This is a genomic window from Cellulosimicrobium sp. XJ-DQ-B-000 (assembly GCF_031119065.1).
Lineage (GTDB): Bacteria > Actinomycetota > Actinomycetes > Actinomycetales > Cellulomonadaceae > Cellulosimicrobium > Cellulosimicrobium funkei.
The window spans coordinates 286,611-337,918 of record NZ_JAVHYN010000005.1 but is presented as its reverse complement, the minus strand read 5'-3'; the positions used below and the strand labels follow the sequence as shown (position 1 = coordinate 337,918).

Sequence of the window (51,308 nt, the reverse complement as noted above, 5' to 3'; positions counted from 1 at the left end):
GCCCTGGACGCCGGCGGCGACGGCGGCGAACTGCTTCTTGAAGGCGTCGAAGGAGCCGAAGTGCTCGTCGATCGCGGCGCCGATCTCGCCGGTGGGCTCGCCGCCGCCCTCGGGGGAGAGGTTGGTCCAGAAGGCGGAGTGGTTGACGTGGCCGCCGAGGTTGAACGCGAGGTTCTTCTCGTGGAGGTTGATCGCGGCGAAGTCGCCGGACTCGCGGGCCTCGGCGAGCTTCTCCAGGGCGGTGTTCGCGCCGGTGACGTAGGCCTGGTGGTGCTTGGAGTGGTGCAGCTCCATGATCCGCCCGGAGATGTGCGGCTCGAGCGCACCGTAGTCGTAGGACAGCTCGGGCAGGGTGTAAGCGGGCATCCGGATGTACCTCCTGGTACGGACCGCCGGAGGTCGTCCGACGGTCCCTGGGCAGTGAACTGACGGTGTCCCTGCCGCCTCACGCGGGCGCTGCCGCGCTCCGGGGGCAGAGACGACGATGACCCGCGACCTGCCCGCCTGGAAGAGGGGGTTGGTCGCGGGTCATCGTCCTACTGTGCAGGAACCCGGAGGTCAGCGCTCGTCGGCGCCCTTCTCCGGCTCCACGAGGTCCCGACCGCCGCCGACGGGGGCGGTCCCGGCCTCGATCTGCTCGTGGCTCGTGCTCTCGAGGGCGTCGTGCTCGCCGTGCGAGTGCGCGGCGGCGAGCTCGGCCGGCGTCACGGGCTCGATGCGGTCCTCGTAGAAGAACCGCGACAGGCGCTGGAGACGCTTGTCCTTCTTGTAGCCCTTGCGACGTACGCCGCGGGAGTCCGTCGCCGGCTCGATCTCGAGCGGGGCGTGGGCGGAGTAGTTGACCCGCAGCCAGCGCTCCTGCTCGTCGAGCGGGCGGTGGACCTCGATGTACTCGCCGTGCGCGAACCGGACGATGCGGCCGGTCTCGTGGCCGTGCAGCACGAGCTCGCGGTCCTTGCGCTGCAGCCCGAGGCAGATGCGCTTGGTGACCCAGAACGCGAACCAGGGGCCGACGAAGATCAGGATCCGGAAGGCCCAGGTGATCGTGTTGATCGACATGTGGAAGTGCGTCGCGATGAGGTCGTTCGACCCGGCGAGCGCCAGGATGATGAACGCCGTGAGGAACGCGACGCCCAGGCCGGTGCGGACCGGCACGTTGCGCGGGCGGTCGAGGACGTGGTGCTCGCGCTTGTCCTTCGTCACCGCGGACTCGAGGAACGGGTAGACGAAGAGGAACGTGAACAGCAGGCCCGGCACGACGACCGCGGGGATGAGGACGTTCAGCGACAGCGTGTACCCGCCGATGACGAACTCCGTCTGCCCCGGCATGAGTCGCAAGGACCCTTCGAGGAACAGCATGTACCAGTCGGGTTGTGCTCCCGCGGAGACCGGTGACGGATCGTAGGGGCCGTAGTTCCAGACGTTGTTGATCGCCATCGTGCCGCCCATGAGGGCGAGGATGCCGAACACGACGAAGAAGAAGCCGCCGGCCTTCGCGACGTACACGGGGAACAGCGGGAAGCCGACCACGTTGGTGTCCGTGCGGCCGCCACCCGGGTACTGCGTGTGCTTGTGGAGCACGACGAAGAACAGGTGGAGCGCGACCAGCGCGAGGATCAGGCCCGGCACCAGGAGGATGTGGACCGTGAACAGTCTCGGGATGATGTGCTCGCCCGGGAACTCGCCGCCGAAGATGAAGTACGACATGTACGAGCCGATGAGCGGGATCGCCTTGACGACGCCGTCGGTGATGCGCAGGCCGTTGCCCGACAGGACGTCGTCGGGCAGCGAGTAGCCGGAGAAGCCGGCGGCGAGGCCCATGATCATGAGCAGCATGCCGACGAGCCAGTTGACCTCACGGGGCTTGCGGAACGCGCCCGTGAAGAACACGCGCATCATGTGCGTGACGATCGACGCCATGAAGATCAGCGCGGCCCAGTGGTGGATCTGCCGCATGAGCAGACCGCCGCGGACCTCGAACGACATGTGCAGCGTCGACGCGAACGCGTCGGACATGAGCACGCCGTCCATGGAGGCGGGCTCGCCGTGGTAGGTCACCAGGGACATGCTCGGGACGAAGAACATCGTCAGGAAGATGCCGGTGAGGATCAGGACGACGAACGAGTAGAGCGCGATCTCGCCCAGGAGGAACGACCAGTGGTCGGGGAAGACCTTGCGCGCGAACTCCTTGACGGCGACACCGATGCCGGTGCGCTGGTCGAGGTAGTCCGCGGCCTTCCCGGCGGGGGTCGTCGGCGCGGCTGACTTCGGTGCGGCCGCCCGAGGTGCGGCGGTTCCGGTGCTGGTGGTCACTTCAGACGCTCCCAGAAGCTCGGGCCGATGGGCTCGTGGAAGTCGCTCTGCGCAACCAGGTAGCCCTCGTCATCAACGGTGATCGGCAGCTGCGGCAGGGGCCGCTTCGCGGGGCCGAAGACCACCTTGGCGCTGTCGGCCACGTCGAACGTCGACTGGTGGCACGGGCACAGCAGGTGGTGCGTCTGCTGCTCGTAGAGAGCGACGGGGCAGCCGACGTGCGTGCAGATCTTGGAGAACGCGACGATGCCGTCGTACGACCAGCTCTCCCCGGCGGGGGACTGCTCGGACACGATGTCGCGCGGGTCGAGACGGACCAGGAGGACGACGGCCTTGGCCTTCTCCGTGATCCACTCGTGGGACTGCATCTCCTCCTGCGAGGCCTCGGGGATGACGTGGACCACCGAGCCGATGGTGACGTCGGCGGCCTTGATGGGCCGGCCCGAGGGATCGATCGCGAGGCGCGTGCCCCGCTGCCAGAGGGTGTGCTTGAACTTGGAGACGTTCCAGTCGCCACCGACGCTCCCGACGAGCGGGACCGCGATGGTGAGCGGGAAGAGCGCGAGGGCGGAGATGACCGCGCCCTTGAGGACGCCGCGGCGGGCGATGCCCGAGTCCTTGACGCCCGCGTCGAGCTCGGCGAGCGCGGCGGTGCGCGTCTCGGGGTCGCTCGCGATGGGGTGGCGCTCGTCCACCTTCTCGTGGTCGGACATGAGGACCTTGGCCCAGTGCACCGCGCCGAAGCCGATGCCGAGCAGGGCGAAGGCGATGGCGACGCCGAGCGCCACCGTCGAGAGGCGGACGCCCGCCGTGGTCCCGTCCGGCGGGATCACGAAGTAGACGACGAGGGCCGCGATGGTGCCGATGACGGAGATCCCGAAGAGGGCGGCGACCTGACGCTCGGCGCGCTTCGACGCCTTCGGGTCGCGGTCGGCCATGCGGCTCTTGTGCTCCGGCAGACCGGGGTCCGGGAACGTGTCGAGGGTGCCGTGCTCCTCGTGGTGCCCGACCTCGCGGTGCGAGGACTCGGACGAGCGGGGGCTCTGGTAGTCGCTCACGAGGACTTCGCTCCGATCCACACTGCGGCCCCGATGAGGAGGCCCATTCCGACGATCCAGGCCCACAGGCCCTCGCTGACCGGACCGAGCGACCCGAGCGACAGGCCGCCGGCAGAGCCGTCGCGCTGCTCGGCGAGGAACGCGATGACGTCCCGCTTCTCCTCGGGCGTCACGGTGGCGTCGTTGAAGACCGGCATCGACTGCGGGCCGGTGAGCATCGCCTGGTAGATGTTGCGCTCCGAGGTGTCCCACAGCGGGGGAGCGAACTTGCCCTCGGAGAGGGCGCCGCCCGCACCGATCGCGTTGTGGCACATCGCGCAGTTGGTGCGGAAGACCGCGGCACCGTTGGCCGGGTCGCCCAGCGCTGCGTCGACCTGCTCGTCCGTGGGGATCGCGGGGCCCGCGCCGAGCGACGCGACGTAGGCGGCGAGCTGCGCCGTCTGCTCCTCGTCGAACTGGCGCGGCTTCTGGATGGCCTGCGGACCGTCCATCTGCATGGGCATGCGGCCGGTGGACACCTGGAAGTCGACCGACGCGGCGCCGACACCGACGAGCGAGGGCGCGGTGGCCGTGCCCTCGGCGTTCGGCCCGTGGCACGTGGCGCAGTTGGCCTGGAACAGCTTCTGGCCGGTCTCGATGTCCTCGGTGCTGGCGGTCTCGGCGTTGGCCGAAGTCGGGGCAAAGGCGGCGTAGACGCCACCGGTGACCAGCAGCGCCAGCAGCAGCAGCACGACCGGCGCGAAGCGGTGGTGTCTGCGGGCGGCGAGTGCCTTCACGAAATGATCCTCGTCTCGCAGGTGGGGGAGCAGGGGGCGGGTGGGCGGTCCGGGGCGGAACCCGGGCGGGACGTCAGCGCAAGATGTAGATCACGAAGAAGAGCGCGATCCACACGACGTCGACGAAGTGCCAGTAGTAGGACGTCACGATGGCCGTCGTGGCCTCGTGGTGCCCGAAGTTCTTGGCCGAGAACGAGCGGCCGAGAAGGAACAGGAAGGCGATCAGGCCGCCGACGACGTGGAGGCCGTGGAACCCGGTCGTGATGTAGAAGACGGAGCCGTAGGGCGTGGAGGAGATCGACACGCCGTGCTCGACGAGCTCGGCGTACTCGAAGATCTGACCACCGATGAAGAACGCGCCCATGAGGAACGTCAGCGTCATCCACTCGTTCATCCCCCAGCGGTTCACCTGGAAGATCGAGCCGGTGCGGACGGGCTGGAAGCGCTCGGCGGCCCACACGCCCATCTGGCACGTCACCGACGACAGCACCAGGACGGTCGTGTTGATCGCCGCGAAGGTCAGGTTGAGCTTGTCCGCCTCGAGGGCCCACTCGTCGGCGGGCATCACGGCGCGGACCGTGAAGTACATGGCGAAGAGGCCGGCGAAGAACATGAGCTCGCTGGCCAGCCACACGATCGTCCCGACCGAGACGGGGTTCGGTCGGTTGACGCTCACGTGCTGATGGGCGTGGGGGGCAGCCGTTGCGGTCGACACAGGAGCCATTATGGCCGACGAACCTCAGCTTCGCGGCACGCAGACGGCAGCCCGGAGGCGGTGAATCTCACAATGTCTCCAGAACTTCCCACGGAGACCTGCACTTGGTGACGGAAACCGTCCGAGTGCCATGAAACCCGGGCGTCCGGGGCGCGGGCCAGGGCCCTTGGTCCCCGCTCCGCCGCCGGTCGGCGCGCGACCCGCCGCAGGGGTGCTGCGGAGGGCTCCGGCGTGCCAAGATGCCAGTCGGGACGTGCGTCCGCCACCCGCGGCGCCGCGCGCTCCCGGGCCCACCCGAGGGAACGACGAAGGCGACGGTGACGACGATGACGACGACCGTGACGACGACGCACGGGGACACGGACGTGACCCCGCGCGCGCCGCGCATCCTGCTCTACAGCGACGACGTGACCGTGCGCGAGCAGGTGCTGCTCGCCGTCGGGCGGCGGCTGGGCGCGGGGCAGCCGGAGATCGAGTGGCACGAGGTGGCCACCCCGGCGGCGGTCGTGGCGTCGGCGGACGCCGGCGGGTGGGACCTGCTGGTCCTGGACGGCGAGGCCGACAAGGCCGGGGGCATGGGTCTGTGCCGCCAGCTCAAGAACGAGATCTACGCGTGCCCGCCGGTCCTGGTCCTCACCGGCAGGCCGCAGGACGGTTGGCTAGCATCGTGGTCGCTCGCCGACGACGCGGTGCCCCGGCCGTTCGACGCGGTCGCCCTCCAGCGCGCCGTCGCCGACCTGCTGCGCGCCTCCGGCACGCGGTAGCCGACCAGGAGACCGACCAGCCGAAGGGCCACCCGTGACCGCCACCCCGCACCCTGCCGCCTCGACCACGAGCGACTCGACGGGTGCGGGGCTCACCTGGCCCGGTCTGCTCACCGAGCTCGTCGCGGGGAACGACCTCGACGCCGAGCGCACCGCGTGGGCCATGGACCAGGTCATGTCGGGCGAGGTCTCGCCCGTGAGGCTCGCGAGCTTCCTCGTCGCGCTGCGCGCGAAGGGCGAGACGGTCGCCGAGCTCACCGGCCTCGCCGACGCGATGCTCGCGCACGCGAGCCGTTTCTCCGTGGACGGGCCCGCCGTGGACATCGTCGGCACGGGCGGCGACCGCGCCCACACCGTGAACATCTCGACGATGGCGTCGCTCGTCATCGCGGGCGCGGGCGTGCGCGTCGTCAAGCACGGCAACCGCGCCGCGACGTCGTCGTCGGGGGCCGCGGACGTGCTCGAGGAGCTCGGGATCCGGCTCGACCACGGTCCCGACCGCGTGGCGCGCATCGTGCAGGAGGCGGGGATCACCTTCTGCTTCGCCATGGTGTTCCACCCGTCGATGCGGCACGCGGGCGTCGCGCGCAAGGAGCTCGGCATCCCGACGGCGTTCAACGTGCTCGGCCCCCTGACGAACCCCGCGCAGCCGCGCGCGGCCGCGATCGGCGTGGCCGACGCCCGGATGGCGCCGCTCATCGCCGGCGTGCTCGCCGGGCGCGGCACGTCGGCGCTCGTGTTCCGCGGCGACGACGGTCTCGACGAGCTCGCGGCCACCGGCGGCGCCACGGTGTGGGAGGTGCGCGACGGCGCCGTGACGGAGCACCGCCTCGACCCCGTCGCCGACCTCGCGCTGACGCCCGTCACCGTCGAGGACCTGCGGGGCGGGAACGCGGCGCACAACGCCGACGTCGCGCGGCGGTTCCTCGCGGGCGAGCCGGGCGCGGTGCGCGAGACCGTGCTGCTCAACGCGGCCGCGGGCCTCGTCGCCGACGGCACGCTGCCCGGTACCGCGGAGGGCTCGCTCGTCGAGCGGCTGCGCGCGGCCTACGACGTCGCGGCCCGCAGCGTCGACTCCGGTGCCGCGCGCGCGGCGCTCGCCCGCTGGGCGGAGGCCGCGGCGCGCGACTGACGGCCAGTCAGCCGGCGCGCGACTGACCGCCGGTCAGTCGTCGAGGCCGAGGGCGAACGCCTGCTCGAGGTCCACGTTCGAGTAGGCGCGGAACGCGATGAACGTCTCGGTGCGCACGACGCCCTGGACCTTGCTGATGCGGTCCGCGATGACGTCGGCGAGCTGGTCGTGCTCCTGGACCCGCACCATCGCGACGAGGTCCGCCTTGCCCGTCACCGAGTAGACCTCGCTGACCCCGCGCAGGTCCGCGACCTCCGACGCCACCTCGGGGATGCGTGCGGGGTCGGTGTCGATCAGGACGATGGCGGTGAGCATGGTTCCTCCGGGGACGGGTCGTCGTCAGGCGACCACTCTACGGTCGGCCCGGCCGACGCGTGGGCCAGGTCGGCGCCGTCGGCGTCCGCGTGGCGCGCGACGTGGCGGGCCGTGGCCGCGAGGTCCACGTGCGACCCGGCCGAGCGGACCGGGCACGCCCAGGGACCCGTGACGTCGACGATCCGCACCCCGGGTTCCTGGAGCCACGACAGCAGGATCTCGGCCTCGTGCGGATGGCTCGCGGGGGCCGGCGGCACGGGTGGTGTCACCGTCTCGCCCGTCGCGACGAGCGCGTGCACGAGCGGCCACGGGTCGGTGCCCGGGGCGCTGACGCCGGTCGCGGCGAGCCGCGCGTGCCGCACGACGACGACCTCCCACCCGCCGGCGTCCGTCGGGCGGGCGGCGACGAGCTCGGCGCACGCGGCGAGCGGGGCGAGCCGCTGCGCACGCGCCGCGCCCGTGAGGAAGGCGCGCAGGCGCTGGGTCAGCTCGCCGGCCTGCTCGAAGCGCTCGTCTCGCGAGAGCGCCACGATGCGGCGCCCGAGCTCGGCGACCACGCGCGACGGGTCGCCCTCGAAGGCCTCGCGCGCGCCCGCCGCGACGTCGCCGTAGCCCGCGTCGCGCTCGGTCGCCGTGCACGGGGCGGAGCAGCGGCCCATCTCGGCGAGCACGCACGCCGTCGCGCCGGGCGAGGCGACGACGGGGAGGCGCCGGGTGCACTGGCGCAGCGCGAAGGCGTCGTGCAGGGCGTCCACGGCGGCCTGGGCCTGGTGCCGCGAGGCGAACGGGCCGATGTGCGCCGCCGGTGCGCGGACGTCGCGGACCAGCGAGAGGCGCGGGTACGCCTCGTCGGTGAGCCGGACCCACGTCATGCGCTCCGGGTGCCGCGACCGGCGGTTGTACCGCGGCGCGTGCTCGGCGATGAGGCGCAGCTCGCGGACCTGCGCCTCGAGCGGCGTCGCGCACACGACGGGCGTGACGGCGTGCGCGATGCGCACCATCTCGGTGATGCGCCCGCGCTTCTCCGAGCGCGTGAAGTACGACCGCACGCGGCGCCGGATCGACGTCGACGTGCCGACGTACAGCACCTCGTCGCCGGGGCCGCGGAAGAGGTAGACGCCGGGCGCGTCCGGCAGGCCGTCGGCGAGGTGGCGCTTGCGGCGCACGTCCTGCGGCACGGGGTCCGTCGCCCCGGCGAGGTCCTCCAGGTGCGTCACGCCGAGCGGGCCGAGGCGGCCGAGGAGCGCGTGCAGCACGTCGACGGTGGCGCGTGCGTCGGCGAGCGCGCGGTGGTCCGGCGTGACGGTGGCGCGGAAGAGGGCCGCGAGCGTCGCGAGCTTGTGGTTCGGTGCCTCGTCGCGCGTGACGACCCGCCGCGCGAGGGGCACGGTGTCGAGCACCTGGTTCCCGGGCCAGTCGTAGCCCGCGGAGCGGCACGCGGCCTTGAGGAACGAGATGTCGAACGGCGCGTTGTGCGCGACGAGCACGGCGCCGCGCGCGAACTCGAGGAAGCTGGGCAGCACGGCCTCGATGCGGGGCGCGGTGGCGACCATGGACGACGTGATGCCGGTGAGCCGGGCGACGAAGGCGGGCACGGGCACCCCGGGGTCGACGAGCGTCTGGAACTCACCGAGCACCTCGCCGCCGCGCACCTTCACCGCGCCGATCTCCGTGATCCCGGCGCCCGCGGGGGAGCCGCCGGTCGTCTCGAGGTCGACGACGACGAACGTCACCTCGTGCAGCGGCGTGCCCAGGTCCTCGAGCGTGGGCTGGACGGGGACGCCCTGCGGTGCGGACCCGGCGCGGGGGGCGGCGAGGGCGGGTCCGGACGACATGGCGGCGAGGCTAGCGAAGGCCACCGACACCGCCGCCGCGAGGTCCGTCGGCCGCCCGCCGACACGAAGTCCGGGAGCCGGGGCGCGCGTCCCCGGGCGGCATAGGGTGGGACCGAGAGAATCAGGACGATCAGGGACGAAGCGCCCGCGATGACCCGCGGACGAGGTGCGGAGGAGGCGCGGCGCATGGTGGCCGACGGACCGGAGGACGCCCTGCCCGCGGAGCCGGACGTGCCGCCGTCGGTCCGCAGCCTCCTCGTGGCCGCCGCGGCGGACGCGCTCGGAGCGCTCGACACGGCCCTGGTCCCGGTCGCGCTCCAGCGGGTGCGGGCCTTCGCGCCCCGGCGGCGGGCGACGGCCGGTGCGGCGCCCCTGTGGCGGGCCCTGGTCGACGACGCGGGGTTCCGGCACGCGGTCGCCGCGGTCTGGTCCCGTGAGCACGACAGCGAGCCGGAGCCCGACCCCGCGCCCCCGGACGACCTGTCCCCGGCGCAGGTGCGCGAGCGGGCTGCGGGTGCCTTCCTCCTGCGGCCCGACGGCTGGCAGGCGGAAGTGGAGTGCGCTCGCTCGCTCGACGACACCCTCCGGGCGGACCGGTCGGCCCGGGACGACGCGGCCCGCCTCCGCGTCGAGCGCGATCGGCTCGCCCGCCAGGTCGAGGAGCTCCAGGCGCGGGCCCGCGACGCCGACGCGCGCGCGGAGGCCGCCATGGCTGAGCTCGCCGCGGTACGCCGGACCGAGCGGCGGCTGCGCGCGGACGCGGACCGGGCGCGGGCCGAGGCGCGGGCCGCCGAGCGGGCGGCGCGGGGGGAGCGGGACGCCGCCGAGGCCGCGCTGCGGGACGCGCGCGAGGAACGTCGCGCGGCCGCCGTCGAGCTGGCCCGGGCGCGCGCGGAGCGGGACGTGGCACGCCGGGCGCGGACGTCGTCGGCCGACCTCGCGACGGCCCGCGCGCGGCTCCTGCTGGACACGGTGGTCGACGCGGCGGCGGGGCTCCGGCGCGAGCTCGCGCTCGGCCCGTCGACCACGACGCCCGCCGACGACGTCGCCGCCGGGCTGCCGGACGCGGCGCGTCCCCGGCCGGGGTCGCGCGGCCGCGCGGCGGACGACCCGGCGCTCGTCGACGACCTGCTGTCGGTCCCGCGGACGCACCTGGTCGTCGACGGCTACAACGTGACGAAGACGGGCTACGGCGAGCTGTCGCTCGCGGACCAGCGCGACCGCCTCCTCTCCGGCCTGCTCCGCGTGGCCGCCGCCGGCACGGAGGTCACCGTGTGCTTCGACGGCGCCGACGGCGGCCCCCGGCCGGTGCACGCCCCGCGCGGCGTGCGCGTGCTGTTCTCGTCGGGGGAGATCGCGGACGACCTCATCCGGCGCCTGGTCGCCGCCGAGCCGCCCGGGCGCCCGGTCGTCGTCGTGACGAGCGACCGCGCCGTCGCCGACGACGTGCAGGCGATGGGCGCGGCGTGCGTCCCGGCCCACGCCCTCCTGGCGCGGCTCGCCCGCCGCTGACGACGCGGCCCTCCCCGGCGTGCTGCCGGGGAGGGCCGTGGTGCGCGGGGACGAGGGCCCCGGGCCGTGTCAGCGGACGGGCGCGGGCCCGTCGACGTAGATCGCCTCGACGTCGGCCGCGAAGTCCTTGAGCACCTCGCTGCGCTTCACCTTGAGCGACGGCGTGAGGTAGCCGTTCTCGACCGTGAAGTCCGTCGTGAGGACCGTGAACTTGCGGATCGACTCGGCGCGGGACACCGCCTGGTTCGCGCGCGTGACCGCGGCGTCGAGGGCGGCGAGGACGTCCGGGTCCTTGGCCGCCTGCTCGACGGTCAGCGGCTCCTTGCCGTGCATGCTCGCCCAGCCGGGCAGGCCCTCCGGGTCGAGCGTCACCAGGGCGCCGATGAACGGCTTCTGGTCGCCCACGACGACGCACTGCGAGACGAGCGCGTGCGCGCGGATCCGGTCCTCGAGGACGGCGGGTGCGACGTTCTTGCCGCCCGCGGTGACGATGATCTCCTTCTTGCGCCCGGTGATGCGCAGGAAGCCGTCCTCGTCGAGCGAGCCGAGGTCGCCGGTGCGGAACCAGCCGTCGACGAACGCGTCCGCGGTCGCCTGCTCGTTGTTGTGGTAGCCGCGGAAGATGTGGTCCCCGCGCAGGAGGATCTCGCCGTCCTCGGCGATCCGGGCGCCGCAGCCGGGGAGCTGCTCGCCGACGGTCCCGATCTTCGTGTTCCCGGGGCGGTTGACGCTCGTCGGTGCCGTCGACTCGGTGAGGCCGTAGCCCTCGAGGATCCGCACGCCGATGCCGCGGTAGAAGTGGCCGAGCCGCTCGCCCAGCGGCGCGCCGCCCGAGACGGCGTACTTCGCGCGACCGCCGAGCGCGTGCCGGAGCTTCTTGAAGACGAGCGCGTCCGCGACCTTGTGCTGCAGGCGCAGCCCGATGCCCGGCCCCGACGGCTCGTCGAGCGCGCGCGAGTACGCGATCGCGGTCGCGGCGGCCCAGTGGAAGATCTTCAGCTTGCCGCCCGCGGCCGCCTTCTGCTCCGAGGAGTTGTAGACCTTCTCGAAGACGCGCGGCACCGAGAGGATGTACGTCGGCTTGAACGTGCCGAGGTCCTCGAGCAGCGTCTTGGTGTCCGGCGTGTGGCCCAGCACCGTGCCGCCGGCCACGACGAGCACGCCGATGAACCGCGCGAACACGTGGGCGAGCGGCATGAACAGCAGCGTGCGGCCGCCCGGCTCCCCGAAGACCTCGGGCACGGCGGCCACGGCGTTGACCGTGAGGGAGTAGAAGTTCTGGTGCGTGAGCTCCGCGCCCTTGGGGCGGCCGGTCGTGCCGGAGGTGTAGATGATCGTCGCGACGTCCGCGAGGTCGGCCAGGCCGCGCCGGCGCACGATCTCGGCGTCGTCCACGCCGGCGCCGTCGGCCGTGAGCGTGGCGATCGCGCCCGCGTCGATCGCCAGCACGTCCTGCAGGGCCGGGGCCTGGTCGCGCACCTCCTCGACCGTCGCCGCGTGCGCCTCGGTCTCCACGACGAGCAGGCGCACGTCCGCGTCCGAGAGGATCCACTGCACCTGCTCCGGGCTCGACGTCTCGTAGAGCGGCACGGGCACGGCGCCCGCCGCCCACGTCGCCCAGTCGAGCAGGGTCCACTCGTAGCGCGTGCGCGACATGATGCCCACGTGGTCGCCCGGCTGGATGCCGCGGGCGACGAGCCCCTTCGCGACGGCGACGACCTCGGCGTCGAACTCGCGCGCGCTGAGCGCCTGCCACGCACCGTCGGCACCCGTGCGGCGCTCGACCATCGGCGCGGCCGGGTCGGCCGCGACGCGGCTCGCGAGGAGGTCGTTGAGGTTCTTCGAGGGATCGACTTCGACGATCCGTGGGGCGCTGATCTCGTCCATTCTGGCTCCAGTGGCAGTAGTCGACGGTGGGAGAACCCTACCCAGTGGCGGCGTGTGCCCGAGACCTGCCGTTGTCGGTAGGCTTCAGGTGCTGTGCGCTGCTTGCGCAACGTTTCGCGCGGGCGCGGAGTTCCGGTGGCCCGACCCGTGGCGCGGGGTCGAGGCCCCGTCGTCGTGCGTGGTCCGTGAGCGGGCGAGCACCCGCAGCGAGACCTTGCAGTCAGCGGAACCGAGCGAGTAGAGGACGGGACATGCACGCCATCGGGGTGGACATCGGCGGGACGAAGATCGCGGCCGGGGTCGTCGACGAGAAGGGCGAGATCCTCGTCCAGACGCGCCGCGACACCGAGCCCGACGACGTCGCGAGCATCGACCGCGCCATCGCCGACGTCTATGCCGAGCTCACCGCCGACCACGAGGTCGGCGCGATGGGCCTCGCGGCGGCCGGCTTCGTCAGCCCGGACCGCACCTCGGTGCTCTTCGCGCCGAACATCGCGTGGCGCGAGTACCCGCTGGCGCGCAACGTGCGCGAGCTCATCGGCGACGTCGACGTCCCGATCGTCGTGGAGAACGACGCGAACGCGGCCGGCTGGGCGGAGTTCCAGTTCGGCGTCGCGCGCGACGCGACCGACATGCTCATGCTCACGGTCGGCACGGGGCTCGGGGGCGCGATCGTCGTCGACCGCGAGCTCGTGCGCGGCAAGTGGGGCGTCGCGGCGGAGGTCGGCCACATGCGCGTCGTCCCCGGCGGGCACTACTGCGGCTGCGGCCACGAGGGCTGCTGGGAGCAGTACGCGTCCGGGCGCGCCCTCGTGCGTGACGGGCAGAACGCCCTCATCGCCCAGCCGGACCGCGCGACGCGCCTGCTCGAGATCTGCGGCGGCGACCCGGACAAGCTCAACGGTCCCCAGATCACCCAGGCCGCGCAGGAGGGCGACGACCTCGCGGTCGAGCTGCTCGCGAACCTCGGCCGCTGGATCGGCGAGGGCGCGGCGTCGGTCACGGCCCTGCTCGACCCGGAGCTCATCGTCATCGGCGGCGGCGTCGGTGCGGCGGGCGACCTCCTGCTCCAGCCGGTGCGGCGCGCGTTCGCCGACCAGCTCTCCGCGCGCGGGCACCGCCCGGAGGCGCGGATCGAGCTCGCCGAGCACGGCAACGAGGCGGGCATCGTCGGCGCCGCGGACCTCGCGCGCCGCTGACGGGCGGCGCGGGCGCGGTGCGGGGGAGGCGCGGGCGTCAGACGACGGCGCCCGGCCCCCGGTCGTCGTCGTCCCGCCGGTGCGGCATGCGCCAGAGCAGGATCGCGAGCCCCACGAGGAAGGCGCCGCCGCCCACCTGCGCGACGAGCACGGGGTACGGGCGTGCCACGACCAGCACGACGAGCAGCAGGATCGGCATGCCGACGACGAGCGCCCACGCCATCGTCAGGAGCGGGTCGCGCCCGAGGACGAGCGGCGGGTCCGGGGGCACGAAGTGGCTCTCGGCCTCCTCGAGGTCCTCGACCTCGGGCGTCGTGGGCCAGTCGCGCGGCCCCGTCGGGCGCACCCAGGGCGCCACGGGCACGGACCCGAGCACGTCGCGGCCGCTGCGCGGGGCGCCCTCGGGCGCCCCGGCCGCCGGGTCCTGCGCGGCCCGGGGGTCGTCGCCCGGGCGGACGCCCGGCTCGGACCGGTCGAGCTCGGACAGGTCCGCGAGCTCGGCCACGATGCCGGCCCACCGGGCGTCGACGTCGAGCGCGGGCTCGGGCGCCTCGTCGCGCGGCGCCGTCGCCTCCCCGTCGTCGGCGGCAGGGTGGTCCGCACCCGGCGCCGCGTCGTCGGGCGTGGGGTCGGGGACGTCGTCGGGCTGCGGGGAGTCCGGCTGGGCGTTCGGTGCGGCCATGGGAATCACTCTAGAGTCGGATGCACGTCCCGCGCCGGGACCCCGCGAGGAGGAACGTTGTTCTACTGGTTCATGAAGCAGGTGATGGTCGGCCCGATCCTGCGGCTCCTGTACCGTCCCTGGACGCGGGGCGTCGAGCACGTGCCGGACGAGGGCGGTGCCATCCTCGCGAGCAACCACCTCGCGGTGATCGACTCGTTCATCCTGCCGCTCGTCCTCGACCGCAAGGTCCAGTTCCTCGGCAAGTCCGACTACTTCACGGGCACGGGCGTCAAAGGCCGCCTGACCGCGGGCTTCATGCGCGGCGTCGGGACGATCCCCGTGGACCGCGCGGGCGGCAAGGCGAGCGAGGCCGCGCTCGAGACGGGCCTGCGCGTCCTGCGCGAGGGCGACCTGTTCGGCATCTACCCGGAGGGCACGCGCAGCCCGGACGGACGGCTGTACCGCGGCAAGACGGGCGTCGCGCGCCTCGCGCTCGAGTCGGGCGCCCCGGTGGTCCCGGTCGCGATGGTCGGGACGAACATCGCGCAGCCGATCGGCAAGGTCATCCCCACGCCGATGCGCATCGGGGTCGTCATCGGCGAGCCCCTCGACTTCTCGCGCTACCGCGGCATGGAGAACGACCGCTTCATCCTGCGCGCCGTCGCCGACGAGATCCAGTACGCGATCATGCGGCTGTCCGGCCAGGAGTACGTCGACATCTACGCGGCCACGGCCAAGGCGCGCCTCGCGGCCGGCCACACCGAGTCCGAGGTGGCGGGCGGAGCCCCCGGCGGGCGTCCCGCCCCGGACGTCCAGGTCCCGGAACCGCCGCCGGAGCCCGGCGCGGCGTCAGTAGACTGAGCGACGGCCGGTCGCGCCGGGCCCGTGCAGGGCCCGAGCCCCGTCGCCGCCACCCCGCCGGACCGCGTCCGTCCGGCCAGGATCCGTCCTACGAGAGGTTCTGAGTTCACATGTCGGTTCGTCGCGTCGCCCTCCTCACCGCGGGCGGTTTCGCCCCGTGCCTGTCCTCCGCGGTCGGGGGTCTCATCGAGCGGTACACGGAGCTCGACCCGGAGATCGAGATCATCGCCTACCAGTACGGCTACCACGGCCTGCTGACCGGCACGAAGATCGTCGTGGACTCCGAGGGGCGCAAGCAGGCGGGGATCCTGCACCGCTTCGGCGGCTCGCCGATCGGCAACTCGCGCGTCAAGCTCACCAACGCGGCCGACTGCGTCAAGCGCGGCCTCGTCCAGGAGGGCCAGGACCCGCTGCAGGTCGCCGCGGAGCAGCTCAAGGCGGACGGCGTCGACGTGCTGCACACGATCGGCGGCGACGACACGAACACGACCGCGGCCGACCTCGCCGCGTACCTCCACGAGAACGGCTACGAGCTCACGGTCGTGGGCCTGCCGAAGACGATCGACAACGACGTGATCCCGATCCGTCAGTCGCTCGGTGCGTGGACCGCCGCCGAGGAGGCCGCGGGCTTCGCCGCCAACGTCATCGGCGAGCACCGCTCGGGCCCGCGCATGCTCATCGTGCACGAGGTCATGGGCCGGCACTGCGGCTGGCTCACCGCGGCGTCCGCCGCCGAGTACCGCAAGTGGCTCGACGCCCAGGAGTGGGCTCCGGCCCTCGGCCTGACGCGCGAGCGCTGGGACGTCCACGCGGTCTTCCTGCCGGAGCTCGCGCTCGACATCGACGCCGAGGCCGAGCGCCTCAAGGCGATCATGGACGAGCAGGGCAACGTCAACATCTTCCTGTCCGAGGGCGCCGGCATGCACGAGATCGTGGCGCAGCTCGAGGCGGCGGGCGAGGAGGTCCAGCGCGACCCGTTCGGCCACGTCAAGCTCGACACGGTCAACCCGGGTCAGTGGTTCGCCAAGCAGTTCGCCGAGAAGCTGGGCGCCGAGAAGGTCATGGTCCAGAAGTCCGGCTACTTCTCGCGCGCGGCCGCCGCGAACGCCGAGGACCTGCGCCTCATCAAGTCGATGACCGACCTCGCGGTCGAGTGCGCGTTGCGCGGCGAGTCGGGCGTCATCGGCCACGACGAGGAGAACGGCGACCGCCTGCGCGCCATCGAGTTCCCGCGCATCGCCGGGGGCAAGGCGTTCGACGTGTCGCAGCAGTGGTTCGGCGAGCTCCTCGAGGGCATCGGCCAGCCGCTCGTGCCCGCGACGCCCGCGGCCCACTGACCGGCACCACCGCACCAGGAACCTCGTCAGGGGACGCCGTATGACCACCACGAGCGAGCCGGGGACCGACTCCGGGCTCGACCACTTCCGCACGCTCGTCGCGCTCCAGCAGCCGACGTGGCCGGACGAGGCGGCGCTCGACGCCGTCCGTGACCGGCTGGCGGCCTCCGCGCCGCTCGTGGTGCCGGCGGCTGCCGACACGCTGCGCTCCCGCCTGGCCGCGGCCGGGCGGGGCGAGGCGTTCCTCCTGCAGGGGGGCGACTGCGCCGAGACGTTCGCGGAGGCGAACGCCGACCGGATCCGCAACAAGATCCGCACCATCCTCCAGATGGCGGTCATCCTCACGCACGGCGCGAGCATGCCCGTCGTCAAGATGGGCCGCATGGCGGGGCAGTACGCCAAGCCGCGCAGCTCCGACTCGGAGACGCGCGACGGCGTGACCCTGCCCGCGTACCGGGGCGACATGATCAACGGGCACGCCTTCACGCCCGAGGCGCGCATCCCCGACCCGGAGCGCCTCGTCCAGGCGTACCAGATCTCCGCGGCGACGTGGAACGTCGTGCGCGCGTTCACGACCGGCGGCTTCGCGGACCTACGCCAGGTCCACGAGTGGAACCGCGGCTTCATGCGCAACCCCGCCTACGCGCGGTACGAGCGGACCGCGTCCGAGATCGACCGCGCGATCCGCTTCATGGACGCGTGCGGCGCCGACTTCGACGCGCTGCGCACCGTCGAGTTCTTCGTCAGCCACGAGGCGCTCGTGCTGGACTACGAGCGCGCGCTCACGCGCCGGGACGCGCGCACGGGGGACGCGTACGACACCTCCGCCCACTTCCTGTGGATCGGGGAGCGCACGCGCCAGCTCGACGGCGCGCACGTCGACTTCCTCTCGCGCGTCGCGAACCCCATCGGGGTCAAGCTCGGCCCGACGACGACGCCCGACGTCGCGCTCGAGCTCGCCCGCCGTCTCAACCCCGACGACGTCGAGGGCCGCCTGACCTTCGTCACGCGCATGGGCGCGGGCAACGTGCGCGACGCGCTCCCGCCGCTCGTCGAGGCCGTCGCGCGCGCGGGCGTGCCCGTCACGTGGGTCACGGACCCCATGCACGGCAACACCATCACGTCCGCGAGCGGCTACAAGACGCGCCGGTTCGACGACGTCCTCGACGAGGTGCGCGGCTTCTTCGAGGTGCACCGCGCCGCGGGGACCGTGCCGGGCGGGCTGCACGTCGAGCTCACGGGCGACGACGTGACCGAGGTGCTGGGCGGGAGCGAGGAGATCGACGACGCGGGGCTCGCCCTGCGCTACGAGACCCTCGTCGACCCGCGCCTCAACCACCAGCAGTCGCTGGAGATGGCCTTCCAGGTCGCGGAGATGCTGCGCGGCTGAGGGCGCGGGGACTGCCGTCTCCCGTCGAGCGCAGGGCTGTGGCCCGTCCCGTGGTCGGGGCGGGCCACAGCCGTCTGCGCGGGTCGTGAGGTCAGAAGACGTTGAGGACGATGGTCGAGCCCTTGGGCGCGGTGCGCCCGTCACCGCCCGGGGGGTCCTGGGCGTAGACGATGTTGAGCGGGTGGATGCCCTGCGGGTAGCGGATCTCCACCTGGAAGCCCGCGTCCTTCAGGGCCTTCTCGGCGTCGGCGACGTTGCGGGTGCTGACGTTCGGGACATCGACGAGCGGGGGGCCGAGCGACACCACGACGTTCACGGTGTCCTTCCGGTGGGCGTCGGAGCCCTGCTCGGGGTCCTGGCGGATCACGAGCCCTGCGCCGACGGTCTCGGAGTACTCCTCCGTGACGGCGGGGACGAGGCCCTGCTCCTCGAGCGCGGCGACCGCGGCGTCCTTCGCGGCGCCCGTGACCTGCGGCACGACGACGGGCGCGGGCCCGGACGAGACGGTGAGCACCACCGGCACGTCGTGCCGGATCGTGGCGCCCTCCTCGATGACGTTGCCGTCGGGGTCCTTCACGGCCATGACCTGGCCCGACGGCACCTCGTCGTGCGGCGTGGCGACGGGGTCGCCGAGCGTCAGGTCGGCGCCCTCGATCGCGGCGGTCGCCTCCTCCTGCGTCGCGCCCACGAGACCGGTCGGCACCGTGAGCATCCGCACGCCCTTCGACACGACGAGCTGCACGCTGCCGTCCTTGCGCACGTCCTCGCCGGACGCCGGGTCCGTCGCCACGACGGCGCCCTCGGGCACGGCGTCGTCGTAGCGCTCCTCGACCGTGTGGGAGAGGCCCGCGTCGTCGAGGATCGCGACGGCCTCCGGGCGCGCCGCCTCGACGAGGCCGTCCGGGACCTGGGTGTAGGCGCCCGGCCCGGACGAGAACCACCACGCGGCGCCGCCGCCGACGCCCGCGAGGACGAGGAGCACGACGAGCGACCAGACGACCACGCGGCCGTGGCCACGTCGCCGCGCCGGGGCAGGGGCAGCAGGGGGCGGCGGGCCGGGCCGCGTGGTCGGCGCGACGACGTGCCCGACGGCGAGCGGCTCGGTGAGGCCCGCGGCCTCGCGGTCGCGCAGGCTGAGCGCCGCGAGGGACGCGGTCACGGCGGCGGACGGGTCGTCGGGCTCGGTCCGCGGGCCCGGACCCGGCGGGGGCGGCACGACGGCGGACCCCCCGGCGGGCGGGTCGACGCGCCGCTCGAGGTCGGCCGGGTCGAGCGCCGCGCGGGTCGAGCGCACGAGCGCGAGCGCGGCGCCGGCGTCGGCCGGGCGGTCGGCGGGGTCCCGCGCCGCGAGCGCGCACAGCAGGTCGTCGACCTCGGGCGGGATCCACGGGGCGACGTCCGACGGCGGGGGCACGTCGTTGTTCACGTGCTGGAACGCGACCTGGATCGGCGTCGTGCCGGTGTGCGGGACGGTGCCGAGCAGCATCTCGTACGCGAGGATGCCCGCCGCGTAGACGTCGGTGCGGGCGTCGCACGTGCCGGTCGCGATGAGCTCGGGGGAGAGGTAGGCGACGGTCCCGAGGATCGTGCCCGTCGTCGTCGCGGTCACCTCGTTCACGGCGCGCGCGAGACCGAAGTCGGTGACCTTGAGCCGGCCCTCGGTGTCGAGCAGGACGTTCTCGGGCTTGATGTCGCGGTGCACGAGCCCCGCACGGTGGGCGGCGGCGAGCGCGTCGAGCACGTGGTCGAGCACGTCGAGCGTGCGACCCAGCGTCAGGGTGCGCTCGGTGAGCATGGTGCGGCGCAGGTTCGACCCCGCCACGTACTCCATCGTCAGGTAGCTCGTGTCGCCGTCGAGGCCCTGGTCGTACACGGCGACGAGGCCCGGGTGGGTGAGGCGGGCCGCGGCGCGCGCCTCACGGCGGAAGCGGGAGACGAAGTCGGCGCCGGACGCGCCCTCGGCGAGGTGGGGGTGCATGACCTTGAGCGCGACCTCGCGCTCGAGCCGACGGTCGATCGCGAGGTACACCGTCGCCATGCCGCCTCGCGCGATGCGCGAGACGACCTCGTACCGCCCGTCGACCAGGCGGCCGACGAGGGGATCGGTCGTCACGGTGGCCACGGGGAGAGTCTAGGTGGCCGGGTGTCACGATCCGGTGAGCACGGCGCGCACGGCGTGGGTGTCGTGTGGAGGCACGCCGTAGGCTTGCCCGGTGACCGATCGCGACACCAGCCCCCGCCCCACGCTCGACGACCTCGTCGGCGAGTGGCTGACCCTCCCCGACGTCGCCGAGGCGCTCGGCACCGACATCGGCAAGGTGCGCCGCCTCGTGCAGGAGCGGCGCGTCGTGGGCGTGAAGCGCGGCGAGCGCACGACGTTCCAGGTCCCGGCGCGCTTCCTCGTGCCGCTGCACCTGGTCGACCCGGCGAACGCCGGCCGCCCGGACGAGAGCGGCCGCGTGGGTGTCCTGTCGAGCCTGCAGGGCACGATCGTCGTGCTCACCGACGCCGGCTTCGACGACGCCGAGATCCTCGAGTGGCTCTTCACCCCGCACGACGAGCTCGGCGAGGCCCCGTTCGACACGCTCCTCAGCGGGCACAAGGCGCGCGTGCGCCGCGTGGCGCAGTCCGAGCTCTGACGCGCTCCGCCGTCGGCCCGATCGTCCGGGCCGACGGGCGGCGGTGCGGTCAGGCCGTGCGCTCGACGGCGGCGCGCGCGAGCAGCGCGAGCATCGTCGCGCCCGGCTCCGCGAGCCCGGCCCCGTCGAGGGCGGCTGCGGCGCGCTCGGTGAGCTCCGCGATGAGCGACTCGACGGCGTCGCGCGCGCCCGTCTCGACGAGGACGGCGCGCAGGTCCTCCACCGTGGCCGGGTCGAGGTCCGGGTCGCCCAGGTGCGTGAGCAGCAGCTCGCGCTGAGCGGGCGTCGCCGCGGCCAGCGCGCGCACGACGAGCACCGTCCGCTTGCCCTCGCGCAGGTCGTCGCCGGCCGGCTTTCCGGTGACCTGCGCGTCGCCGAAGACGCCGAGCACGTCGTCGCGGAGCTGGAACGCCTCGCCCACGGGCAGGCCGAACGCGCTCGTCGCGGCGACCGCGTCGTCGTCGGCCCCGGCGAGCGCGGCGCCGAGCGCGATGGGGTGCTCGACGCTGTAGCGCGCGGACTTCGAGCGGATCACGGCCCGGGCCCGCTCCTCGTCGGCCGCCGGGTCCTCGCCCCACGGCAGGACCTGCGCGTGCACGTCGAGGTACTGGCCGGCCGTGACCTCCGTCTGCATGCGGCCGAACACGCGTCGCGACCGCGTGGCGACCGCAGGTGCGAGGGCGTCGAGCGCGTCGCCGAGCTCCCGGTGGCTCGCGATGAGCGCGAGGTCGCCGAGCAGGATCGCGGCGTTCTCGCCGTACCGCGCGCCGTCGCCGGACCAGCCGAGGTCGCGGTGGCGCGCCGCGAAGGCGCGGTGCGCCGTCGGGCGCCCGCGGCGGGTGTCCGAGGAGTCCATGACGTCGTCGTGGAAGAGCGCCGCCGCCTGGAAGAGCTCGAGCGCCGCGCCGGCGCGCAGCACCGCGGGTCGGTGCGGGCCCGCTGCGTCACCGCCGTGCGCGCGCCACGACCAGTAGCAGAACGCGGCGCGCAGGCGCTTGCCGCCCGCGAGCAGCTCCTGCGTCGCGTCGGCGAGCACGTCCGTGTCCGGGTGGGTCCCGGCGAGCTCGGCGCGCATCGCCGCGGTCGAGGCGTGCAGGGCGTCGTCGACGCCTGCGCGCACCCCCTCGCGGTCGACGAGCGCGGCGGGGCTCGGGTCGGTGAGGTCCTCGGACGCCTGGGGAGGGACGGAGGGCGAGGTCGGCAGCGACGGGTTCGGCACGGGGGCAGCCTATGCGGAGCGGGCGACACCCTGCCCGCCCGGTCTCGTCGCGGGCGGGCGGCGCGGCGCCTCAGCCGGGGACGACCTGGCCGCTGATCGTCACGAGGCGTTCGGTCTCGTCGTCGAAGACGCCGACGGCGACCGACTCGGTCGGGGCCTCGGGCGCGGTCGTGCGGACGAACGTGGTGAGCGAGGTGAGCGCGCTCGGCACGGTCGACGGCGACACCTCGAACCCGGCCGGGCCCAGCGTGTCGGTGTAGTAGGCGGTGAGCGCCTCGACCGTGTCCGTCGAGCGCAGGTTCAGCGTGACGTCCACGAGCGCGCCGTCCTGCGACGGCCGCGCCGAGCTCGCGAGCACCTCGGCGCCCGGCGCCACCGGGACCAGCGCGGCGGGGAAACCCTCCACCAGGTCCCCGACCGCCGAGGCGGCGTCGTAGTCGGGCAGCGGCGTGCCCGGCGCGCCGGAGTCGGCGTCCGGCGCCGGCTGCTCCTCCCGGGGTGCCGCGGCGCCTTGCACGTCGGCCAGGTCCGCCTGGCACCCCGCCAGCGTCGAGCCCAGCACGGCAGCGACGAGGACGACGGCGGCCCGGCCGGCAGGGGAGAGCGCCGGGTGCGCGGCGGCGCGGGTTCGTGGTGGCACGCGCACACCGTAGTCATCCGCGCGTGCGCGAGCCACCACCGGGGTCGGGGGCCGACCACAGCCCCGGGTGCCCGCGCCGCGTCGTCCACAGCCGGGCGGCGCGCGCCCCGCACGCCGCGCGCACCGGCTGGGATGGGCGCATGACGACCCTCATCCGGGCCCAGGGCCCGCGCGAGCTCCTCGCCTACGTCCCCTTCCGGCTCGGCTACCGACCGCAGGACAGCGTCGTCCTCGTGGGGCTGCGGCCACCGCGCGGCCGCATCGGTCTCGTCGTGCGCGTCGACGTCGCCGACGCGGCGGACGTCGAGCACGGGCCGCAGCTCGCGCGGTCCGTCGTGGGGCACCTCGCGGCCGACGGCGCACGCCGCGTCGTGCTCGTCGTCTACTCCGACGCGCCGCTGCGCGCGTCGGGCGTTGCCGCCGCGCGGGTGCGGGCCGCCGTCGAGCACTGCCGCGAGGCCGCCGAGCCGCACCACGGGCCCGTCGAGGCGTGGGTCGTGTCGTCGACGGGCTGGTACGCGCTCGACTGCGCCGAGGACGACTGCTGCCCGCCGGAGGGAAGGTCGCTGCGCGAGCTCGAGTCGAGCGAGGTCGGCGCGCACATGGTGCTGTCCGGGGCGGCGCTCGCGGACTCGCGCGAGGAGGCGCTGCGGATCCCGCCCGCGGGCGCGGACGCGCGGCGCCGTGCCGCGCGCGCGGCACGGCGGGTGCGCGACCGCGCCCGGTCCGTGGCGGCCGGCGACGACGTCGCGGCCCGGGTCGCGGCCCGGGTCGCGGCCCGGGTGTCCGCCCTCGCGCTGTGGCGGACCGCGGTCGCGCAGGTCGTCGCGCGCGACCGGGCGCGGGACGGCGGGCGTACCGACGGCGGGCCGGTCGACGGCGGGCCGGTCGGCGACGGCGCCGGTGCCGCGGTGCCCGCCGCGACGGTCCTCGGGCGCCTGGCCGCGGGCCTCGAGTCGGTCCCCGTGCGCGACGCCGTGCTCCTGTCCCTCGTGCCGGGGACCGACGACCTGCCGGACCGCACCGTGCGGGGCGGGGACGTGGACGCCGGGACGGGCCGTGCCATCGCGGCCGTCGTGGACCCTGGTGCGGGCCTCGCGCCCGACCCGGCGGTCACCGGGCCGGCGAGGGCCGTGCTCGAGGCGGTCGTCGCCCACGCACCTCGCGGGAGCACCGCACCCGCGCTGACGCTCCTGGCGGTCGTGGCCTGGTGGCACGGCGACGGCGGCCGGGCCCGTCGGCGGCTGGCCGAGGCGCTCGCGGAAGACCCGACGTACCGGCTCGCGCTGCTGCTCGCGAGCGCGCTCGACGCCGGGGTCCCGCCGGGCTGGGTCCGCGCCGACGCGTGCGCCGACACGCACGACGTCGGGTAGGTTCGAGGCAACACGACCTGCGGTCGCCCCCGCGGCCGGCCGCACCCACGAGCCGTCTCCGGAGGACACATGAGCGTCGTCGTCGCGCACCTGAGCACGCCCGAGGGTCGCGAGGCTCTCGACAGCGCGGCCACCGAGGCCGTCCGGCGCGGCACCGACCTCGTCGTCGTCGTGACCGAGGCTTCCATGTCGACTCCCGAGCTCGTCGCCGCGCACGAGGACGACCTGCGACGCGTGGAGGCGCGCCTCGAGGGGACGGGTACGACGCTGCGCCGCGAGCAGGGCTCGGCGGACCTCGCGGACGACCTCGTGGGCGCCGCGGAGCGGTCGTCGGCGGAGCTCATCGTCATCGGGCTGCGTCGGCGCAGCCCCGTGGGCAAGCTCATCCTCGGCTCGAACGCCCAGCGCATCCTGCTCGACGCGCCCTGCCCCGTGCTGGCCGTCAAGCCCGAGCGGCCCGCCGGCGTCTGAGCCGCCCGCGCGTCGGCGCGCGGACGCGGATCCCTGCGGTCCGGCGCGCGACGGGCGCCGGGTGAGGGGCGGGGTGGGCGGGGGAATCTTCCAGGGTCCCGACCCGTTGTACACGTCACGAACCGGGTGACGAACGTCGTGACGACGTGGTGCGCCGGGCCGTCGGGAGGCGGCCAGGTCCGACATCACCCCGTGTCGCGGCGTCCGGCGCACGGATCGCCGGTACAATATAGGTAGTCCGCCAGAGCCCGACGACTCACCGTGAGAGTCCAGAGCAGCCCGCACTTCACGGTTCACGTCCCCGCTCCGGCGGCCCTACCGCCCCCCATGATTGCCGAAAGGTCGGTTTGTGGCGCCCTCAACCCCGATTTCCGCACTCCCGCGAGAGTTCGAGCACCCCGCCCTGCAGGAGCTCCTGCGGCGCGGCAGCGCGAACGGTCGCGTCGACGCCGAGAGCTTCCGCACCGCGTGCGAGCAGGCTGCCGTCAACGACGCCAAGCGGCTGAAGGCGGTCTTCCGCGCGCTCGCGGGCGCCGGCGTCGAGGTCGACATCCCGACCACGACGAAGGTGGCCGCGGCGGCTTCCCCGCGCAGCACGACGACCGCGCGCACCAAGCCCGCCGCGACGAAGTCCGCGTCGGCGACCAAGCGCACGACCACGACGAAGGCCGCCCCGGCGGCCGACGCCGAGGGTGCGGAGACCTCGTCGACCGGCCCCGCCAAGCCCGCCGCCCGCAAGACCGCGGCCAAGGCCCCCGCCAAGTCCAAGGCGACGCCCGCGCGCGCCAAGAAGAAGGACGACGACGAGGACGACGCCGAGGTCGAGATCGAGGACCTCGAGATCGACGTGACCGAGGACGAGGAGGCTGCGGAGCCGGGCGCCAAGAAGGCTGCCGCCGCCGCGCCGAGCGACGAGCCCGAGGAGACCGGCTTCGTCGTCTCCGACGCGGACGAGGACGACGCCCCGGTCCAGCAGGTCGTGACCGCGGGTGCGACGGCCGACCCGGTCAAGGACTACCTCAAGCAGATCGGCAAGGTCGCGCTGCTGAACGCGGAGCAGGAGGTCGAGCTCGCGAAGCGGATCGAGGCCGGTCTGTTCGCGGAGGAGAAGCTCGCGGCCGAGGGCGACGACCTGGACCGCAAGCTCAAGCGTGAGCTGCAGTGGATCGCGCACGACGGCAAGCGGGCGAAGAACCACCTGCTGGAGGCGAACCTGCGTCTGGTGGTGTCGCTGGCCAAGCGGTACACGGGTCGCGGCATGCTGTTCCTGGACCTGATCCAGGAGGGCAACCTCGGTCTGATCCGTGCGGTCGAGAAGTTCGACTACACCAAGGGCTACAAGTTCTCGACGTACGCGACGTGGTGGATCCGCCAGGCGATCACGCGCGCGATGGCGGACCAGGCGCGCACCATCCGTATCCCGGTGCACATGGTCGAGGTCATCAACAAGCTCGCGCGTGTGCAGCGTCAGATGCTGCAGGACCTGGGCCGGGAGCCCACGCCCGAGGAGCTCGCCAAGGAGCTCGACATGACCCCGGAGAAGGTCGTCGAGGTCCAGAAGTACGGCCGCGAGCCCATCTCGCTGCACACGCCGCTCGGCGAGGACGGCGACTCCGAGTTCGGCGACCTCATCGAGGACTCCGAGGCCATCGTCCCGGCGGACGCGGTGAGCTTCACGCTCCTGCAGGAGCAGCTGCACCAGGTGCTCGACACGCTGAGCGAGCGCGAGGCGGGCGTCGTCTCGATGCGGTTCGGACTCTCGGACGGCCAGCCCAAGACGCTCGACGAGATCGGCAAGGTCTACGGCGTGACGCGTGAGCGCATCCGCCAGATCGAGTCGAAGACCATGTCGAAGCTGCGCCACCCGAGCCGCTCGCAGGTGCTGCGCGACTACCTCGACTGACGCGTCGCGGCGCGCGGCCGGTGCGCACCACCGGCCGCCCGCCGTCGTCGCACGACGAAGGCCCCGAGGAGATCTCCTCGGGGCCTTCGTCGTGTCTGAGGTCTGTCTCTGAGGTGGTCGTCGCGGGGGACCGGGCGGTGGAGCCGGTCCCCGCGGTCGTGCGCTCCTGGCGCGGGACGGTGCTCGGCGGACCGGCGCGTCAGCGCGCGCCGTGCTCCGCGAGCAGCTTGTCGGTCTCGTCCTGGATGGACGTCGCGAGGTCGGTGTAGGCATCCGCGTGCGCCCGCGCGTGGTGGCCGCAGAACAGCAGCTCGCCGCTCGGCAGGACCACACGGACGTACGCCTGGGCCCCGCAGCGGTCGCAGCGGTCGGCCGCGGTCAGCGGTTCGGTGGTGGTCGTCGTAGCAGTCACATGAACATCAAACCATCCCCTCCTGAGGTTTCGTCCCGGGGGAGCGCCGGGTTCGCTACCCGCGAAGCGCGCTCACCCGCGCCGTGGCCTCCCGCCGGCATCCCGCCGGATCGCGCGGCGTCCGCGGCGGCGCGGCGGGGCAGCACCGCGCTGTGGGCGCCCTCGTCTAGGCTTGCCGCCGTGACGACCACCTCCGCTGAGTCCAGTTACACCGCTCGGCACCTGTCCGTGCTCGAGGGCCTCGAGGCCGTGCGCAAGCGACCGGGCATGTACATCGGCACGACCGACTCGCGCGGTCTCATGCACTGCCTCTGGGAGATCATCGACAACTCGGTCGACGAGGCGCTCGCGGGCAACTGCTCGAAGATCCGGGTCGTGCTGCACGCCGACACCTCCGTGACGGTCGAGGACGACGGCCGCGGCATCCCCGTCGACATCGAGCCGAAGACGGGCCTGTCCGGCGTCGAGGTCGTCTTCACCAAGCTCCACGCGGGCGGCAAGTTCGGCGGCGGGTCGTACACCGCGTCGGGCGGCCTGCACGGTGTCGGCGCGTCCGTCGTCAACGCGCTGTCCTCGCGTCTCGACGTCGAGGTCGACCGCGGCGGCAAGACGCACCGCATGACCTTCCACCGCGGTGAGCCGGGCGTGTTCAGCGACCCGAAGACCGGCCCGACGCCGGACGCCCCGTTCGAGCCGTTCGTGTCCGGGTCCGAGCTCGCGGTCGTCGCGAAGACGAAGCGCGGCGTCACCGGCACGCGCGTCCGCTACTGGGCGGACCGTCAGATCTTCCTCAAGACGGCCGTCTTCTCCTACGACGAGCTCGTCACGCGCGTGCGTCAGACGACGTTCCTCGTCCCCGGTCTCGAGATCACGGTGCGCGACGAGCGCGGCGTGCCCGGGACGCCGGGGGAGTCCGGGCCGCACGAGGAGACGTTCGTGCACACGGGCGGGTCGGTCGACTTCGTCGACTTCCTCGCGCCGGACACCCCCGTCACCGCGACGTGGCGCCTCACGGGCTCGGGCTCGTTCACGGAGACCGTCCCGGTGCTCGACGACCGCGGTCACATGACCCCGCAGGCGGTGCAGCGCGACTGCGAGGTCGACGTCGCGCTGCGCTGGGGCACCGGCTACGAGACCGAGGTCCGCAGCTTCGTCAACATCATCGCCACGCCCAAGGGCGGTTCCCACCTCGGTGGCTTCGAGCAGGGCCTGCTCAAGGTGCTGCGCAAGGCGGTCGAGACGAACGCGCGCCGCCTCAAGGTGTCGACGAAGGACGCGTCCGAGCGCATCGAGAAGGACGACGTGCTCGCCGGCCTGACGGCCGTCGTCACCGTGCGCCTCGCCGAGCCGCAGTTCGAGGGCCAGACGAAGGAGGTCCTCGGCACGGCACCGGTGCGGGGCATCGTGGCGCGCGTCGTCGAGAAGGAGCTGAACGCCCTCCTCACCTCGACCAAGCGCGACGAGAAGACGCAGGCCGCGCTGCTGCTCGACAAGGTCGTCGCCGAGATGCGCGCGCGCATCACCGCGCGCAAGCAGAAGGAGATCTCGCGGCGCAAGAACGCGCTCGAGACGTCGTCGCTGCCGGCCAAGCTCGTCGACTGCCGCAGCGACGACGTCGAGCGCAGCGAGCTGTTCATCGTCGAGGGCGACAGCGCGCTCGGCACCGCGCGCCTCGCGCGCAGCTCCGACTTCCAGGCGCTGCTGCCCATCCGCGGCAAGATCCTCAACGTGCAGAAGGCGTCCGTGAGCGACATGCTGCGCAACGCCGAGTGCACCGCGATCATCCAGGTGCTCGGCGCCGGGTCGGGGCGGTCGTTCGACCTCGAGGCCGCGCGCTACGGCAAGATCGTGCTCATGACGGACGCCGACGTCGACGGCGCCCACATCCGCACCCTCCTGCTCACGCTCTTCTACCGGTACATGAAGCCGCTCGTCGAGGCGGGCCGCGTCTTCGCGGCCGTGCCGCCGCTGCACCGCATCGAGGTCATCGGCGCCGGGCGCCGCAAGAACGAGTACATCTACACGTACTCCGAGGCCGAGCTCGCCGCGACGCTCAAGAAGCTCGACAAGGCCGGCCGCCGCTACAAGGACGACATCCAGCGGTACAAGGGCCTGGGGGAGATGGACGCCGACCAGCTCGCCGAGACGACGATGGACCCGCGCCACCGCACCCTGCGCCGCGTCACGGCCGAGCACGCCGAGGCGGCGGAGCGCGTGTTCGAGCTGCTCATGGGCAGCGACGTCGCGCCGCGCAAGGAGTTCATCGTCGCCGGCGCAGCCGAGCTGGACCACGCCCGCATCGACGTCTGACGATGTCCGCCGGGCAGGACGCGCCACTGGCGGGCGACCCCCAGCTGGCCCGCCTGCTGCGGCGCACCGTCCTCCTGGTCGCGGGGCTCAACCTCGCGTACTTCGTCGTCGAGCTCACCGTCGCGCTCGCGGCGGGTTCGGTCTCGCTGCTCGCCGACAGCGTGGACTTCCTCGAGGACACCGCGATCAACCTGCTCATCGCCGTCGCGCTGGGCTTCCCGCTCGCGCGGCGTGCGGTCCTGGGCAAGGCGCTGGCGCTGCTCATCCTCGTCCCCGCGCTGTTCGCGGCGTGGGAGGTCGTGCGCCGGTTCGGCGACCCGCCCGCACCCGAGGTGCTGCCGATCGTCCTCGCCTCGCTCGGCGCGGTCGTCGTCAACGGCGTGTGCGCGTGGCTCCTCGTCCGCGTCCGCCACCACGGCGGGTCGCTGAGCCGCGCCGCGTTCTTGTCCGCCCGCAACGACGTGCTCGTCAACGTCGCCGTCATCGCGATGGGGCTCGCGACCGCGTGGACCGGGTCCGGCTGGCCGGACCTCGTGCTGGGCTGCGGGATCATCCTCCTCGCGGGCCACTCCGCGTACGAGGTGTGGGAGGTCAGCGAGGAGGAGCGGCTGGCGGCCAAGGCCGTCGCGGGCGAGGAGATCGGGTGAGGGGCCGTCGTCCGACAGGCGGGCGACCCGGCGCGAGCCGGGCGGCGCTCCGTACGCTGGCGCCGTGACCCTCCGAACGCTCCGCGCCACGTCCGCGCGCCCGCTCACCGCCCTGACCGCCGTCCTGCTCACCGCGGGCCTGCTGGCCGGGTGCTCGTCCGCCGACGAGCCCGCTGCCGACACCACGTCGACCTCCACGGCGACCGCGGGCGAGGAGTCGAGCGCCCCGGCCGACGACGCGACGGACGAGGCGCCCGACGACGAGTCCGGCGACGGCGAGGACGCGCCCGAGCTCTCCTACGAGGGGCGCGCGGGCGCGACGGCCCTCGACCTGCTCCTCGAGGCGGACCCGTCCGCCCAGGTGACCGGTGAGGGCGAGAACGCGTTCGTCACGGCGATCGACGGCGTCGCCGCCGATCCGGACAGCGAGTTCTGGGCCCTGTACGTGAACGGCGAGATGGCTACCGTGGGTGCAGGTTCCCTCGAGACGAAGGACGGGGACGAGATCACGTGGAAGCTCGAGACGTTCACCTCGTGACGCGCTCGGAGAGCACGGCGCTGCGCTGGTGGCGGCCGGCGCTCGTCGTCACGCTCGCGGCGCTCGCCGTCGTGTGGCGGCTCGTGCGCGCCGACCTCGGCGCACCCCCGAACCTCGAGCTCGTCACCGCGGCGACGTTCGCGGCGACGATCCTGCTGCGCTCGCGGTGGGCGTTCGTCGTGCCCCTCGCGGTGACGGTCGTGTCCGACGTCGTGCTCGGCAACACGGCGATCGCGCTGTTCACGTGGAGCGCGTGGCTCGTCGTCGGGCTGGGCTCGCTGCTCGCGCGGAACACGACCGGGTGGCGCCGCGTCGGCGCGGGAGCGGCGTTCGGCGTCGCGGGCTCGCTCTGGTTCTTCGCGTGGACGAACTTCGGCGTCTGGCTGCAGGGCCGCGGCGTCTGGTACCCGGCGGGAGCGGACGGGCTCGTCGCGAGCTACGTCGCGGGTCTGCCGTTCCTGCGCACCATGCTGCTCGGCAACCTCGTGCTCGTGCCGCTGGTCGCGGCCGGGACGCTGCTCGTGGACCGGCTCGAGGCGTCGCACGGGATGGTCGGCGCCCGCGCCGTCCCCGCCGCGCGGTAGCGTGGTTCGTGCCGGACGGCCGCACGCGCCGAGCCGATGACGGGCGCAGCCGGGGCAGGAGGAAGCCATCCATGGCGGGACACCGGATCTTCGGGACGAGCTTCGCGAGCATCTACCCGCTCTACGTCACCAAGGTGGAGCGCAAGGGACGCACGAAGGACGAGCTCGACCAGGTCGTCGGCTGGCTCACCGGCTACGACGACGCCGGCCTCACGCAGGCGATCACCGACGAGATCACGCTCGAGGAGTTCTTCGACCGGGCGCCTGCGTGGAACCCGAACGCCTCGCTCATCACCGGGGTGATCTGCGGCGTCCGCGTCGAGGACATCGAGGACCCGCTGATGCAGAAGGTCCGCTACCTCGACAAGCTCGTCGACGAGGTCGCGCGCGGCAAGAAGATGTCGTCGATCCTGCGCGGCGAGGCGGCTACCGCCTCCTAGCGGCGCGCCTCACCCGAGCTCTTCCGCGAGCCCGACGATGATGCCGCCGGGCCCTCGCAGGTAGCAGAGCCGGTACGCGTCCTCGAAGCGCACGATCTCCCGCAGCACCGCCCCGCCGTGGCGGGCGAGGCGCTCGACGGTGTCGTCGAGGTCGTCCACGGCGAACATCACGCGGTGCAGACCGAGCACGTTCGGCGGGGCGGTGTCGAGCCCCAGGTCGAGCGGTGCCGGCGCGTGGTACCGCGTGAGCTCCAGCCGGCCGGGGCTGCCGGGGACGCGCATCATCGCGATCTCCGAGCGGAGGTCGTCGAGGCCGACGACGCGCTCCGCCCACCGCCCCTCGATCGTCATCCGGTTCTCGAGCTCCATCCCGAGCTCGGCGAAGAACGCGACGGCCGCGTCGAGGTCGTCGACGACGACGGCCACGTTGTCGAGGCGCTGGATCGCCACGGGTGCCTCCTGAGGTTTTGGGGGTCGGTGGGTCGTCCGGGGTGCTGGTCAGGCGCCGAGCAGGGCGTCAGGCGTCCTGCCCGACGCCGCGTCCCGGCTCGCTCATGTCGCCCGTGCCCGGCGTGCCGTCCGCGAGACCGTAGCGCAGCAGGACCGTGCCCGTCGGGCTCGGTGCGGGAGGCTCGAGGAGGGTGAGGTTGGTGGGGACGGCGCCGCCGTCGAACACGGTCTTGCCCGTGCCGAGCACGATGGGGTGCACCCACAGGTCGAGGCGGTCGAACAGCCTCTCGCGCAGCAGCGTCTGCACCAGGTCGAGGCTGCCCACGACCTTGACGTGCTCGTGCCGATCCCGCACCTCGCGCACCGCGGCGGGCAGGTCCGGGCCGAGCAGCGTCGACCCGGCCCACGGCAGGTCCGGCGTGCCGCGCGACGCGACGTATTTGGGGATGCGGTTGAACAGGGCCGCGAAGTCGTCGTCCTGCCCGCCCTCCTGGAACGGCCAGTACGCCGCGAAGATGTCGTACGTGCGGCGCCCGAGCAGCAGCGCGTCCGTGCCCTCGTACGCCGCGGCGATCTGCTCGCCCGCGACGTCGTCGAGCAGCGGCGCCTGCCAGCCGCCGAACGCGAACCCGCCCTCCGGATCCTCCTCCGGCCCGCCGGGCGCCTGTCCGACGAGGTCGAGGGTCGTGAACAGCTCGATCTCGATGCTTCCCATGGCTCGGCTCCCGCGGTGTCGTGGTCTCGGTCACGGGTAAGACGTCGTCCGGTCGCCGAACTCATCGACGCGGAGGCCGGGCGGGTCAGGTGGTGGGCGGTCCCGCGTCGTCGGGCTCGTCCGGCACCCACCGCAGGACGTCTCCGGGCTGGCACCCGAGGACGCGGCAGACGGCGTCCAGTGTCGAGAAGCGCACGGCCTTCGCGCGCCCGTTCTTCAGGACGGCGACGTTCGCCGGCGTGATGCCGACCGCGGCGGCGAAGTCGCCGACGGACATCTGCCTCCGCGCCAGGAGGACGTCGAGGTCGATGACGATCGGCACCTAGATCACCGCGGCCAGCTCGCGCCGGTCGGCGGTCGCGGTGCGGAGCAGCGCGCGCAGCACCACGACGAGCAGGGCCAGCGCGCCCCCGCCCACGAGCGAGCCGAGGAGGCCGAGGAGCACGAGCGGCCCACCGAGCTGCGCCCCGAAGGTCAGGTGACCGAACACCGTCGCGGCGAGGGTCGCGACCGTGACCACGCACCCGATCACCACGGTGACCGAGCGCAGCGCGCGCGGGTCGAACACCTCGTCGCGGGCGGCGAGGCCGAGCAGGCGCCACACCGCCACGAGGGCGACCTCGACCGCGAGCAACGCCAGCACGGCCAGCACGGAGTACGGGACCACGAGGCCGCGGACCTCCGGGTGCTGCGCCCCGACCTCGGCCGCGAGGAGGGGGGCGAGGAACATCGACAGCGCGGTGCCGAGGGCCACGAGGACGAGGAGTGCTCGTGTGCACGCGACGAGGGCAGGTCTCATCTATCGATTGTCGATAGATGCAACGGCTCTGTCAACGACCGAGGCGCGACCCGTGGCGCGAAGGGGGAAGCGCGCGGCCGGGCGGTATCCGCTGTACCCGTCCGCCGGCGGCGTCGGCCGCGGAGGCTCTCTCGTCCGCGAAACGGTCGATGAGCCGAGCCACAGCGTGGCGTCCCGAGATGTTGCGGATCCTGGCCTGTGGATAACCGGGGCCCTTGCCGTCGTGGCGTCTAGCGTCCGGTCCAGGAGACCACGACCAGGAGGATCATCATGCGCGACCAGCACGAGCGCACGAGCCAGCACGAGCGAACGACCGCGGTCCCTCGCACGGGGCACCGTCCCCGTGCTCGCCTCGCCACCCGTCGGAGAGCCGCCGTCGGTCGCCTGCTCTCGGGACTCGGGGTCGCCGTCGTCCTCACGGTCGTCCCCGGCTGCGCGCTGCCCTTCGCCGAGACCGACGACGGCGCGACTCCTGCGGCGGCGGCGACGTCCCGGAGCGAGGGCGAGCCGGCGACCCCCTCCGGGGCCGAGTACGCGATCGTGTCGGGCCAGCCGGTGCGGACGCCCTGCTGGTCCTACGAGGGCCCGGAGGCGTTCGTGAACAACGTCGCCTCGGACCAGGAGGAACACTGTCACGGTGCCCTCGAGCTCTGGGGCGAGGTCGTCGACGGGGTGGTGGTGCCCACGGGTGTCGGGGCGGTCTACGGGCAGGTGTCGGTCGAACCGGTGCGGGTCGCGACGTCCGAGGCGTGGGGGGTCGGGACCGATCTCGGGGGAGCGGTCGACCTCCTCGCGGACTCGTACTTCGCGGAGAACGGCAGCATCCTCAGCCTGCACGAGGCGACCACCCTCGACGGCGTTCCGGCGAACATCACCCGGGTCGAGGGGAGCTTCGAGGAGACGCGGACGAAGGCCTTCATCACCGCCTTCGCACCCGAGCGGTTCGCGTCGGGCACGGACGAGGTCCAGTTCTTCGTGATCGCGATCGTCACCCCGTACGACAACGGCGACGAGCTCATCGAGCAGGTCACGGGCACGTGGACGTGGTCCTGACGCTGCTCCCCGCTCGCCCCGGCAGGACGCCCCGCGGCTGGCGATCGTCAGACGCTGAAGTACTTGGCCTCGGGGTGATGGAACACGAAGCAATCGGTCGACTGCTCCGGGTGGAGCTGGAGCTCCGCGGAGAGCTCGACACCCACGCGCTCGGGCCGCAGGAGCTCGACGACCTTCGTGCGGTCCTCCATGTCCGGGCACGCCGGGTAGCCCAGCGAGAAGCGGGCGCCGCGGTACTCGAGCTTGAACATGCCTTCGACCTCGGTGGGGTCCTCGTCGGCGAACCCGAGCTCGGCGCGCACGCGCGAGTGCCACATCTCGGCGAGCGCCTCGGTGAGCTGGACCGACAGGCCGTGCAGCTCCATGTACTCGCGGTAGTGGTTCCCCGCGAACAGCTTCGCGGTGTGCTGGTCGACGCTCGCGCCCATGGTGACGAGCTGGACGGGCAGCACGTCGTACCGGCCCGTCTCCTCGACCCACGACCGCGGCTTGACGAAGTCGGCGAGGCACAGGTGCCGGTCGCGGCGCTGGCGCGGGAACGTGAAGCGCAGCCGCTCGGTCCCGGGCTCGCCGCCCGACCCGCCGTCGGGCGCGCCGATCCCGGCCAGCCCGGCGCCGTGGTGCGCGACGACGACGTCGTCGCCCTCCGACCACACCGGGAAGTACCCGTACACGACCGACGGGTCGACGACGCCCTCGGTGCGGATCCGCTCGTACCAGGCGTTGAGGCGCGGGCGCCCCTCGGTCTCGACGAGCTCCTCGTACGATGCACCGTCGTCGCCTCGGCCGGGCTTGAGCCCCCACTGGCCCATGAACGTCGCGCGCTCGTCGAGGAACGCCGCGTACTCGGCGAGCTGGACGCCCTTGACGAGGCGCGTGCCCCAGAACGGGGGAGCGGGCACCGGGTTGTCGGCCGCGACGTCGGACCGCGCGGGCAGGTCCTCGACGGGCGTCTCGGTCACGGTGACCACGGCGTGCCGCCGCTTCTTCAGCGCGGGCAGCCCGACGTCGTCGGGCGACTCGCCGCGCGCGACGCGCACGAGCGGTTCCATGAGGCGCAGGCCCTCGAACGCGTCGCGCGCGTACCGGACGACGCCCGGGAACTGGCCCGCGAGGTCGTCCTCGACGTAGGTGCGCGTGAGCGCCGCGCCACCGAGCAGGACCGGCCAGCGGCCGGCGAGCCCCCGCGACGTGAGCTCCGCGAGGTTCTCCTTCATCACGACGGTCGACTTCACGAGCAGCCCGGACATGCCGATGACGTCGGCGTCGTGCTCCTCGGCGGCCTCGATCATCGCAGAGATCGGCTGCTTGATGCCGATGTTGACGACCGTGTAGCCGTTGTTGGTGAGGATGATGTCGACGAGGTTCTTGCCGATGTCGTGCACGTCGCCGCGCACGGTCGCGAGCACGATCGTGCCCTTGGACCCGCTCGAGCCCTCGATCTTCTCCATGTGCGGCTCGAGGTAGGCGACCGCGGTCTTCATGACCTCGGCGGACTGCAGCACGAACGGGAGCTGCATCTCGCCGCGGCCGAACAGGTCGCCCACGACCTTCATGCCCTCGAGCAGGTGGTCGTTGACGATCTCGAGCGCCTTGATCCCGGACGCCATCGCCGCGTCGAGGTCCTCCTCGAGACCCTTGCGCGCGCCGTCGACGATCCGCCGCTCGAGCCGCTCGCCGACCGGCAGCGCCGCGAGCTCCGCCGCGCGCTGGTCCTTGAGCGCCGCCGAGTCCACGCCGTCGAACAGCTCGAGCAGCCGGGCGAGCGGGTCGTGCACGAGGTTCCCCTCGTCGTCGTACCGCCGCCGGTCCCACACGAGGTCGAGCGCGGCCTCGCGCTGCTCGGCGGGGATCTGCGCGAGGGGGAGGATCTTCGCGGCGTGCACGATCGCGGAGTCCAGCCCCGCCTCGACCGCCTCGTGGAGGAAGACCGAGTTGAGCACGGTGCGCGCGGCGGGGTTGAGGCCGAACGACACGTTCGACACCCCGAGCGTCGTGTGGATGCCGGGGTAGCGGCGCGTGATCTCGCGGATCGCCTCGATCGTCTCGATCGCGTCGCGCCGCGTCTCCTCCTGGCCGGTGGCGATGGGGAAGGTCAAGGCGTCGACGATGATGTCGTCGACCCGCAGGCCCCAGTCGCGCGTGAGCGTCTCGACGAGCCGCGTGGCGATCCCCACCTTGCCCGACGCGGTGCGCGCCTGGCCCTCTTCGTCGATCGTCAGCGCGACCACGGCCGCCCCGTGCTCGACGACGTGCGGCATGATCCGCGCGAACCGCGACGTCGGCCCGTCGCCGTCCTCGAAGTTCACCGAGTTCACGACGGCGCGCCCGCCCACGAGCTCGAGGCCCGCCGCGATGACCTCGGGCTCCGTCGAGTCGATGACGAGCGGGAGCGTCGACGCGCTCGCGAGGCGCGAGACGACCTGCTGCACGTCCGCGACGCCGTCGCGCCCCACGTAGTCGATGCACACGTCGAGCAGGTGCGCGCCGTCGCGCGTCTGCGCCCGCGCGATCTCGACGCACTCGTCCCAGTTCTCCGCGAGCATCGCCTCGCGGAACGCCTTCGACCCGTTCGCGTTCGTGCGCTCGCCGATGGCGAGGAACGACGCGTCCTGGTGCAGGTCCGTGTGCGAGTACAGGCTCGCGACGCCGTTCTCGCGCTCCGGGTGGCGCTCGACGACGGGCCGTGCGCGCACCGCCTCGACGACGCGGCGCAGGTGCTCGGGCGTCGTGCCGCAGCAGCCGCCCACGAGGCCCAGGCCGAACTCGGTGACGAACTGGGTGTGCGCCGCCGCGAGCTCGTCCGGCGTCAGCGGGTACGTCGCCCCGTTCGGGCCGAGCACCGGCAGGCCCGCGTTGGGCATGCACGTCACGGGGATCTCCGCGTGCCGCGACAGGTGCCGCAGGTGCTCGCTCATCTCGGCCGGGCCGGTCGCGCAGTTGAGACCGATCGCGTCGACGCCGAGCGCCTGGAGCGTGGTCAGCGCGGCCCCGATCTCGGAGCCCATGAGCATCGTGCCCGTGGTCTCGACCGTCACCTGGACGATCACGGGCACCTCGCGCCCGACGTCGCGCATCGCGTTCCGCGACCCCGTCACCGCGGCCTTCGCCTGGAGCAGGTCCTGGCTCGTCTCGACGAGGATCGCGTCGACCCCGCCCTCCAGCAGACCCGCGGCCTGCTCGGCGAACGTGTCGCGCAGGTGCGCGTACGTCGTGTGCCCGAGGCTCGGCAGCTTGGTCCCGGGACCCATCGAACCGAGCACCCAGCGCGGGTGGTCGGCGGTCGCGTGGGCGTCCGCGCGCTCGCGCGCGATCCGCGCCCCGGCGGCGGCGAGCTCGCGGATCCGGTCGTCGATGTCGTAGTCCGACAGGTTGGACCAGTTGCCGCCGAACGTGTTCGTCTCGATCGCGTCCACCCCGACCTCGAGGTACGCGTCGTGCACCGCGGCGATGATGTCGGGTCGCGAGACGTTGAGGATCTCGTTGCAGCCCTCGAGCCCCTGGTAGTCCTCGAGCGTCGGGTCCTGCTCCTGGATCATCGTGCCCATCGCGCCGTCCGCGACGACGACGCGCGTGCGCAGCGCCTCCGCGAGGGCCCGGGAGCGGGCGTCGGCGAGGTCCTGAGGAACGACGGTCGGCATGCTCGCAGCGTAGATCGCGTGCGGCACGGCACGGGGAGTCGTCTCAGCGGGCCGACGCGTCGCGCGGACGTCCTGGGAAAAGCACGTGCCCGACGGCGCGGGCCCCCCTACCGTGGTCGCCATGTCCTCTCCCTCGACGACCGACCGCGCCGAGGCGGCGCCCTCGACGCTCGCCCCGATCGCCGAGCGCGCCGCCGCCCCCTCGACCCTGCCGCCGGTGACCGCGGGCGGGCTCACGTGGCGCCCCGCCACGCCCGCCGACGCGCCGGCCCTGCTCACCCTGCGCAACGACATCGCGGAGGTGGACGACGAGCCGTACCGCGAGACGCTCGCGGAGATCGAGGAGATCTTCACCGCGCCGTGGCGCGACGTCGCGGCCGACTCGATCGTCGGCGTCGACACCGACGGGACGCTGCGCGCCTACGGGATGGTCGACACCAACCCGGGGGACGCGCGCACCGTGCGGGCGTTCCTCGGCGGCGGCGTCCACCCGACCCATCGGGGGCGCGGGATCGGACGCGAGGTGCTCGCCTGGCAGGTGGCACGCGCCCGGCAGGTGCTCGCCGCGAGCGGCAAGGAGCTGCCCGCGCGGCTCGCCGTCTTCGGGGAGGACACCGACCCGCCCGAGAAGGCGCGGCTCTACGCGCGGTTCGGGTTCGTCGCCCGCCGCTTCTACTCCGACCTGCGTCGGGACCTCGCGGCCCCGGTGCCCGACGTCCCGCTCGACGGTTCCCTGCGCGTCGTCCCGTGGTCCGCCGAGCTCGACGAGGCGACGCGCCTCGCGCACAACGACGCCTTCCGCGACCACTGGGGGAGCGAGCCCCGCACCGCCGAGGCGTGGACGCACGGGCGCAGCGAGTTCGCGCCCCAGTGGTCGTTCCTCGTGGTCGACGACGCGCCCGACGTCGACGCGCTCCTCGCCGACCCGGCCACCGACCCCGAGACCGCCGCCGCGCTGCGCGCCGGCGAGCCGCTCGTCGTCGGCTACGAGATGGCGGGCCGGTACGACGAGGACTTCCCCGTGCGGGGGTACACCTTCGGGTATACCGAGCTCCTCGGCGTCCGGCGCGCGTACCGCGGCCGCCGCGTCGCCGTCGCGGCGCTCGCGGCCGCGATGCGCGCGTTCGCGGCGGACGGCATGCAGTACGCCGCGCTCGACGTCGACACGGAGAACCCGTCCGGCGCGCACGGCCTCTACGCGAGCCTCGGCTACGAGAAGGTCACCGGCTCGCGCATGTACTCGATCGAGCTCTGAGCGACCTCGGCGGGAGCGGTCACAGCGACGAGGCGGAGAGCGCGTCGCAGTCCTGGAGGGTGCCGCCCTCGTAGCCGGTCGTGAACCAGCGCTGGCGCTGCTCGCTCGACCCGTGGGTCCAGCCCTCGGGGTTCACCTGGCCGGTCGCGGCCTCCTGGATGCGGTCGTCGCCGACGGCGGACGCCGCGGACAGCGCGTCGTCTAGCTGCTGCTCGGTGATCGGTGCGAGGAACGTCACGCCGGTGTCCGGGTCGACGGTGGTCGCGGCATGGCCCGCCCACATGCCGGCGAGGCAGTCGGCCATGAGCTCGATGCGCACGGAGTCGGACTCCGGGCCCGTGCCCTGCCGGTCCGCCGAGTCCATGGCGCCGGTCAGCTGCTCGATGTGGTGCCCGAACTCGTGCGCGACGACGTACATCTCCGCGAGCCCGCCGTCGTTCGCGCCGAAGCGGTTCGTCAGGTCGTCGTAGAAGCCGAGGTCGATGTACACCGTCTGGTCGGGCGGGCAGTAGAACGGCCCGACGGCGCTCGTCGCCGCGCCGCACCCCGTCGAGACCTGCCCGGTGAAGCTCACGACCTCGGGCAGCGCGTACTCGACGCCGGCCTGCTGGGGGAGGGCCTCGGTCCAGTAGGCGTCGAGCGACTGGACGGTGCCGTTGAGCCGGCACTCGCGCGTCGTGTTCGCCTGCTCGGCGGTGCAGGTGTCGATGTACTCCTGCTGGCCGTCGCCGTACGCGCCGGAGTCCGACCCGTCGCCGCCGGTCAGCGCGCTGAGGTCGACGCCCGTCTGGTTGCCGACGAACGCGATGAGCAGCGCGACGAGCACCGCGCCGATCCCGCCGCCCGCGATCATCGGGCCGCGCCCGCGGCCGCCACCCTTGCGGACGCGTCCGCCCTCGAACGAGCCGCCTTCCTGGAATGTCACAGGGGAACGCTACCCCCGGGCGCGGTCGCAGGCCTCAGAAGCGGACCAGCGCGCGCAGCACCCGCGCGAGCAGGTCGTGGTCGCCGCGGTGCTCGTGCCGCTCGGCGGGCCCGACGACGGGCGCCGGCGGCTCGCGGCGCGGCAGCGTCCCCGGGTCGTCGCCGGCCGCCTCGGCGACGGTCTCGGCCAGGTAGGTGTCGACGAAGTCGACGAGGAACCGCTCGACGCGGCGGCCCGTGAGGGCGATGTTCCAGTCCGTCGGGCCCACGAGGATGACCGACAGATCCTGCCCCAGCAGGTAGACGAAGACGCACGCCTCGGCGGTGTTGAGGATGCAGCGTGCCGAGCTGCCCGGGACGGCCGGGCCCTGGGTGAGGGCCGCGGCGACGGCCCGCGCCACCTCGACGACCGGGCCGGGGGAGGGGCCGGCGCTGCCGAGGACCCGGCCACGGGGACCGAGAGCGAGCACGTGCGCCTCGTGGTCGAGGGCGTCGTCGATGCCCCGCAGCACGTCCACCACGCTGCGGGGGGCGACCCGCCCGCGCTGGTCGAGGGCGTCCGCGACCACGGGCGTCAGAGCGACAGCGACTCGTCGAGCTGCGCCAGCCCGCGGCGCGCGAGCGCGAGGTTCGCCCGTCCGCGCTCGAGCACGAGGTAGGAGAAGGTGCCCCGCAGGCTCTCGCGCTGCGACAGGCGGATGAGGTGGTACTGGCGGCCGAGCGTGATGAGGATGTCCTCGATGCCGTCCTCGAGCCCGAGCTGCTCGATCGCCCGGAGCTTCGCGCGGATGACCTCGGTGTTCGCCGCCGCGGCGAGCTCGAGGTCGAACGGGGCGGCCTGCTTCTGGACCAGGGCCAGGCCGCTGCTGTAGTCGACGACCGCGATCGCGATCGCCCCGTCCAGCTCGAGGACCTTGCTCAGTGCTGCTTCGGCGTTGCTCAACGTGCTCTCCTTGCTCGGGTCCCCCCCGCCATCTCCTCGACGGTCCGGGACGTCCGGAGGCTAGCACGATGGGCTGATTGTCCCGTTCTGTTCCCTGTGCGTGGGACGGTCGTGGGACGGTCGTGGGACGGTCCGGAGGGCCGCCGAGAGAAAAGGCCGCGCGGGAGCGGGCTCACGGCCCGTAGAATCGTCGGGCCCCGTCGATCGGATCGCCCCACCAGGCTGGATCCACCGGGGTCACCCTTCGGAGAGGACCTGCACGTGATCACCGCCCACGGCGTCGAGCTGCGCGTCGGCGCCCGCGTCCTGCTGCACGAGGCGACGTTCCAGATCGCCGCGGGCGACCGGATCGGCCTCGTCGGCCGCAACGGCGCCGGCAAGACGACCCTGACCAAGACCCTCGCGGGCGAGACCCAGCCCACGGCGGGGAAGATCACGCGCGGCAACGACATCGGCTACCTGCCCCAGGACCCGCGCACGGGCGACCTCGAGGTCATCGCGCTCGACCGGGTCCTCTCGGCACGCAACCTCGACAGGATCGTGCGCCAGATGCGCGAGACCGAGGGCGCGATGGCGAGCGCGGACGCGGAGACGCACGAGGCCGCGATGGAGCGCTACCCCAAGCTCGAGGCGCGGTTCCTCGCGGCCGGCGGATACGCGGCCGAGAGCGAGGCGCACCGCATCACGAGCAACCTCGGTCTCGACGACCGCGTGCTCGGCCAGCCGCTGAGCACGCTGTCCGGCGGGCAGCGCCGCCGCATCGAGCTCGCGCGCATCCTTTTCTCCGGTGTCGAGACGCTGCTCCTCGACGAGCCGACGAACCACCTCGACGCCGACTCGATCGTCTGGCTGCGCGACTACCTCAAGTCGTACAGCGGCGGCTTCGTCGTGATCTCGCACGACGTCGAGCTGCTGCGCGCGACGGTGAACAAGGTGTTCCACCTGGACGCCAACCGCGGCGAGCTCGACCAGTACAACCTCGGCTGGGACGCCTACCTCGCGCAGCGAGAGTCCGACGAGCGCCGTCGTCGTCGCGAGCGGCAGAACGCCGAGAAGAAGGCGGGCGCGCTCCTCGCGCAGGGCGAGAAGATGCGCGCCAAGGCCACCAAGGCCGTGGCTGCGCAGCAGATGATGCGCCGCGCCGAGAAGATGCTCGCGGGCATCGAGGGCGAGCGCCAGAGCGACAAGGTCGCGAAGCTGCGCTTCCCGAAGCCCGCGCCGTGCGGCCGCACGCCGCTCACCGCGAGCGGGCTGTCCAAGGCCTACGGCTCGCAGGAGGTCTTCGCGGGCGTCGACCTCGCGATCGATCGCGGCAGCCGCGTCGTCGTGCTCGGCCTCAACGGCGCCGGCAAGACGACGCTCCTGCGCATCCTCGGCGGCGTCGAGCAGCCGGACACGGGCGAGGTGCACCCGGGCCACGGCCTGAAGATCGGCTACTACGCCCAGGAGCACGACACGCTCGACATGGACGCGACCGTCGTCGAGAACCTGCGCCACGCGGCGCCCGACCTCACGGACACGCAGGTGCGCTCGGTGCTCGGGTCGTTCCTGTTCTCCGGCGACGACGCGGACAAGCCGACGAACGTACTGTCCGGCGGGGAGAAGACGCGGCTCGCGCTCGCGACGCTCGTCGTCTCGGCGGCGAACGTGCTGCTGCTCGACGAGCCGACGAACAACCTCGACCCCGCGTCACGCGCCGAGATCCTCGGGGCGCTCAAGACGTACGAGGGCGCGGTCGTCATGGTCACGCACGACGACGGCGCGGTCGAGGCGCTCGAGCCCGAGCGGGTCCTCCTGCTGCCGGACGGCGACGAGGACCTGTGGAGCGACGAGTACGCGGAGCTCGTCTCGCTGGCCTGACCGGGCCGCTCGTCGCCGGGACCGGGCCTACCGCGGGGCGGGACCCTGCCGGGCGTCGAGCTGCGCGTCGATGAGCGCGTCCTCCTCGTCCTCGGCGCTCGGACGGCGCGAGCGCGGCTCCCGCCGGGCCCGCGCGGCGTCCGGGTCCTGGGCCGCGAGGAGGTCGCCGGCGGTGAGCGTGGTCTCCTCCCCGCGCGCGTCGCGCCGGTCGCGGCGCACGAGGAGCCAGAAGCCGGCGACCGCGCCGAGGGCGAACACCGCCCACTGGAATGCGTACGACAGGTGCGAGCCGGGGTCGGTGTCCGGCTTCGGCAGCGCCTCCAGGGTCTGCGCCGCGGGCGGCACCTCGGTGCGCAGCTGCCCGTAGGCCCCGACCGTGCGGCCCTCGGCCCAGCCGCCGCCGTCCGGGCCGGCGGCGAGGACCTGGTCCGTCGCGATGGCCTGCACCTGGCCCGCGGGCGCGTCCCGGCCCGACGGCGGCTCGTCGCCGCGCAGCGTCACGGTCGCCTCGACGTCGCCCGCGGGGGGCGGGGGCACGTCCCCGGGGGTGACGGCGTCGGTCCCCAGCGGCACGAACCCGCGGTCCACGACGACGACGAGCCCGTCCGGGGCGGACGGCGTGGGGTTCGTCACGAACGGGACGAGCACGTGGAAGCCGGCGCTGCCGCCCACCGGACGGTTGCGCAGCAGGACCGTGGCGTCGGTCTCGTAGCGGCCCTCGAGGGTCACCGGCCGCCAGAGGTCGGCCTCGTCGAGCTCAGCGCCCGGGACGGGCAGCACGTCGTCCACCGGGACCGGGTCCGACGTGTAGTTCGCCTCGATGCGCTCGATCTCCGCGTCGCGCGAGACGTAGCGGTTCCACTGCCAGCGGCCCGCGACGAGGCACAGCGCGACGAGGACGAGGACCCCGACCGCGAGCGTCGCCCACTGGCGCGGGGTGCGCGGCTGGTGGGCGTCCGCGGTGGCGCGCTGCGGCGTCGGGCCCGCGGGGACCTGCGGTGGTGCGGCCTGCGTCACGGGGCCGCCCGGCGCTCGAGCTCGTCGACCGGCACCGTCGAGCGCCAGAACGAGCGGGCGCCGAGGAACGTCTCCAGGTGCTCCCGGTGCGCGTCGCACGCGAGCCACACCTTGCGCCGCTCGGGCGTGTGGATCTTGGGGTTGTTCCACAGCAGGCCCCACGCGGCGGCCTCCTGGCAGCCCTTGGCGCTGCACACCAGCTCGTCCTCGCCGACAGGGTCGGCGAGGCCCAGGACGTCGGTCACCGGCGGTCCTCCTCGTCGTCGTGCGGCTCGCGGGGCTCGGCGCCCGCGATGCCGTGGCTCCCGGGCGCACCCGCCGTGGGCAGCGCGCGGTGCTCCATGGGGGAGGTGTCGTAGTGCGCCTGGTCGCGGCCCGCGTTGGCGACGAGCACCGCGCTGTACGGCAGCACGACCGCGCCGACGGCGAGGACCCACGTCACCCAGCTGCCCTGCGCCAGGATGGCGCCGAAGATGCACACGAGCCGGATGCCCATCTGGATCAGGTACTTGCGCTCCCGGCGCGCCTGGTCCGCGGCGAGCGGTTCCGGTGCGGCGGTGATGCTCGGGACCGCCTCGGCCGACCTCCGGGCGGCGCGTCGTGTGGTCACCCGTCCAGTCTACGTTTGTCGGGACCCCACAAAGTGTGGGGGAACGGTGTGACCTGGGCGCACCGCGCACCGCAGGGCCCGCGCACGGTACGGTCGGTGCGGCGCCGTCGCGCCGGGCCCGGCAGGGCCCACCCGGCACCGGCCGTGCGGGACCCGTCCCCGGCCGCCGACCCACCCGACCGTCCCGAGGAGCCGCACGTGTCCGAAGCCACCGCCCCCGCCCCGCGCACCGTCGTCGTCACCGGCGCGAACCGGGGCATCGGCCGTGCCATCGCCGAGCGCTTCGTCGCGAACGGCGACCGCGTCGCGACCGTCTACCGCGGCGGTGACCTGCCCGAGGGCGTCTTCGGCGCCGTGGCGGACATCACCGACACCGCCGCCGTCGACGCCGCGTTCTCCGAGATCGAGAAGGAGCTCGGCCCGGTCGAGGTGCTCGTCGCGAACGCGGGCGTCACGCACGACCAGCTCCTGCTGCGGATGACCGACGAGGACTTCGAGTCCGTGATCGACGTCAACCTCACGGGCACGTTCCGCTGCGTGCGCCGGGTGACGAAGGGCATGATCCGGCTGCGCCGCGGGCGCATCGTGCTCGTGTCGTCCGTGATCGGCCTCTACGGCGGCGCGGGCCAGGTCAACTACGCCGCCTCGAAGGCCGCGCTCGTGGGCATGGCGCGCTCGATCACGCGCGAGCTCGGGTCGCGCAACATCACGGCGAACGTCGTGGCGCCCGGGTTCATCGACACCGCGATGACCGCCGAGCTCCCCGAGGAGCGCCAGGCCGCGTACAAGTCCGCCATCCCCGCGGGCCGGTTCGCCCAGGCGGACGAGGTCGCCGGGGTCGTGCAGTTCCTCGCGTCCGACGACGCGGCGTACGTCTCGGGGGCCGTGATCCCCGTCGACGGCGGCCTCGGCATGGGCCACTGAACGCACCCCGCGGCGCCACCGGCGCCGGCTCCGCGGCGCCGTCACCGACGCGCCCGCCCCACCTCTCTTTCAGTACGCTCGCCTCAGCGCGCCCACAGCGGGCGCACGACGGAAGGAAACCGATGGGTCTGCTCGACGGCAAGAAGCTCCTCGTCACGGGAGTGCTCACCGACTCCTCGATCGCGTTCCACGCGGCGCGGCTCGCGCAGGAGGAGGGTGCCGAGGTCGTGCTCTCCTCGTTCGGCCGCCAGATGAAGCTCACGCAGGCCTTCGCGAAGCGCCTGCCGGTCGAGGCGCCCGTCGTGCAGCTCGACGTCACGAACGACGACGACCTCGCCGGCCTCGCGGACGCGGTGCGCGAGCACACGGACCGCCTCGACGGCGTCGTGCACTCCATCGGCTTCGCGCCGCAGAGCGTCATGGGTGGCAACTTCCTCTCCGGCACCTGGGAGGACGTGGCGACCGCGCTCCAGGTCTCGACGTTCTCCTACAAGTCGCTCGCGGTCGCGGCGAAGCCGCTCATGACCGACGGCGGCGCCGTCGTCGGCCTCACGTTCGACGCGCAGTTCGCCTGGCCGGTCTACGACTGGATGGGCGTCGCGAAGGCGGGCCTCGAGTCCGCGAACCGCTACCTCGCGCGCGACCTCGGCCCCGACGGCATCCGGGCCAACCTGGTCTCCGCGGGCCCGATCCGCACCACGGCGGCGAAGTCCATCCCGGGCTTCGCGCAGATGGAGGACGCCTGGCCGAACCGGGCGCCCCTCGGCTGGGACCAGACGACGGCGGAGCCCGCCGCGCGCGCGGTCGTCGCGCTCCTGTCCGACTGGTTCCCGGCGACGACCGGCGAGATCGTGCACGTCGACGGCGGCGTGCACGCCATGGGGCAGTGACCGCGGAGGAGCGCAACGGCGCGCAGACCCCCGACGGCGGCACGCGCCGCCTCGTCCTGCTGCGCCACGCGAAGGCCGAGCCCGGCGGCGGGAGCGTCGACGACGTGCTGCGCCCCCTCGCGCTGAACGGCCGCCGGCAGGCGGTGCGTGTCGGCGCTGCGCTGCGCGAGACGGGGCTCGTCCCCGAGCGCGTGCTGTGCTCCTCGGCGCTGCGCACGCGTCAGACGTGGGAGCTCCTGTCGGCGCACCTGGGCGACGTCGAGCCCGACGTGCTCGTGAGCGACGGCCTCTACGCGGCCGACGTCGCCGACGTCCTGGACCTCCTGCGCACCACGGACCCGCGCGTCCGCACGCTGCTCGTCGTCGGGCACGAGCCCACGATGGCGGCCACCGCGTCGTACCTGGCGGACCCGGCGTCCGACGGCGGCGCGCTCGCCCAGGTGCGCGTCGGCGTGCCGACCGCGACGTACTCGGTGCTGGAGTCCGGGGCGTCGTGGGACGCGTGGGAGCCGCAGGCCGCCCTGCTGACCTACGTGGGCCGCCCGTCCTGACCCGGTCCCGTCCCCCACGCACGACGGAGCCCTGGCACCCCACGGTGCCAGGGCTCTCGCGTGTCCGGCGTCAGCGCGCGGCGTCGACCTGGTCGACGACCGCGAGCACCGCGTCGAGACGCGGTCCGTCGACGCCATAGGGCGCCTGCTCGCGCACGACGGGCTTGGCCGCGAAGGCGATGCCGACGCCCGCGGCGCCGATCATGTCGAGGTCGTTCGCGCCGTCTCCCACGGCGATCGTCGCGCTCATCGGCAGGTCGAGCTCGGCCGCGAACTCGCGCAGCGCGGCCTCCTTCGCCGCGCGGTCGACCACCGGCCCGGTCGTGCGGCCCGTGAGCCTCCCGCCGGACACCTCGAGCCGGTTCGCGCGGAAGCGCGTGATGCCGAGCTCGGCCGCGAGCCCGGCCACGACCTCCTCGAAGCCGCCCGAGACGAGCGCGACCTCCCAGCCGCGGCGTCGGGCCTCGGTGACGAGCTCGCGGACGCCGGGGGTGAAGGTCGCGCGCTCGCGGACGTCGTCGAACGCCTCGACGGGCACGCCCGCGAGGGTCGCCACGCGCTCGCGCAGCGAGGCGCCGAAGTCGATCTCGCCGCGCATCGCGCGCTCGGTCACCGCGGCGACCTCCCCGCGCGTGCCGGCGTGGTCGGCGAGGAGCTCGATGACCTCCTGCTCGATGAGCGTCGAGTCGACGTCCATGACGAGGAGCCGCACGGGGGCGCTCGGCGGGTCGGGGGTCACGCGAGGGCTCCTCGGGCTGGCGGTCGCGGGCGGGGCAGGGCTCGGCGCGGCGTCGGGCACGTGCACGACGCCGGTCGGGGAAGGCGTCACTCGACGACCGTCCCCTTGGGGACGACCGTGATCCCGGACTCGGTGACCGTGAAGCCGCGCGCGCGGTCCTGCTCCGGGTCGAGGCCGATGCGGGCCTGCTCCCCGACGACGACGTTCTTGTCGATGATCGCGCGGTGCACCTGCGCGTGGCGGTGCACCTGCACGCCGTCCATGAGCACGGAGTCCGAGACGGACGACCACGAGTGCAGGTAGGTGCCGGGCGACAGGACGGAGCCGACCGCCGTCGCGCCCGAGATGATCACGCCGGGGGAGACGATCGAGTCCGCGGCGTGGCCCAGGCGGCCGCGCCCGGCGTGCACGAACTTCGCGGGCGGCAGACCGGTGTAGCCGGTGTGCAGCGGCCACTCCTCGTTGTAGAGGTTGAAGACCGGCGTGACGGCGATGAGGTCCTTGTTCGCGTCGTAGTACGAGTCGATCGTCCCCACGTCGCGCCAGTAGTCGCGGTCACGGTCGGTCGAGCCCGGCACGTCGTTGCGGATGAAGTCGTAGACCGCCGCGGTGCCCTTCTCGACGAAGGCGGGCACGATGTCGCCGCCCATGTCGTGGCGGGAGTCCGCGTTCGCGGCGTCGGACGTGACGGCCTCGATCAGCGCGTCGGTGTCGATGACGTAGTTGCCCATCGAGGCGAGCACCTCGTCCGGGGAGTCGGCGAGGCCCACCGGGTCCGACGGCTTCTCGCGGAACGCGGCGATCTTCGTCGGGTCCTTCGGGTCGGTCTCGATGACGCCGAACTGGTCCGCCATCGAGATCGGCTGGCGGATGCCCGCGACGGTGAGCTGCGCGCCGGACTCGACGTGCGCGTCGACCATCTGGGAGAAGTCCATGCGGTACACGTGGTCCGCCCCCACGACGACGACGATGTCCGGACGCTCGTCGTCGATGATGTTGAGGCACTGGTAGATCGCGTCCGCGCTGCCGAGGTACCAGTGCTTGCCGACGCGCTGCTGCGCGGGCACCGGAGCGACGTAGTTGCCGAGCAGCGACGACATGCGCCACGTCTTCGTGATGTGCCGGTCGAGGCTGTGCGACTTGTACTGCGTGAGCACGATGATGTGCAGGTAGTGCGAGTTCACGAGGTTGGACAGCGCGAAGTCGACCAGGCGGTAGATGCCCCCGAACGGCACCGCGGGCTTGGCCCGCGAGGCGGTGAGCGGCATGAGGCGCTTGCCCTCGCCCCCGGCGAGGACGATGGCGAGGACTCGGGGTGCGGCGGCCATGCCCAGACGGTAGCCCCTCGGGGCGGGACCACGCAGCAGGACCCGCATCCTGGGCGCGGGTCGCGTCGGCCCCGCCCACCGGGGGTCCGCGGCGGGCGACTCGGCTACGGTGTGGCGCGTGAGAGTCGACCTCCTGACCCGTGAGTACCCGCCGCACGTCTACGGCGGGGCCGGCGTGCACGTCGCCGAGCTGTCCGCGGTGCTGCGGCGCCACGTCGACGTGCGCGTGCGCTGCTTCGACGGCCCGCGCGGCGACGACGGCGTGACCGGCTACTCCGTGCCCGGCGTCCTGTCCGGGGCGAACGCCGCGCTCGGCACGTTCGGCGTCGACCTGCAGATGGCCGACGACGTCGCGGGCGCCGACCTCGTGCACTCGCACACCTGGTACGCGAACCTCGGGGGCCACCTCGCGGGGCTGCTGCACGGCGTCCCGCACGTGCTGTCCGCGCACTCGCTCGAGCCGCTGCGGCCGTGGAAGGCGGAGCAGCTCGGCGGAGGGTACGCGCTGTCGTCGTGGGCGGAGCGCACCGCCTACGAGGGCGCGGCGGGGATCGTCGCGGTCTCCGGCGGGATGCGCGACGACATCCTGCGCGTCTACCCGCAGGTCGACCCGGCGAAGGTGCACGTCGTGCACAACGGGATCGACCTCGACGGCTGGCGCCGCCCCGAGCCCGGCGTGCAGCAGGACGTCGCCGACCGCGTCGTGCGCGACCTGGGGATCGACCCCGGGCGGCCCGCCGTGGTGTTCGTCGGGCGGATCACGCGCCAGAAGGGGCTGCCGTACCTGCTCCGGGCCGCGCGCTCGCTGCCCGACGACGTCCAGCTCGTCCTGTGCGCGGGCGCCCCCGACACCCCGGAGATCGCCGCGGAGGTCAGCGGCGCCGTCGCCGAGCTCCAGACAGAGCGCAGCGGGGTCGTCTGGATCGAGCAGATGCTGCCGCGCGCCGAGCTCGTCGCGGTGCTCGCCGCGTCGACCGTCTTCGTCTGCCCGTCCGTTTACGAGCCGCTCGGCATCGTCAACCTCGAGGCGATGGCCGTCGGGCTGCCCGTCGTCGGGACCGCCACGGGCGGCATCCCCGAGGTCGTGGACGACGGCGTCACCGGCCTCCTCGTGCCGATCGACCAGGCGGACGACGGCACGGGCACGCCGCTCGACCCCGACCGCTTCGTCGCCGACCTCGCCGCCGCCCTCACGCAGGTCGTGAGCGACCCCGAGCGGGCCGCCGCCATGGGCCGCGCGGCGCGGCAGCGCGTCGAGGACCACTTCGCGTGGGACGCGATCGGCGAGCGCACGCTCGAGGTCTACCGGACGGTGCTGGGGCAGTCGTGAGCACCGCGGGGAGCGACCGGGTCGACGAGGCGTCGCGCCTCGTCGCCGCCGCGCCCCGCGCCGTGTACCGCGCGCTCGTCGACCAGGACGCGCTCGCGACCTGGCTCCCGCCCGACGGCATGACGGGGAGCTTCGAGCGCTTCGACCTGCGCCCCGGCGGCGGCTACCGCATGGTCCTCGCCTACGACGACCCGCAGGCCGACCCCGGGAAGACGGGCGAGGGGACCGACGTCGTCGACGTCGCGGTCCTCGACCTCGTCCCGGGCCGGAGCGTCGTGCAGCGGGTCGTCTTCGCTGCGGACGACCCGGCGTTCGCCGGGACCATGACGATGACGTGGACCGTCGAGCCGCTCGGGGACGGCGCGCGCGTCACGGTCCGCGCGACGGGCGTGCCGTCGGGGATCTCCCCGGCGGACCACGCCGCCGGGATGGCGTCCTCGCTCGCCCACCTCGACGCGTACGTGACGTCGCGCGCCTGACGGTCGACGCCGCGCGGACCGGGCCAGGCGGTGGCGGTCCGTGGACCGGGTCAGGTCGTGGCGGTCCAGAACGTGGCGGCGCCCACGGCGTGGCGGGACGCGCGGTCGACCTCGCGCAGCGCCGTCGAGCGCTGGTCGGCCTGCCAGAGGTTGACGGCCCCGCCGTCGTCGGCGGTCGCGAGGTCGACGATCGCGCGCAGGCGCACGGCCTGCACGAGGACCTGGACGGCGCGCGGCGGGACGCCGGGCGGGAGCTGCCACGTCGGGGCGCCGCCCGCGCGCAGGTCGGCGATGGTGCCCGCGGCGTCGTCGCGCCACCGGGCGACGTCGAGCTCGTCGAGGGCGCGCGTGGCCAGCAGCAGCGCCGTGCGCAGGTCGCGCTCCGCCTCGGGGAGCGACCCGACGGCGCCGAGCACGCGCGCGCTCCACGGCCCGACCTGCGTGACGTGCCACAGGACGAGGTGGCCCGGCTCCAGGTCGCTGCCGAACTCCGTGACCTCGGGCACGAGCGCCCACGACCCGGACGACGTCGTGACCACGACGCACTCGCCCGCGTCCGTCGCGCGTGCGGCGGCCTCGGGCGGGACGCCCGACACGTCGCCGGGGACGGGTGCGAGAGCGACGACCTCGCGCGCGTCGCCGGCCCACGCGCCCGCGAGGTCCGCGAGCCGGACGTCGCCGAGCGCCCCGGACACCACGTGCGGCTCGTCGTCGCGCTCCACGGCGCGCACGAGGCGGGCGGTCCCGTCGTCGTCGCCGAGGCGCGCGGCGCGCAGCCAGAGCGCGAGCAGGGCGCTGCGGGGGAGGGCGCCCGCGCTCGACGCGGAGCCGGGGCCCGGGGCGGGCTGGGGGGCGTCGTGCGGACC

At 73.7% G+C, this 51,308-nt stretch carries 51 protein-coding genes (1 of these 51 only partly in view); 24 read left to right on the top strand and 27 right to left on the bottom strand.

Going from position 1 to position 51,308, the window contains the following annotated elements; all coding sequences use genetic code 11:
* From RDI86_RS10885 to RDI86_RS10865, 5 genes are all read right to left on the bottom strand, one after another.
* Positions 1 to 366 (bottom strand): Fe-Mn family superoxide dismutase (locus RDI86_RS10885; protein ID WP_308821380.1); only part of this gene is annotated, 366 nt, incomplete at its 3' end.
* Between the two features lie 192 nt (positions 367 to 558).
* Positions 559 to 2,313, bottom strand: a complete 1,755-nt coding sequence (locus RDI86_RS10880; RefSeq protein WP_021481147.1) for a cytochrome bc complex cytochrome b subunit — start codon at positions 2,311 to 2,313, stop codon at positions 559 to 561.
* Positions 2,310 to 3,371, bottom strand: coding sequence for a Rieske 2Fe-2S domain-containing protein (locus RDI86_RS10875; RefSeq protein ID WP_374990531.1), 1,062 nt, complete (start codon positions 3,369 to 3,371; stop codon positions 2,310 to 2,312). The genes RDI86_RS10880 and RDI86_RS10875 overlap by 4 nt, the downstream gene beginning before the upstream one ends.
* On the bottom strand, positions 3,368 to 4,147 hold the full coding sequence (locus tag RDI86_RS10870) for a c-type cytochrome (RefSeq protein ID WP_021481149.1): 780 nt from the start codon (positions 4,145 to 4,147) through the stop codon (positions 3,368 to 3,370). Before RDI86_RS10870 ends, RDI86_RS10875 begins: the two co-directional genes overlap by 4 nt.
* A gap of 73 nt (positions 4,148 to 4,220) precedes the next feature.
* On the bottom strand, positions 4,221 to 4,871 hold the full coding sequence (locus RDI86_RS10865; protein WP_021481150.1) for a heme-copper oxidase subunit III: 651 nt from the start codon (positions 4,869 to 4,871) through the stop codon (positions 4,221 to 4,223).
* Between the two features lie 317 nt (positions 4,872 to 5,188).
* On the opposite strand from RDI86_RS10865, the gene RDI86_RS10860 reads away from it, so the two are divergent.
* Together RDI86_RS10860 and trpD are read left to right on the top strand one after the other, a co-directional pair.
* On the top strand, positions 5,189 to 5,626 hold the full coding sequence (locus tag RDI86_RS10860; RefSeq protein WP_021481151.1) for a response regulator transcription factor: 438 nt from the start codon (positions 5,189 to 5,191) through the stop codon (positions 5,624 to 5,626).
* A 34-nt stretch (positions 5,627 to 5,660) separates the two neighbouring features.
* Positions 5,661 to 6,758 carry an anthranilate phosphoribosyltransferase gene (gene trpD, locus RDI86_RS10855; RefSeq protein ID WP_061269446.1) on the top strand — a complete coding sequence of 366 codons (1,098 nt, stop codon included), beginning with the start codon at positions 5,661 to 5,663 and terminating at the stop codon, positions 6,756 to 6,758.
* Between the two features lie 33 nt (positions 6,759 to 6,791).
* Here the strand turns inward: trpD and RDI86_RS10850 are convergent, their stop codons facing one another.
* Together RDI86_RS10850 and RDI86_RS10845 are read right to left on the bottom strand one after the other, a co-directional pair.
* Complete coding sequence (locus tag RDI86_RS10850; RefSeq protein ID WP_034654744.1) at positions 6,792 to 7,073, bottom strand: Lrp/AsnC family transcriptional regulator; 282 nt, start codon at positions 7,071 to 7,073, stop codon at positions 6,792 to 6,794.
* Positions 7,052 to 8,908, bottom strand: a complete 1,857-nt coding sequence (locus RDI86_RS10845; protein ID WP_144723357.1) for a DEDD exonuclease domain-containing protein — start codon at positions 8,906 to 8,908, stop codon at positions 7,052 to 7,054. Before RDI86_RS10845 ends, RDI86_RS10850 begins: the two co-directional genes overlap by 22 nt.
* A gap of 150 nt (positions 8,909 to 9,058) precedes the next feature.
* Here RDI86_RS10845 and RDI86_RS10840 point away from each other — a divergent pair, with 150 nt between their 5' ends.
* Positions 9,059 to 10,420 carry an NYN domain-containing protein gene (locus RDI86_RS10840; RefSeq protein ID WP_308821379.1) on the top strand — a complete coding sequence of 454 codons (1,362 nt, stop codon included), beginning with the start codon at positions 9,059 to 9,061 and terminating at the stop codon, positions 10,418 to 10,420.
* Positions 10,421 to 10,489: 69 nt separating this feature from the next.
* Here RDI86_RS10840 and RDI86_RS10835 read toward each other — a convergent pair whose 3' ends face one another.
* The gene (locus RDI86_RS10835) at positions 10,490 to 12,307 is read right to left on the bottom strand and encodes a long-chain fatty acid--CoA ligase (RefSeq protein WP_061267338.1); all 1,818 of its coding nucleotides are present in this window, start codon (positions 12,305 to 12,307) and stop codon (positions 10,490 to 10,492) included.
* Between the two features lie 251 nt (positions 12,308 to 12,558).
* Between RDI86_RS10835 and RDI86_RS10830 the strand changes: the two genes are divergently transcribed.
* Complete coding sequence (locus RDI86_RS10830; protein WP_043658218.1) at positions 12,559 to 13,506, top strand: ROK family glucokinase; 948 nt, start codon at positions 12,559 to 12,561, stop codon at positions 13,504 to 13,506.
* A 37-nt stretch (positions 13,507 to 13,543) separates the two neighbouring features.
* On the opposite strand, the gene RDI86_RS10825 is transcribed toward RDI86_RS10830, so the two are convergent.
* A complete protein-coding gene (locus RDI86_RS10825) occupies positions 13,544 to 14,188 on the bottom strand; it encodes a hypothetical protein (RefSeq protein ID WP_308821378.1) in 645 nt (214 codons plus the stop codon).
* 57 nt (positions 14,189 to 14,245) lie between these two features.
* Here RDI86_RS10825 and RDI86_RS10820 point away from each other — a divergent pair, with 57 nt between their 5' ends.
* From RDI86_RS10820 to RDI86_RS10810, 3 genes are all read left to right on the top strand, one after another.
* Positions 14,246 to 15,031, top strand: coding sequence for a 1-acyl-sn-glycerol-3-phosphate acyltransferase (locus RDI86_RS10820; RefSeq protein ID WP_228075234.1), 786 nt, complete (start codon positions 14,246 to 14,248; stop codon positions 15,029 to 15,031).
* A 110-nt stretch (positions 15,032 to 15,141) separates the two neighbouring features.
* Positions 15,142 to 16,368: a pyrophosphate--fructose-6-phosphate 1-phosphotransferase gene (locus RDI86_RS10815; RefSeq protein WP_163187293.1), complete on the top strand. Its 1,227-nt coding sequence runs from the start codon at positions 15,142 to 15,144 to the stop codon at positions 16,366 to 16,368.
* Between the two features lie 40 nt (positions 16,369 to 16,408).
* Positions 16,409 to 17,758, top strand: coding sequence for a class II 3-deoxy-7-phosphoheptulonate synthase (locus RDI86_RS10810; RefSeq protein ID WP_043658206.1), 1,350 nt, complete (start codon positions 16,409 to 16,411; stop codon positions 17,756 to 17,758).
* Positions 17,759 to 17,849: 91 nt separating this feature from the next.
* On the opposite strand, the gene pknB is transcribed toward RDI86_RS10810, so the two are convergent.
* On the bottom strand, positions 17,850 to 19,880 hold the full coding sequence (pknB, locus tag RDI86_RS10805) for a Stk1 family PASTA domain-containing Ser/Thr kinase (protein ID WP_308821377.1): 2,031 nt from the start codon (positions 19,878 to 19,880) through the stop codon (positions 17,850 to 17,852).
* A 91-nt stretch (positions 19,881 to 19,971) separates the two neighbouring features.
* Here pknB and RDI86_RS10800 point away from each other — a divergent pair, with 91 nt between their 5' ends.
* Entirely contained in the window at positions 19,972 to 20,397 is a 426-nt protein-coding gene (locus RDI86_RS10800; protein WP_308821376.1) for an Rv2175c family DNA-binding protein, read from the top strand.
* A gap of 49 nt (positions 20,398 to 20,446) precedes the next feature.
* Here the strand turns inward: RDI86_RS10800 and RDI86_RS10795 are convergent, their stop codons facing one another.
* Positions 20,447 to 21,616, bottom strand: coding sequence for a polyprenyl synthetase family protein (locus tag RDI86_RS10795; RefSeq protein WP_240696581.1), 1,170 nt, complete (start codon positions 21,614 to 21,616; stop codon positions 20,447 to 20,449).
* A 70-nt stretch (positions 21,617 to 21,686) separates the two neighbouring features.
* Positions 21,687 to 22,256 (bottom strand): hypothetical protein, encoded by a 570-nt coding sequence (locus RDI86_RS10790; RefSeq protein WP_128957491.1) that lies wholly within the window; start codon positions 22,254 to 22,256, stop codon positions 21,687 to 21,689.
* A 140-nt stretch (positions 22,257 to 22,396) separates the two neighbouring features.
* Here RDI86_RS10790 and RDI86_RS10785 point away from each other — a divergent pair, with 140 nt between their 5' ends.
* The 3 genes from RDI86_RS10785 to RDI86_RS10775 all read left to right on the top strand — a co-directional run bounded on the left by RDI86_RS10785 (position 22,397) and on the right by RDI86_RS10775 (position 26,003).
* Positions 22,397 to 23,629 carry a DUF4192 domain-containing protein gene (locus RDI86_RS10785; RefSeq protein ID WP_308821375.1) on the top strand — a complete coding sequence of 411 codons (1,233 nt, stop codon included), beginning with the start codon at positions 22,397 to 22,399 and terminating at the stop codon, positions 23,627 to 23,629.
* Positions 23,630 to 23,698: 69 nt separating this feature from the next.
* Positions 23,699 to 24,100 carry a universal stress protein gene (locus RDI86_RS10780; protein WP_021479921.1) on the top strand — a complete coding sequence of 134 codons (402 nt, stop codon included), beginning with the start codon at positions 23,699 to 23,701 and terminating at the stop codon, positions 24,098 to 24,100.
* A 349-nt stretch (positions 24,101 to 24,449) separates the two neighbouring features.
* Positions 24,450 to 26,003, top strand: coding sequence for an RNA polymerase sigma factor (locus RDI86_RS10775; RefSeq protein WP_021479922.1), 1,554 nt, complete (start codon positions 24,450 to 24,452; stop codon positions 26,001 to 26,003).
* Between the two features lie 199 nt (positions 26,004 to 26,202).
* Here the strand turns inward: RDI86_RS10775 and RDI86_RS10770 are convergent, their stop codons facing one another.
* Positions 26,203 to 26,415 carry a hypothetical protein gene (locus RDI86_RS10770; protein WP_021479923.1) on the bottom strand — a complete coding sequence of 71 codons (213 nt, stop codon included), beginning with the start codon at positions 26,413 to 26,415 and terminating at the stop codon, positions 26,203 to 26,205.
* A gap of 180 nt (positions 26,416 to 26,595) precedes the next feature.
* On the opposite strand from RDI86_RS10770, the gene RDI86_RS10765 reads away from it, so the two are divergent.
* The 5 genes from RDI86_RS10765 to RDI86_RS10745 all read left to right on the top strand — a co-directional run bounded on the left by RDI86_RS10765 (position 26,596) and on the right by RDI86_RS10745 (position 30,934).
* Positions 26,596 to 28,725 carry a DNA topoisomerase IV subunit B gene (locus RDI86_RS10765; RefSeq protein WP_251176222.1) on the top strand — a complete coding sequence of 710 codons (2,130 nt, stop codon included), beginning with the start codon at positions 26,596 to 26,598 and terminating at the stop codon, positions 28,723 to 28,725.
* A gap of 2 nt (positions 28,726 to 28,727) precedes the next feature.
* Complete coding sequence (locus RDI86_RS10760; protein WP_308821374.1) at positions 28,728 to 29,372, top strand: cation diffusion facilitator family transporter; 645 nt, start codon at positions 28,728 to 28,730, stop codon at positions 29,370 to 29,372.
* A gap of 64 nt (positions 29,373 to 29,436) precedes the next feature.
* Entirely contained in the window at positions 29,437 to 29,910 is a 474-nt protein-coding gene (locus RDI86_RS10755; RefSeq protein WP_076404683.1) for a DUF4430 domain-containing protein, read from the top strand.
* Positions 29,907 to 30,494, top strand: a complete 588-nt coding sequence (locus tag RDI86_RS10750) for a DUF6580 family putative transport protein (RefSeq protein ID WP_021479927.1) — start codon at positions 29,907 to 29,909, stop codon at positions 30,492 to 30,494. The genes RDI86_RS10755 and RDI86_RS10750 overlap by 4 nt, the downstream gene beginning before the upstream one ends.
* Before the next feature lie 71 nt (positions 30,495 to 30,565).
* Positions 30,566 to 30,934 carry a DUF2200 domain-containing protein gene (locus RDI86_RS10745; protein WP_076404685.1) on the top strand — a complete coding sequence of 123 codons (369 nt, stop codon included), beginning with the start codon at positions 30,566 to 30,568 and terminating at the stop codon, positions 30,932 to 30,934.
* A 9-nt stretch (positions 30,935 to 30,943) separates the two neighbouring features.
* Here RDI86_RS10745 and RDI86_RS10740 read toward each other — a convergent pair whose 3' ends face one another.
* The 4 genes from RDI86_RS10740 to RDI86_RS10725 form a co-directional block, all read right to left on the bottom strand.
* The gene (locus tag RDI86_RS10740) at positions 30,944 to 31,384 is read right to left on the bottom strand and encodes a VOC family protein (RefSeq protein WP_308821373.1); all 441 of its coding nucleotides are present in this window, start codon (positions 31,382 to 31,384) and stop codon (positions 30,944 to 30,946) included.
* A gap of 67 nt (positions 31,385 to 31,451) precedes the next feature.
* A complete protein-coding gene (locus tag RDI86_RS10735; RefSeq protein ID WP_308821372.1) occupies positions 31,452 to 32,099 on the bottom strand; it encodes a dihydrofolate reductase family protein in 648 nt (215 codons plus the stop codon).
* A gap of 85 nt (positions 32,100 to 32,184) precedes the next feature.
* A complete protein-coding gene (locus RDI86_RS10730; protein WP_308821371.1) occupies positions 32,185 to 32,421 on the bottom strand; it encodes a helix-turn-helix transcriptional regulator in 237 nt (78 codons plus the stop codon).
* Positions 32,422 to 32,898 carry a DUF2975 domain-containing protein gene (locus RDI86_RS10725; protein ID WP_083711744.1) on the bottom strand — a complete coding sequence of 159 codons (477 nt, stop codon included), beginning with the start codon at positions 32,896 to 32,898 and terminating at the stop codon, positions 32,422 to 32,424.
* 270 nt (positions 32,899 to 33,168) lie between these two features.
* Between RDI86_RS10725 and RDI86_RS10720 the strand changes: the two genes are divergently transcribed.
* Positions 33,169 to 33,951 (top strand): hypothetical protein, encoded by a 783-nt coding sequence (locus RDI86_RS10720; RefSeq protein WP_076404689.1) that lies wholly within the window; start codon positions 33,169 to 33,171, stop codon positions 33,949 to 33,951.
* Between the two features lie 47 nt (positions 33,952 to 33,998).
* On the opposite strand, the gene metH is transcribed toward RDI86_RS10720, so the two are convergent.
* Positions 33,999 to 37,592 carry a methionine synthase gene (metH, locus tag RDI86_RS10715; RefSeq protein ID WP_308821370.1) on the bottom strand — a complete coding sequence of 1,198 codons (3,594 nt, stop codon included), beginning with the start codon at positions 37,590 to 37,592 and terminating at the stop codon, positions 33,999 to 34,001.
* 121 nt (positions 37,593 to 37,713) lie between these two features.
* Here metH and RDI86_RS10710 point away from each other — a divergent pair, with 121 nt between their 5' ends.
* Positions 37,714 to 38,847, top strand: coding sequence for a GNAT family N-acetyltransferase (locus RDI86_RS10710; RefSeq protein ID WP_061267358.1), 1,134 nt, complete (start codon positions 37,714 to 37,716; stop codon positions 38,845 to 38,847).
* 19 nt (positions 38,848 to 38,866) lie between these two features.
* Here the strand turns inward: RDI86_RS10710 and RDI86_RS10705 are convergent, their stop codons facing one another.
* From RDI86_RS10705 to RDI86_RS10695, 3 genes are read right to left on the bottom strand one after another with little or no spacing between them, the layout of a single operon-like run.
* Positions 38,867 to 39,772, bottom strand: coding sequence for a neutral zinc metallopeptidase (locus RDI86_RS10705; protein ID WP_211933371.1), 906 nt, complete (start codon positions 39,770 to 39,772; stop codon positions 38,867 to 38,869).
* A gap of 34 nt (positions 39,773 to 39,806) precedes the next feature.
* Positions 39,807 to 40,340 (bottom strand): hypothetical protein, encoded by a 534-nt coding sequence (locus RDI86_RS10700; protein WP_308821368.1) that lies wholly within the window; start codon positions 40,338 to 40,340, stop codon positions 39,807 to 39,809.
* 5 nt (positions 40,341 to 40,345) lie between these two features.
* Positions 40,346 to 40,714, bottom strand: coding sequence for a hypothetical protein (locus tag RDI86_RS10695; RefSeq protein ID WP_021481118.1), 369 nt, complete (start codon positions 40,712 to 40,714; stop codon positions 40,346 to 40,348).
* Between the two features lie 261 nt (positions 40,715 to 40,975).
* On the opposite strand from RDI86_RS10695, the gene RDI86_RS10690 reads away from it, so the two are divergent.
* Positions 40,976 to 42,574, top strand: coding sequence for an ABC-F family ATP-binding cassette domain-containing protein (locus RDI86_RS10690; protein ID WP_021481119.1), 1,599 nt, complete (start codon positions 40,976 to 40,978; stop codon positions 42,572 to 42,574).
* Positions 42,575 to 42,601: 27 nt separating this feature from the next.
* Here the strand turns inward: RDI86_RS10690 and RDI86_RS10685 are convergent, their stop codons facing one another.
* Genes RDI86_RS10685 through RDI86_RS10675 form a run of 3 tightly spaced genes read right to left on the bottom strand, consistent with a single transcriptional unit; the run spans position 42,602 to position 44,201 of the window.
* Positions 42,602 to 43,591 carry an SURF1 family protein gene (locus tag RDI86_RS10685; protein WP_308821367.1) on the bottom strand — a complete coding sequence of 330 codons (990 nt, stop codon included), beginning with the start codon at positions 43,589 to 43,591 and terminating at the stop codon, positions 42,602 to 42,604.
* Positions 43,588 to 43,836 carry a hypothetical protein gene (locus RDI86_RS10680; protein WP_009863594.1) on the bottom strand — a complete coding sequence of 83 codons (249 nt, stop codon included), beginning with the start codon at positions 43,834 to 43,836 and terminating at the stop codon, positions 43,588 to 43,590. The genes RDI86_RS10685 and RDI86_RS10680 overlap by 4 nt, the downstream gene beginning before the upstream one ends.
* Entirely contained in the window at positions 43,833 to 44,201 is a 369-nt protein-coding gene (locus RDI86_RS10675) for a DUF3099 domain-containing protein (protein ID WP_074807059.1), read from the bottom strand. Before RDI86_RS10675 ends, RDI86_RS10680 begins: the two co-directional genes overlap by 4 nt.
* A gap of 198 nt (positions 44,202 to 44,399) precedes the next feature.
* On the opposite strand from RDI86_RS10675, the gene fabG reads away from it, so the two are divergent.
* The 3 genes from fabG (at position 44,400) to RDI86_RS10660 (ending at position 46,566) form a co-directional block, all read left to right on the top strand.
* A complete protein-coding gene (gene fabG / locus RDI86_RS10670; protein WP_034655611.1) occupies positions 44,400 to 45,125 on the top strand; it encodes a 3-oxoacyl-ACP reductase FabG in 726 nt (241 codons plus the stop codon).
* Positions 45,126 to 45,247: 122 nt separating this feature from the next.
* Positions 45,248 to 46,015: an enoyl-ACP reductase FabI gene (gene fabI / locus RDI86_RS10665; protein WP_021483251.1), complete on the top strand. Its 768-nt coding sequence runs from the start codon at positions 45,248 to 45,250 to the stop codon at positions 46,013 to 46,015.
* The gene (locus RDI86_RS10660; RefSeq protein WP_086150613.1) at positions 46,012 to 46,566 is read left to right on the top strand and encodes a histidine phosphatase family protein; all 555 of its coding nucleotides are present in this window, start codon (positions 46,012 to 46,014) and stop codon (positions 46,564 to 46,566) included. The genes fabI and RDI86_RS10660 overlap by 4 nt, the downstream gene beginning before the upstream one ends.
* A 70-nt stretch (positions 46,567 to 46,636) precedes the next feature.
* On the opposite strand, the gene serB is transcribed toward RDI86_RS10660, so the two are convergent.
* Positions 46,637 to 47,305, bottom strand: a complete 669-nt coding sequence (gene serB / locus RDI86_RS10655) for a phosphoserine phosphatase SerB (protein ID WP_308200522.1) — start codon at positions 47,303 to 47,305, stop codon at positions 46,637 to 46,639.
* Between the two features lie 86 nt (positions 47,306 to 47,391).
* Positions 47,392 to 48,633 (bottom strand): glucose-1-phosphate adenylyltransferase, encoded by a 1,242-nt coding sequence (gene glgC, locus RDI86_RS10650; protein WP_021482660.1) that lies wholly within the window; start codon positions 48,631 to 48,633, stop codon positions 47,392 to 47,394.
* A gap of 118 nt (positions 48,634 to 48,751) precedes the next feature.
* Here glgC and glgA point away from each other — a divergent pair, with 118 nt between their 5' ends.
* Together glgA and RDI86_RS10640 are read left to right on the top strand one after the other, a co-directional pair.
* Positions 48,752 to 49,963 (top strand): glycogen synthase, encoded by a 1,212-nt coding sequence (gene glgA / locus RDI86_RS10645; RefSeq protein WP_076404988.1) that lies wholly within the window; start codon positions 48,752 to 48,754, stop codon positions 49,961 to 49,963.
* Positions 49,960 to 50,442 carry an SRPBCC domain-containing protein gene (locus tag RDI86_RS10640; protein ID WP_308821366.1) on the top strand — a complete coding sequence of 161 codons (483 nt, stop codon included), beginning with the start codon at positions 49,960 to 49,962 and terminating at the stop codon, positions 50,440 to 50,442. The genes glgA and RDI86_RS10640 overlap by 4 nt, the downstream gene beginning before the upstream one ends.
* A gap of 50 nt (positions 50,443 to 50,492) precedes the next feature.
* Here RDI86_RS10640 and RDI86_RS10635 read toward each other — a convergent pair whose 3' ends face one another.
* Positions 50,493 to 51,308 carry the 3' portion of a hypothetical protein gene (locus tag RDI86_RS10635; protein ID WP_308821365.1) on the bottom strand. The gene runs 21 nt beyond the window's last position, so 816 of the gene's 837 nt are visible here — the last part of the coding sequence; its start codon lies beyond the right edge, outside the window; the stop codon is at positions 50,493 to 50,495.

What these genes read in the sequence shown, in the direction of transcription:
- RDI86_RS10865 (WP_021481150.1), bottom strand. Translation starts at nt 4,871, where the DNA reads ATGGCTCCTGTGTCGACCGCAACGGCTGCCCCCCACGCCCATCAGCAC.
- RDI86_RS10860 (WP_021481151.1), top strand. Translation starts at nt 5,189, where the DNA reads ATGACGACGACCGTGACGACGACGCACGGGGACACGGACGTGACCCCG.
- RDI86_RS10850 (WP_034654744.1), bottom strand. Translation starts at nt 7,073, where the DNA reads ATGCTCACCGCCATCGTCCTGATCGACACCGACCCCGCACGCATCCCC.
- RDI86_RS10845 (WP_144723357.1), bottom strand. Translation starts at nt 8,908, where the DNA reads ATGTCGTCCGGACCCGCCCTCGCCGCCCCCCGCGCCGGGTCCGCACCG.
- RDI86_RS10840 (WP_308821379.1), top strand. Translation starts at nt 9,059, where the DNA reads ATGACCCGCGGACGAGGTGCGGAGGAGGCGCGGCGCATGGTGGCCGAC.
- RDI86_RS10835 (WP_061267338.1), bottom strand. Translation starts at nt 12,307, where the DNA reads ATGGACGAGATCAGCGCCCCACGGATCGTCGAAGTCGATCCCTCGAAG.
- RDI86_RS10830 (WP_043658218.1), top strand. Translation starts at nt 12,559, where the DNA reads ATGCACGCCATCGGGGTGGACATCGGCGGGACGAAGATCGCGGCCGGG.
- RDI86_RS10825 (WP_308821378.1), bottom strand. Translation starts at nt 14,188, where the DNA reads ATGGCCGCACCGAACGCCCAGCCGGACTCCCCGCAGCCCGACGACGTC.
- RDI86_RS10815 (WP_163187293.1), top strand. Translation starts at nt 15,142, where the DNA reads ATGTCGGTTCGTCGCGTCGCCCTCCTCACCGCGGGCGGTTTCGCCCCG.
- RDI86_RS10810 (WP_043658206.1), top strand. Translation starts at nt 16,409, where the DNA reads ATGACCACCACGAGCGAGCCGGGGACCGACTCCGGGCTCGACCACTTC.
- RDI86_RS10785 (WP_308821375.1), top strand. Translation starts at nt 22,397, where the DNA reads ATGACGACCCTCATCCGGGCCCAGGGCCCGCGCGAGCTCCTCGCCTAC.
- RDI86_RS10780 (WP_021479921.1), top strand. Translation starts at nt 23,699, where the DNA reads ATGAGCGTCGTCGTCGCGCACCTGAGCACGCCCGAGGGTCGCGAGGCT.
- RDI86_RS10760 (WP_308821374.1), top strand. Translation starts at nt 28,728, where the DNA reads ATGTCCGCCGGGCAGGACGCGCCACTGGCGGGCGACCCCCAGCTGGCC.
- RDI86_RS10745 (WP_076404685.1), top strand. Translation starts at nt 30,566, where the DNA reads ATGGCGGGACACCGGATCTTCGGGACGAGCTTCGCGAGCATCTACCCG.
- RDI86_RS10735 (WP_308821372.1), bottom strand. Translation starts at nt 32,099, where the DNA reads ATGGGAAGCATCGAGATCGAGCTGTTCACGACCCTCGACCTCGTCGGA.
- RDI86_RS10725 (WP_083711744.1), bottom strand. Translation starts at nt 32,898, where the DNA reads ATGAGACCTGCCCTCGTCGCGTGCACACGAGCACTCCTCGTCCTCGTG.
- RDI86_RS10720 (WP_076404689.1), top strand. Translation starts at nt 33,169, where the DNA reads ATGCGCGACCAGCACGAGCGCACGAGCCAGCACGAGCGAACGACCGCG.
- metH (WP_308821370.1), bottom strand. Translation starts at nt 37,592, where the DNA reads ATGCCGACCGTCGTTCCTCAGGACCTCGCCGACGCCCGCTCCCGGGCC.
- RDI86_RS10710 (WP_061267358.1), top strand. Translation starts at nt 37,714, where the DNA reads ATGTCCTCTCCCTCGACGACCGACCGCGCCGAGGCGGCGCCCTCGACG.
- fabI (WP_021483251.1), top strand. Translation starts at nt 45,248, where the DNA reads ATGGGTCTGCTCGACGGCAAGAAGCTCCTCGTCACGGGAGTGCTCACC.
- glgC (WP_021482660.1), bottom strand. Translation starts at nt 48,633, where the DNA reads ATGGCCGCCGCACCCCGAGTCCTCGCCATCGTCCTCGCCGGGGGCGAG.